Source organism: uncultured Tateyamaria sp., assembly GCF_947494755.1.
Taxonomy (GTDB): domain Bacteria; phylum Pseudomonadota; class Alphaproteobacteria; order Rhodobacterales; family Rhodobacteraceae; genus Tateyamaria.
Genome location: NZ_CANLVZ010000001.1, coordinates 1 through 55,828, shown reverse-complemented (window position 1 = coordinate 55,828; position 55,828 = coordinate 1). Strand labels below are relative to the sequence as shown.

The window sequence follows — 55,828 nt, the reverse complement described above, 5'->3', positions numbered from 1 at the left end:
GTTTTCTTCCGAGACGATGAAATGCCGCTCGATCCACCAGATAAAAATCGGGACAAGGACCAGCGATGGCACCGCATCAAAGCGCAGGATCAGGCCGGTCAGGATCAACGCATCGCCCAGATAGATCGGATTGCGGCTGCGCCCGAATACGCCGGTGGTGATCAGGTCGGTCGGGGTCTGATGCGGGATGATGGTGGTGCGGGCGCGGGCAAAGGTGAGGGCCGCCAAGGCGATCAAGACGACGCCGCCCCCGATCAGCAAGCCGGAGAAGAGGTCAATCACGGGGTGCGCAATGCTGATGCCCATAGGTGCATATTCCGCCTGCGCCCAGGCCAATGCAATCGCCAGCATCAGCCAGACCGGAGGTATGTCGATCATTTTGAACATCCGCCCGCCTCTTTTCCGCACCCTATCCAATCAAGGTTGATCCAATCGCCGCGGACACGCAAGCTGGATGCAACCGATTGTGAAAGGATCACGGGATGGACGACATGTTGAGCGGCAAACACGCTTTGGTCACGGGCGGCGGAACCGGGATTGGGCTCGCCATCGCCCGCGCCTTCGCGGACCAAGGGGCGCAGGTTACGATCACCGGGCGGCGCCAATCGGTGCTGGACGAGGTGGCAGGCGACGGTCTGTTCGGCGCAGCCATGGACGTGCGCGATGAGACGTCGGTCTGCGACGTGATCGCCGCAGCTGTTGAGGCGCGCGGCCCCATCCAGATTTGCGTGCCAAATGCGGGCATCGCCGAGGGACGCAGCCTGCACAAAACCGACATGGCATTTTGGCGTGACATGATGGCGACGAACCTTGACGGGGCGTTCCTGACCATCCGCGAAAGCCTGACCTCGATGCGCCAGACCGATTGGGGGCGCGTCATTGCGGTGTCGTCCATTGCGGGCCTGCGGGGCTTGCCTGGCGCGCCGACCTATGCGGCCTCCAAACACGGGCTGATCGGGCTGATCCGCAGCCTGAGCGAGGATTATATGGGCACGCCCTATACCTTCAATGCGCTTTGCCCGGGCTATGTGGACACGCCCATCGTGGATCGGAATCAAGAGGCCATCGCCGCGCGCACCGGTATGAGTGCCGAAGCGGCGCGCGATGTCATGGTCAAGGCCAACCGGCACAAGCGCCTGCTTGAGGTCGAGGAAGTCGCAGCTGCCGCGCTGTGGCTGGTCGGCCCCGGATCTCAAAGCATCAACGGACAAAGCATCCAGATTTCGGGCGGACAAACGGTCTGAAGGGGGGCGGACGACACCTCCGCCTTACGAGGCCACCGGGGTCATGTAAGGCGCACGTGTCGTGCGCCTCATAGGGGCATAACCTGCGCTGACAGTATCGAATGGCGCAACGGTGCCTCGTGCCAATGCGCGGTGGATCGATGAATAGGGCCACTGTTCCGGCCTGTTCACGAGACCCGCCTGCACGGGGGCCGTGAAGATCAGGTGCCGGTGCGCCGCCAGATCATCCGCGTCCCGGATCCAATGTTCCCAGAACCGCCGCTGCCACAGCCCCTTTTCGCCGGGACGCAAGCGTTGCGCGCTCACATCCTCTGGCGCGGGTACGGCCCGCGAAAACAGGCTTTTGATCATGCGCCAGCGGCGTGAAAAATCGGCGTCGCCCTCTGGCAAGGTCCACACACAGTGGATCACATCCGGCAACACCACGATCTCGTCGATCTCAAACGGTTGGGCACTGCGCGCTTTGCGCATCACGCGGCGCAGTACGTCGATATTGCGGACGAACAGGTCATCGCCGCGGCGGGCCGCGCGCACCGTGAAGAAATAGGGATGATCAGGCAGGGTTGAGCGGATGTATCGTGGCATACCGCCACGCTAGACCCATCGCAGTTAATGCAGGCTTAACGCCGGTCAGGCGGTGCGCAGCGCGGGGCGCGCACGGCCCCCGTCAGCCCAGTCACGACAGGCCGCGCCAAAGGCTTCGAACAATGGGCGCGACACCGGATCGGCCTGGGCATTCCACTCGGGATGCCATTGCACCGACAGGCTGAAGCCCGGCGCGCCTTCGATATAGATGGCCTCAGGTGTGCCATCGGGCGCATGGCCGTCCACGATCACACGTGGTCCCGCCGTCTTGATCCCCTGCCCGTGCAGCGTGTTGGTCGGCACGGATTGCGCGCCCATCAACTGATGGAACACACCGCCTTCGGTGAAGGTCACGTCGTGGCGCAGCGCGAATTTTTCCTCGAGCGTGCCATCGGGGGGCATGCGGTGGTTGGAGCGGCCTGGCAGGTCGCGGATCTCGGGGTAGAGCGAGCCGCCCATGGCCACGTTCACTTCCTGAAAGCCGCGACAAATCCCAAGCAAGGGCTGACCACGCTCCACAAGGGCGCGGATCAGCGGCAAGGTCACCCGGTCGCGCTTGCGATCAAAGGCCCCATGGGCGTCCGTGGCCTCTTCGCCATATTCATCGGGGTGCACATTGGCGCGCCCGCCGGTGAATACGAAGCCTGCGCAATGGGCCAGCAGATCCTCAATGCGCACCTTGTCCGGCTCTGCAGGCACCAGCAAGGGCAGCCCTTCGGCCACATCCGCCACAGCGGAGATGTTGATCAACCCGGCGGCCTGCACCTCGTACTCATCATTGATGACGTGGTGGTTGGAAATGATACCGATGATGGGACGGGCCATGGAATCCTCGACAAACTGCAAGCGGTCAGGCCGTTATAGAGCGCAGGTCGCAAAACGCATAGAGCCTCCCGCGCGCAGATGACTGTGCGCAGACCCGCAGAGCGATATGTGCCTAAATCTCAGCCGAAAGAGAGGCCGCCTCGATCCCGGCGACGGCGGCTGCGGCATCATTGTCAGAGGTATCGCCCGTGACACCGACCGCGCCGATCACGGCCCCCTTCTTGTCGCGCATCAACACCCCACCGGGCACAGGCACGACCTGACCGCCGAACAACCCGTTCACCGCATCCATGAAATAGGCCTGCTGTTCGGCCCGCGCCATCTGCGCGGTGCCCGACATGCCCAGCATCACCGCGCCATATGCCTTGCCGTGCGCAATCGCAAAGCGCCCCGGCGCGGCCCCGTCTTCACGCTCGAACGCCTGAACATGGCCGCCTGCATCCAGCACCACAACCGACAGCGGTTTGAGGTTCATCTCGCGGCCCTTTTCAAGCGCCTTGCGAATGATCGTACGCGCCTTGCGCAGTGAAATTGTCATATCGTCTCTCCTTGTGCAGGGCTGTCTGCCCCGTCTTTCGTCCTGAAGTGTTGGGATACCTGAGGGGCTTGCCCGTCAAACCTGCGCTCAGCCCGCTTTGTATTCCAGCCGGCGGGCGTGCAAGACAGGCTCGGTATAGCCCGAAGGCTGCACACGCCCTTTCAGGACCAGATCGCAAGCAGCCTGAAAGGCGACCCCGTCATAGCCCGGAGCCATCGCAGTATAGGTCGGATCGCCTTCGTTCTGGCGATCCACCACAGCGGCCATTTTCTTGAGCGCGGCCATCACCTGATCCTCGCTCACCACACCGTGGTGCAGCCAGTTGGCCATGCCTTGCGCCGAGATGCGGCAGGTCGCACGGTCTTCCATCAGGCCCACATCATTGATGTCGGGCACTTTGGAACAGCCCACCCCCTGATCGATCCAGCGCACCACATAGCCAAGGATGCCTTGGGCGTTGTTCTCCATCTCGCGTGCGATTTCGTCGTCCGAGAAATTGCGGCCCAGGGCGACCGGGATGGTCAGCAGGTCCGCCAGCGTGCCACGGGCACCGCCTTCCTTGATCTCGTCCTGGCGGGCCATAACGTCGACCTTGTGATAGTGGGTGGCATGCAAGGTGGCTGCCGTTGGCGAGGGCACCCAGGCGCAGGTCGCGCCCGCTTGAGGGTGACCCACCTTGGCCTCCAGCATCTCTTCCATACGGTCAGGCATGGCCCACATGCCCTTGCCGATCTGCGCCCGCCCCTTCAGACCGCAGGCGAGGCCAATGTCCACATTACGATCCTCATAGGCCGAAATCCAGGCCGCCCCCTTCATCTCGCCCTTGGGGATCATCGGGCCTGCTTCCATCGAGGTGTGGATTTCGTCGCCGGTGCGATCAAGGAAGCCTGTGTTGATAAAGGCCACCCGCGATTTGGCCGCGCGGATACATTCCTTGAGGTTGGCGGATGTGCGCCGCTCTTCGTCCATGATGCCCAGTTTGACCGTGTTGGCGGGCAGGCCCAGCACTTTTTCCACGCGGGTGAAAATCTCGTCCGCAAAGGCGACTTCTTCGGGCCCATGCATCTTGGGCTTCACCACATAGACCGACCCGGTCACCGAGTTGCGCGGCCCTTCGGTTTTGGCCAGATCGTGCATCGCAATCAGGGTCGTGATCATGGCATCCATCAACCCCTCCCCGACCTCATTGCCATCGCGGTCATGGATCGCAGGATTGGTCATCAGGTGGCCGACATTGCGGATCAGCATCAGGCTGCGGCATTTGATGGGCAGGTCGCTGCCATCGGGGGCGGTGTAGGTGAAATCGCCGTACATGCGCCGCGTGACGGACGCGCCACCCTTCTCGAAGGTCTCCGACAGATCGCCCTTCATCAGGCCCAACCAGTTGGAATAGGCAAGCACTTTGTCCTCGGCATCCACGGCCGCCACGCTGTCTTCGCAGTCCATGATTGTGGACAAAGCGGCCTCAAGGTTGACTGTCGCGATACCTGCTGCATCCACGGCCCCGATCTCGTGGTTTGGGTTGACGAGGAATTCAATGCCAAGGCCGTTGTTCCTGAACAGAAAATGCGTCCACTCATCGCCGCCCGCATGGCCCGCATATTGATCACGATCAGCCAGCGTGACCGTCTGCCCACCGGCCTTGAGGACCAGCGCGTGGCCATCGACGCCCAGATGATCAACATCCGCCCATTTGGCCCCGTTGAGTGGGACAGCCCCGTCGAGGAAACTCTTGGCCCACGCAACAACGCGCGCACCGCGCTCCTGGTCATAGCCCTTGCCGCTTGGCAGATCACCCAGTGCATCCGTCCCGTAAAGCGCGTCGTAAAGGCTGCCCCAACGCGCATTCGCCGCGTTCAGCGCAAAGCGCGCATTGGTGATCGGCACAACAAGCTGCGCACCGGGTGTGTGGGCAATTTCGGGGTCGACGTTCTGAGTTTCGATCTCGAAATCAGGGCCTTCAGGGACCAGATATCCGATCTCGCGCAGAAAAGCCTCGTAGGCGGCAGCATCATGGGGGCCGCTGCGATGAGCCACGTGCCAGTCGTCAATCTTGGCCTGCATCTTTTCGCGCGTGTCCAGCAAAGCGCGGTTCTTGGGGCCGAGATCGTGAACGATGGCCGAAAACCCCGCCCAGAAATCCGCCGACCCGACACCCGTGCCTGGCAATGCGTGACCCTCAACGAACTGTGCCAAATCGTCGGCAACATTCAGATCGGCGCGTTCTACATATGTCGTCATGATCGGGTCTCCTGAGGTCGGATTCTGGCGTTGCCCGAGACTTAGAGAAAAAGTTTCCTATCGTAAACAACATTGGTCATATAATTTTACCAAAGAGTGCGAAGGTTCTTCGGATCGGTCTCTTTTTAGGTCTTGGAGGCACGGCGGCATCGCTCGGAACAATATTTGACCTCGGCCCAGACCTTTTCCCACTTCTTGCGCCACGTGAACGGGCGGTTACATACGGGGCACATCTTTTGTGGCAACTCTGATGTCTTGCGCATCCTCCCCAAATCTCCAGCCTCTCTTGGGTGTCGCACCAACCCTGCACGCCCCATCCGGACGATACCATGCAAAAACCCGATACCGCCAAATCAAGGCAACATCGGGTCAGTCAACTCAAGGCGACAACAATATCGCCAATCATTCTATCTATAGCGCCTAAGGTGTGCGGTCTCACTTACTCGTATCAGTCGATGATGGTGGGCGCGGTCACACCTTCACTGCTTGTCGCTTCATCCTGCCCACCTCAATTGCCGAACGTCGAAATGCCGATCAGCACAAACGCAACCGCAACAACGGCGACGCCAATGCCCAGCAACGATGGGCGATGGCTCACTGCTTGCTTCTCAATCTCTGTGTCGGACGCTGACATGGTGTATCCTTCCGTTAAACGCGGCAGCGGGTGACCTTGAAGCCCCCGCATCATGAGCTTAACTTCGCGCCATCCCGTTTGGTTCCATGAAAAGGCAATACTTGATGCGCGATGCGGCCCCTCAGACGATTTACCTCGCCGATTACACCCCGTTCGGCTTCACCGTCGAAGAGGTACATCTGACCTTTGATCTGGCCCCCTCGGCGACCCGGGTCACCTCGCGCATCCGCTTTGCGCCCAATCCGGATGCGACGGACAGCACGTTTTTCCTACATGGCGAGAACCTCTCGCTGATCTCTGCCAGAATCGACGGAGAATCCGTGACCCCGACCCTCACGGCAGAGGGGCTGACCTGCGATGTTCCCAACATGCCGTTCCTGTGGGAGGCTGAGGTCCAGATCGACCCGGCCGCCAATACGGCCCTTGAGGGGCTCTACCAATCCAACGGGATGTACTGCACCCAATGCGAAGCCGAGGGGTTTCGCAAGATCACCTTTTATCCCGACCGCCCCGATGTCATGTCCACCTTTACGGTGCGCATCAACGGCCCCCACGCAACATTGCTGTCCAATGGCAACCCGGTCGCCGCGGGGGATGGCTGGGCCGAATGGCACGACCCCTGGCCCAAACCCGCCTATCTGTTCGCACTTGTCGCCGGAGAACTCGTCGCGCACCGCGATACGTTCACCACGTCCGAGGGGCGGCATGTGGACCTCGCCCTCTATGTGCGCCCCGGAGATGAGGGCAAATGCGCCTTCGGTATGGAGGCACTGAAGGCGTCGATGACATGGGACGAAGAAGTTTATGGGCGCGCCTATGATCTGGATGTGTTCAACATCGTGGCCGTGGACGACTTCAACATGGGCGCGATGGAAAACAAAGGGCTCAATATCTTCAACGCTTCCGCCGTGCTTGCCAGCCCCGAAACCTCGACGGACATGAATTTCGAGCGGATCGAGGCGATCATCGCCCATGAATACTTCCACAACTGGACCGGCAACCGGATCACCTGCCGCGACTGGTTCCAGCTGTGCCTCAAGGAAGGGCTGACCGTGTTCCGCGACAGCCAGTTCACTGCCGATATGCGCTCAGAGCCAGTCAAGCGGATTTCGGACGTGATCGACCTGCGGGGTCGCCAATTCCCAGAGGATCAGGGGCCCCTCGCGCACCCAGTCCGACCCGAAAGCTTTCAGGAAATCAACAACTTCTACACCGCCACTGTCTATGAAAAAGGGGCCGAGGTCATCCGCATGCTCAAAACGCTTGTGGGGGATGATGCCTATGCCAAGGCGCTTGATCTCTACTTCGACCGCCACGACGGTCAGGCCTGCACCATTGAGGACTGGCTGGCCGTATTCACTGACGCCACGGGGCGCGACCTCACGCAATTCAAACGGTGGTATTCACAAGCCGGCACACCACGCGTCGCCGTCTCCGAAAGCTACGAGGACAACACCTACACCCTCACCTTCGCGCAATCGACACCTCCCTCAGCAACCACTGCCGATCCGCAACCTCAGGTGATCCCGCTGGCCGTCGGCCTGCTGGCCCCCGACGGGTCCGAAGCGATGGGCACGCAGATCCTTGAACTGACCGAGGCCAGCCAGACGTTTTCATTTCCCGGGCAGGCAGCCAAACCGGTCCCCTCGATCCTGCGCGGCTTCTCGGCCCCCATCGTGCTGGATCACGGTGCCGATCACGCCTTTCTGCTGGCCCATGACACGGACCCGTTCACACGGTGGGAGGCCGCGCGCAACCTCGCCCGCACCTCGCTGATGAACACGCTGACCAAAGGGACAGTGCCCGACAGCGCCTGGCTCGACGGTATTGCCAAGGTGCTGAGCGATGACAGTCTCGATCCGGCTTACCGGGCGTTGATGCTGGGCCTGCCGGGGCAATCCGAACTTGCCGCCGATCTGCACCGCGACGGGCACATCCCTGACCCCGACACCATCTGGACGGCGGTCACCAACCTCAAACAAGCACTATCGGATCAGATGCGCGACGACCTCGCCGATCTTTACACAGCACAGCAGGTCACCGCCCCCTACCGCCCCGACGCCGCGCAAGCGGGCAAGCGCACATTGGGCAACGCCATGCTGTCGCTGATCACCCGTCAAGACGGTGGGGACACCGCACAAACACAATATGACGCAGCCGATAACATGACCCAGCAACTTGCCGCGCTGGCCAACCTGATCCGTGCGGGCCGGGGCGACGCAGCACTGGCCACATTCGAGGCGCAGTGGAAAGATGACCGGCTGGTGATGGACAAATGGTTCGGCCTGCAGGTGATGGAGGCCAAACCCGACGATGCGGCTGACACCGCCAAGGCGCTGACCGGGCACGCCGATTTCAACTGGAAAAACCCCAACCGTTTCCGCGCCACACTCGGCGCACTGGCAGGACACCACGCAGGTTTCCACGCCAAGGACGGGTCGGGCTACACACTTCTGGCCGACTGGCTGATCCAGCTTGACCCGGTCAATCCGCAAACCACCGCGCGGATGTGTGCGGCGTTCCAGACATGGCGACGCTACGACGCAATCCGCCAGTCGATGATCGGCAAGGAACTCGACCGGATCGCCAGCACCCCCAACCTCAGCCGCGACACCACCGAAATGATCACCCGGATCCGCGAAGCATGAGGCCTTCCCCTTCTTTTGACCCGAAATACCGCGGGGGTGAGCGCGCATGCGCGAGGGGGCTGGCCCCCTCGACCCGCCCGCCGCAGGCGAAACACCCATGATGCTCTACGCAGCAATCGTGCCGCCTCTCAAACGGCTCACCAAAACCGTGCCGCATCTTCTGGGCTGCCTCGACAGCCCCGAACCGCTCACGGCCCGGCTCACTCCCGACAGCTTCACCGCCGGTGAGCATTTCTGCGTCGCTCTGGGCTATGTCGCGCGTACGGTGCTGCCCTTGCGCGGTGACGCCGCCCCCGATCTGCCTTTTGACAGCGATCCTGGCCTGATCACGGCACTCGCTCATGACATGGGCTATCTGCTCGACACGATCATGGAGGCGGATCTTGCCGACAGCGACACCCGACACATCACACATACAGCCGGCGAGGCGACGCTGACGCAATCAGGCCGCGACTACGCCCTGCTTTATGCGTTGCCCAACGCCCATTTCCACCTCACCCTTGCCTACGCGACCCTGCGCATGGCCGGGGTGCAGATTGGCAAGGGCGACCTTGACGGCTTTCATGTCTACACCCCTGCCCTGACACTCAACTAAAGGCCCCTACCCATGACCCAACGCCCCGTCTGCCTCATCACCGGAGCCTCCGCCGGGATCGGGGCTGCCTGTGCCCGACTGGCCGCACCAGACTATGATCTGGTGCTGAACTATCGCAGTGACACCGATGGGGCCAAGGCTGTCCAGGCCGACGCCGAGGCCGCAGGGGCCAAGGTCGTGCTTGCCCAAGGGGACGTCTCGAACCCTGACGATATCGCGGCCATCTTCAAAACGCTCGACGACACGTTCGGACGGCTCGACACGCTGATCAACAATGCAGGCATCGTGGCCCAATCGGCCAAGCTGACCGAAATGGACCACACCCGGCTCAGCCAGATGATGAATGTGAACGTCATCGGGGCCATGCTCATCGCCAAAGAGGGCGTACTGCGGATGCAGGACACGGGCGGTGCCATCATCAACGTCTCTTCCGCCGCCGCAAGGCTGGGATCGGCCAATCAATACATCGACTACGCCGCCTCCAAGGCTGCCATCGACACCTTCACCAAGGGGCTGTCGGACGAAGTCGCCGCCCAAGGGATCCGCGTCATGTCGGTGCGCCCCGGGCTGATCGACACGGAGATCCACGCCAAGGGGGGCGAGCCGGGCCGCGCACAGCGTCTTGCCCACATGGTGCCGATGAAACGCGAAGGCTCCGCCGAAGAGGTCGCGCGCGCCATCCTGTGGCTGGCCTCCGATCAGGCGAGCTATGTCACAGGCTCCACCCTTGATGTGACCGGCGGGCGCTAGGCGGCATGACGCCCTATCGATACGAGACCACAGGGCGCAATTGGCGCACGCTGACGACGGTGGTGGGGGTGTGGGGCGCGATCCTGCTGGCCATTGCGCTGTTTGACGCAGCCTTCTGGCTGATGGCGCTGATCGCGCTGACCACGGCTCCGGCCCTTTATGACCTGTTTTCGGGGCGACGGGCTGGCCTGTCGCTGGAAAGCGAGGGCTTGCGCTGGTTTGCCGGACGACAAACCGGCGACATCATCTGGGACAAGATCAGCCATATCCGGCTCGACACACGGCTCGACTTTTCGGTACGGGCGAGCGCGGTACTGACTTCCGGGCGCAAGGTCCGCATCCCGCTTGAGGCTACGCCCCCCTCAGACACATTCGAGGCGGCGTTGAAAGCGCGCGCCATCGACGTGCAACGCCACCATTTCTCTCTTCTGGGATGAGGCGCGCCGTCCTCTTTGCCGCCCTCCTTTGGGGCGCAGGGTGCGGCGTGCCCGAGCAGTTCAACACGACCGATCCGCTGACCTTTGCACCAGGTGCGTTTGAGACCGCCAACCATGCCGTGATCGGGGTGCCCGGCGCGTTCACCTCCATTCGGGTACTGGCCCCGCTTGAAACACTGGCAACCAAGACCCGGGCGGTGGCCTATTACCGCCTGCCCGGCTTTGACGGACGGCCCGCTGAAGAGTGGGTGGTGATCGACAAGGCCGCAACCCGCATCGCAAGGCTGACCCGCGAGCATGCGCTGACGCGGATTGACCTGGTCGGGCATTCGACAGGAGCTGTCATCGCGCTGGAGGCGGCCAAGCGCATCCGGCAGACCAGCCCCAATACGGATGTGTATGTGCATGCCATATCCTCGGCGTTGCCTGCGCCCCAGCCCATCCTTGCCGGGGTGCGCGGCGCAGGCGGCACAGTGGCCGCCGCCGCCCGCACGGGCAGCCTCAACCCGCGTAAGGTCTGGCTCGCCTATTATCGCAGGCTCGCCTATGGCCCGGACGCCGATGTCAGCCCCACAACGTCCCAGGCCGCTGACGCCTTGGTTGCGGCCAATGACGACCGGATCACCCTGCCAGAGGAAGGGCTGGGACGACGCCACACCCGCGCGCTCAGGCGGTGGACCAACCCCGATCCAGAGACGGCAGATGGGGCGACGCTGACCTATTATCACGGCGCGGTTGATCCCGTCTTTCCTCCGAGAGCCACGAAACGGTTCACCGACACCCTGCCGGGCGCGACCCTGGAACTGATCGAAGGGCACGGGCATCTGCTGCTGCTCACCTATCCCGAGATATGGGATACGATCAAAGATCAGATCGCAGATTAATACCCTAACTCATTGTTAAATTTATAAATTATCCGCCTCAGTCCGAAGCGACCAGCACCCGCGGGCGCGATTGGGGGCGCACCGCATTGATCGGGGCGCAATAGGTCTGGCGGCGCAACCACCCGGCCATATCGGCACGCTTCGCCTTGGACCGCATCGGGCCCCAATCCGCCGCAACCCCGCGCCCCCCGGGGCCATAGATCACACCATCACGCGGCACGGTGACGGCCATGATGCGCACTGCACAACTCAGGTTTGCGGCACCGTTTTTGAGGGCTTCGCCTGTGCCCACATTGCAGTCATATCCGCGCGCCGTAGCGGGCAGGATTTGCAACAGACCGTACCACTTGCCGCCGCCACCCACCGCGCGGGGTTTGTACGTGCTCTCATATTTGGCGAGGGCTGAAAGAAACCCGATCCAGAAAGCACGCCGATCCCGATCCGATGCCGTTTCATAGCGCGGGCACCAGGTTTCAATATCTGCCGGAACCAGGTCGACCAGCGGGCGACCGTGGGTCTTGAGGGCCGAATTGGCGGCGCGATTCCACAAGACATGACCAGGTTGATGGGCCCACCGGGTGCGGGGCACGTTGCCCTCACGGGCGGGCGGACGCAGCCCGTCAAACGGGGCATCCTGCGCCTGCACAGGCGGCGCAAACACAGCAAAACATGCGCAAAGCGCGGCGAGGATGGCAACATATCTCATGGGCGCGCAGTATGTTGGGCCGCACAGGCCCCTGTCCAGCACGCAGCGCGCACCTTTTCGCCCATTTGACGCCCCATCAGCGACAATCAGCACGCATGACGATTATTGTCAAAACCTGCGCGGGAATGTGCACATCTGGACCGCCGAAACTCCGTGAACTTGACGCCACCCCGCCCGAATTGTGACCCAATTTGCGCGCACTCAGGAGGAGTAAACAGTAGGATGGTTGATGATGGCATTTGCAGAGCGCATTTTGGGATCCTTGGTACACATACGTGATCGATTTTCGCTCACGCGTCTGGACATGGCTCATGATGGCGTTCTGCAACATGTCCGGCAGTCCCGTCGCAAAGCGCCCAAGGCACAGGTTGCGGCCGTTCTGGATGATGCCCTCTCGATCCCTTGCCCTGACCCGACAGCCGAAGAACGCACCCGTGACGCCCATCAGGCGCGCGGGCAGAAACTTGCGCGCTCCGAAGACTGGGCGCGGCTGACGGAAGAGATCGCCCAAGCCGACAGCGCGCGGCGCAAAACCCCCGGCGGCAAACCCGTGGCCGAGCTGATGGCCTATGGCGCGCGCGCCGACGTGGTCGGTGCTGCCGAACATGCGCTACTGTCCGGGCGGCCCACACCGGGCGCGCCTTTGTTGGCCGGGATCGAAGCACTTGAACAGGTCCTGGCTGAAGACTCCACCAATCCGATCCTGTCGGCCATCGTGGCACAGGCCCATATGGACATTGGTTGGGCGTGGCGCGGCACGGGCTGGGATATCGAGGTGCCGCTGCGTAACCGCGAGGCGTTTTCGGCCCATTTTGATCGGGCCGCCGACATCGTGAAGGACCACGCCGATTGCATTGCCGGATCGCCCCTGCTGGCGGCCACGGCCTGCGCGCTGTCATCAGGCCGCGGCGGGGCGGTGCGCCACCTCGTCACCCAATATGAAACCTGGATCGACCTTGATCCCAAGAACGCACAGGCGTTCCGGACCTTTGGCGCGCAATTGCTGCCGCGTTGGCACGGCGATTATGACCGGCTCGAGCTGGAAGCACGGCGCGTGGCTGGCCGGACCCATGATATCTGGGGTGCGGGTGGGTATACGTGGATGATGCTCGACGCGATCTCGGTCGATGCGGAGGCGTGCCTGCGCATCGACATCGCATTCTTTGTTGATGGGCTGCACGATATCCTGCGCCATGCGCCTGATCAGTACACGGTGAACCTGCTGGCCGCCTATTGCGCCAACACGATGGGTTCCATGCCCACCGGGCAGGATGAGACCGACTATGTGCGTGCCCAGATCGCCGAGGCGGCGATCTGGATCGTGCGCGATCACCTGACCGAATTGCATCCGATGTTGTGGGCCCACGCCGCACGCGGTTTTGACAACGCGCTGCGGGTGCGCTGCGCGGATACCTTTGCCGCGTCGGGGTATTCGGACGCCTTGCGCTATCTGGCGAACGTGTTTCGCCGCGAGCTCCGCGCGGGCAACCGCGTGATCTTCACCGACAAAGGGGCCGAGATGCGGCCAGGCTAGCCGATCCGAAAGCGCTGCCGATAGGTGCGCGCGCTCAACGCCGACACCGACTTGACCAGCTGCGAAAATGCGGAGACGTCCTGATATCCGACGGCCAGCAAATCTCGGCAACCGAGGCCGTGGTTCGTTCCAGCAGGCCCTTGGCCTTTTCCACCCGCAAGCCCTGCACATAACGGCGCGGGCCCTATCCGGTGGCCGCATCATCAGCCCGGCTGCTGCCCGTCGGCACATCGTGCAGAACCTCCTAGGCGATCCGCGCCCCGCCCGCCTCTGCCGCCATGCGGTTGGCCACGTCGAACAGGTCCGCCAGCCCCAGTACCGCTGACATCTGCGCGCCCTCATAGGCGATCAAGGCAAATTTTGGCGGATTTGGCACAGAACTTGTCACATACGCCAACCGTAAAGCAGCGCTATGGATACGAAATAGAGAGGACAAAGGAGACAACGCATGACCAAATCAGCCCTGATCCTCATCGACCTCCAGAACGATTACTTTCCCGACTTCCCCGAGCCCAAGATGGCGCTGCCCAACACGAACCCGGCCACTGACAATGCCGCTGCCCTGCTGGCCGATGCGCGCGCCAAGGGCGCGCCCCTGTTTCACATCCGTCACGTGATGGCCTCGGACGCGGCTCCGTTCTTTCACCCCGGCACCGAAGGGGCAGACACTCACCCGAAAGTCGCGCCGCTGGACGGCGAGCCGATCATCGGCAAGACCCGGCCCAGTGCCTTCTACGGCACCGACCTTGAGGCCCGGCTGCGCGATCAGGGGATCACGGATGTGACCCTGTGCGGCGCGATGAGCCAGATGTGCGTGAACGGCACGGCGCGCGCGGCCTCTGGCATGGGCTTCAATGTCACCGTGGTCGAAGACGCCTGCGCCGCCGCCAATGTGGCCTATAACGGGGTCGATGTGCTTGCCGAACAGGTACACGCCGCGATCATGGCACCACTGTCATCCAGCTTTGGCAGCGTGGTGGCCACGTCCGATGATCTGTAAGCGCCTCACCGCGCGCCCCTGCGCACCGCCCCTGATAGCAGTGCGCGGGAGTAGACCTTGTGCGCGCCCATCAGGCTCTGGAACACAGGGCCAAGCGTGGGCGCACCACCCCGTCCGGGCACCGGCACCACGACAGACCCGAACCGCAAGGCGTCGGGCGTGGCCTGCAGCCAGGACATCGTCCGCCCCGACCGCTCGGCTAGCAAGATCTGGTCGTCCCGGCGCGCCTCGACCCGCCAGACCGCGAATGTCTCGCCTCGCCCGCTCGCAAGTGCCGCCACCTCTGCATCCGAGCTGGGTGCGCGCGCCAGCAGGCGCAGCACCACCCGTTCGGCCCGGAACAGGGGTTGGGTGTAGAAGGCGGTGATGAAATCAGGCAACGACACCGGCGCGGCCACAGGCGTTTCAAAGCAATCGGTATAGTACCCGACACGCCTTGCGTAATCTGCGATCAGGCTGCCGTCGGGTGTCGTGATTTCGTCAATCTGCATCGCTATAGTCTGCCACAAATTGCAGGTCGCTAAAGGTGTGCAATCGTCGCGCCCTCTTGCAGCGCATCACGCCCTGATCTATCCCGACCGCAAAGCGGCGCGATCACACGGGACGAGACCATGCTGGACCTCACTTACGACACCCCCAAAGTCAAAACCATTGCCGGGGCGAAACACGACTGGGAACTCGTGATCGGGATGGAGGTCCACGCCCAGATCGCCTCCAACGCCAAGCTGTTTTCGGGCGCCTCGACCCAGTTCGGGGCCGAACCCAACGCCAATGTCGCCTTCGTGGATGCGGCCATGCCCGGCATGTTGCCCGTCATCAACGAATATTGCGTCGAACAAGCCGTGCGCACGGGGCTGGGCCTCAAGGCCGCGATCAACCTGAACTCGGCCTTTGACCGCAAGAATTACTTTTATCCCGACCTGCCGCAGGGCTATCAGATTTCCCAGCTTTACCACCCCATCGTGGGCGAAGGCGAAGTGCTTGTCGAAATGGGCGCAGGCGTGGCACGTCTAGTGCGGATCGAGCGCATCCACATAGAGCAGGACGCGGGCAAATCCATTCACGACATGGACCCCAACATGTCCTTTGTCGATCTCAACCGCACCGGCGTGGCCTTGATGGAGATCGTGTCCCGCCCCGATATCCGCGGCCCCGAAGAGGCGGCAGCGTTCCTGACCAAGCTGCGCCAAATCGTGCGCTATCTGGGCACCTGCAACGGCGACATGCAGTCGGGCGCGATGCGCGCGGATGTGAACGTGTCGATCTGCCTGCCCGGTGCCTACGAGAGGTATCAGGAAACGCAGGATTTTTCTCATCTTGGCACGCGGTGCGAGATCAAGAACATGAACTCCATGCGCTTTATCCAGCAAGCCATCGAGGTCGAAGCGCGCCGCCAGATCGCCATCGTCGAAGGCGGTGGCAAGGTCGAACAGGAAACCCGGCTTTACGATCCCGACAAGGGTGAAACGCGATCCATGCGCTCCAAGGAAGAGGCGCATGATTATCGCTATTTCCCCGACCCCGACCTGTTGCCACTTGAAATCGAACAGGCCTGGGTGGACGAGATTGCCGCCAGCCTGCCCGAACTGCCCGACGCCAAAAAGGCCCGGTTCATGGGTGATTTCGGGCTGACGGATTACGACGCCTCCGTGCTGACCGCCGAGGTCGACACCGCCGCCTTCTTTGAAGACGTGGCGCAAGGGCGCGACGGCAAACAGGCCGCAAACTGGGTAATCAACGAGTTGTTCGGCCGCCTAAAGAAAGACGACCGCGACATCACCGACAGCCCTGTGTCTCCAGCTCAATTGGGCGGCATCGTGGATCTGATCGCCAAGGGTGACATCTCGGGCAAGATCGCCAAGGACCTGTTCGAGATCGTCTATACCGAAGGTGGCGACCCTGCCGACATCGTCGAGGCGCGCGGCATGAAACAGGTGACCGATACCGGAGCGATCGAGGCGGCAGTGGACGAGATCATCGCCGCCAACCCGGCGCAGGTCGAAAAGGCGCGGGAAAACCCCAAGCTCGCGGGCTGGTTCGTCGGTCAGGTGATGAAGGCGACAGGGGGCAAGGCCAACCCCAAGGCCGTCAACGAGTTGGTCGCGAAAAAGCTGAACGGCTGACGTGAGGCGGGCGCTATTGCCCACCTCACCAGTCAGACCAGCAAGCGCGAATAGTGCATCATGCCCGAGGCGCACAGCGCGGCCTCGATCTGTGACCACACCTGTTCGAACCCTTCCAGCCCCGATGCCGCGTCGATCTGCGCAAGGCTGCGCCGCCCGTCGACCAGCACGATCGCGGAGGCCGCGGCGCGACGGACTTCGAACACGAATGCCTCGCCCGCCGTGTCTACCGTGATCCGTCCCGTCTCGGCCACATGCTGCGCCAGCTGCGCCCCCGACACATCGCGCAGATGCGGGACCGCCTCGGGCTGACCAAAGGGCGGCGCGATCACCTCCCCTTTGGGGCGCGCATAGATCACATGGGTCTTGAACGTGCCGCGTAGGTTTTCGGCCAGTTGCATCCGCGTGACCGCATCCATCTCCGCCATCTCCCCCACCAGTGGGTCGGGATCGTAGAGCATCGGCTGCGGCGTGCCGGAAAATTCCAGCCCCGCAGCGTCGAGCGCGCCCATCAGATTGGTGATCGAAAACGGCACGTCGGAGCTGTGCAGCAACAGATCATAAAACCCCGCATCCCCCTGTTGATGGTCCACCACGCGCAGGTTCCGCTTGAGCGGGTGCGCCTCGGGCAATGCGGCAAAGATCGTCTTGGCGCGCTTGAGCCTTTTGCGCGGCTCAAGCCCCTGAAACAACTGCCCGAAGGCGGCCTGCAACGGATAGACGCCGGACCGGCCATGAGGCGCGTAGACCATCAAACCCATTCCCCCGTCAGGGGCCAGCGCCCCCGCAAGCGCATCAAACCCGGCCTGCGGGTCGGGCAGATGGTGCAGCACGCCGCAGCAGTCGATATAGTCGAAGGGCCCGTAATCCCTCGCGCCCAGCAGTGATCCAGTGACAAAGGTGATGCCGCCCAGTCTGCGCACCGCTGCACGTTTTTCGGCAATGCCGCGGGACGCCACGGACATGTCCAGATAGGTGATGTCGTAAGGGCGGCCCGCATCGCTCAGCATCTGGGCAAGCTGGATCAGCGCATCGCCGGTGCCCCCACCAGCCACCAGCGCGCGCAAGGGTACCGACCAGTCCCGCGCCCCGCCCCATAACCAATGATCCATCTCGACCGGCAGCGACGGCGAGCCGGTGATCAACCGCTTGCGCTCGTCCGTCGGCTTGCGCTCAGGGTAGGGATAGGCCTCGTACTGGGCCTGCACATCGTCAGTGGTCATATCCGCTCCGGGATGGGTGGTCTTGCCTCCTGCTCTGCCCTAGGCTCGACAAAACTGCAATGCTGTGAGCCGCCCATGACCGCCCCCTTTCGATCCGAACAGATGACCGTGAAACCCGAATGGATCGACTATAACGGGCATCTGAACATGGCTTATTACAACGTGCTTTTTGATGAAGGCGCCGATCAGGTCTATCCGCTGATGGGGTTCGGGCCCGACTATCTCGAGCGGACCGGATGCACGACCTACACGGCGGAATTCCACCTGAGCTATGTGCGCGAGTTGCACGTGAACGATCCGGTATTCGTGACCTTCCAACTCGTTGATTATGATGCCAAACGCTTCCATTCCTATCAGGAAATCCACCACGCGGACGGCTGGCTTGCCGCCTGCGGCGAGGCGATGACACTGCATGTCGATCAATCAGGGCCGCGTGTTGCCCCGATGCCCGACGATGTGCTGGCAAAGGTGGGCGCACTTGCAAGCGCGCACGCCACACTGCCCCGCCCCGAGCGGGCGGGGGCCAGCATCGGGATCAAGCGGCGCTGAACGCGGTGCATACCCCTTTTCACGGCGCGCCCGTGTCGCTATACGCCTGCGACACGCATCCGACACAAGAGGTCAAGCATGTCCGGTTGGGAATACAAAGTCGTGCCCGCCCCCACCAAAGGGGTCAAGGGCAAAGGCGTCAAAGGGCCCGAGGGGCGCTTTGCCAATGCGCTTGAACTTCTGATGAACGAAATGGGCGGCGAGGGCTGGGAATTTCAGCGCGCCGAAACCCTGCCTTCCGTCGAGCGCTCGGGCCTGACCGGATCGACGACCGAGTGGCGCAATGTCATGGTGTTCCGCCGTGCAGTCGCCGACCCGATGGACGATTTCGAACCCGAATTGCTGCCCGCACCCGCCCTCGTCGAGGTGCCCGAGGCGGCGGACAGCGACGATGACGCCACCGCAGCGGAACCCGACGGGTCAGAGGCCAAATCAGACGACACATTCACGCCCGGAAAAGGGGCCACCGACATGCTGCCCGACAACGGCGTGGAAGAAACCAGCGAGGTTGCGGGCATGACCACGTCGCTCAAGAACCTCGCGACACAGCGCGGCACCGCCGACGGCGAAAAAACCGACAGCTAATCGCCCAGATCGAGGGCAAGCGCGTGGATACGACCAATCAGGTCGGGGCCAAGGGCTGCATGAACCGCACGGTGCCGTGCGATTCGGGATTTCCCTGCAAATTCAGATGTGCGCAGCATGACGTTAAAGTGACTTTCTCCCGCCGCCGGTGCCCCGGCATGACCCGCATGGGACGCGCTGTCATCCACAACCTCGACCTCGCGCAACTCAAACGACGCGCGTAACCGATCTTCTATTTCCTGCCGAACTGACATTTTTTTCCCTGCCCCCCCTTCCACTCTCACCCCACAAGTCTAAACTCCTGTCCTCGAGTCGGAAAGGACCTCCCTGATGCGCAAATCTGATCCCTTTGGTTTTGACATGTCCGTCTCGTCGGCGAAAAAGAAAAATCCGCGTGGACGGCGTGGGATGTCCGGGGCGTCCGAGACCTCTGTGCGCCAGTGCGACCATGATGGTTGCGAAGAAGCGGGCAAGTTCCGCGCGCCCAAAGCGCCCGATGTGCTGGATGACTTTTTCTGGTTCTGCCAGCAGCATGTGCGCGAATATAATCTGAAATGGAATTTCTTTGACGGCACGACCGAGGCCGAAATCAATGCCCAACAGTCCAAGGACAAGGTGTGGGAACGCGCGACCAAACCCATGACTGACCCCGAGGCGCGCGCATGGGCCCGTTTGGGCATCGAGGACCCCCATCAGGTGCTCGGCAACAACTCGACCCAAAATCCGGGCCGCAACAAACCCGGCGGCGGGCGCAAACTACCCCCCACCGAAAAGCGCGCTGTTGAAATTCTGGACGCCGCCCAATGCACAACCAAGGCCGAGGTGCGCAAAGCCTACAAGGCCCTTATCAAAGTGCTGCACCCGGACATGAACGGCGGCGACCGCAGCCAGGAAGAACAGCTGCAAGAGGTCGTTTGGGCCTGGGATCAGATCAAGGACAGCCGGAATTTCAAGTAGCGGCGCGGAGTCGCTGTGCCCGACTGGCATAGCGTTTTTCTCAACTGGACTGGTGCGCCGCCAGCCCGTTGAAAACATGATCGTGCCGCGCCTGAGCGCCCGCGCGGTCGCGCGGAAACACGCATTGTTGCAGAGGTGATTTTCCCCTTCCCCTTGCCCTTGGCCGCGTTATGTTGCACCACCACGGGCGCGCCTGTCACGGGCGCGCTTTTACGTTTTTCAAAGGGATAGTCGAGATGGCCGACGGCGCGATGGATATCAATGCAAAACCAAGCGAAGAGATTTCGGTCCGTGAGGTCTTTGGCATTGATAGTGACATGGTCGTCAAGGGCTTTGCCGAAAGCTCGGACCGCGTGCCCGACATCGACAGCACCTACAAGTTCGATCCTGACACGACGCTGGCCATTCTGGCCGGGTTTTCGCACAACCGCCGTGTGATGATCCAGGGCTATCACGGCACGGGCAAATCGACCCATATCGAACAGGTCGCCGCGCGCCTCAACTGGCCTGCGGTTCGTGTAAACCTCGACAGTCACATTTCGCGCATCGACCTGATCGGCAAGGACGCGATCAAGTTGAAAGACGGCAAGCAAGTCACTGATTTTCAAGAAGGTATCCTGCCCTGGGCCTTGCGCAATCCAACCGCCATCGTGTTCGATGAATACGATGCGGGCCGGGCGGATGTGATGTTCGTCATCCAGCGCGTGCTGGAAGTGGACGGCAAGCTGACCCTGCTGGATCAGAACGAGGTGATCGAACCCCACCCCTATTTCCGCATCTTCGCGACCGCGAACACAGTGGGCCTTGGGGATACCACGGGCCTTTACCACGGCACCCAACAGATCAACCAAGGTCAGATGGACCGCTGGTCGCTGGTCGCCACGCTGAACTACCTGAGTATTGATGCCGAAACGGCCATCGTGCTGTCCAAAAACCCGCATTACAACACTGCCGAAGGGCGCAAGACGGTCAAGCAGATGGTGACCGTCGCCGACCTCACGCGGACGGCGTTCATGAACGGGGATCTGTCCACGGTGATGTCGCCACGGACCGTGATCGCGTGGGCGCAAAACGCTGAAATTTTCCGCAATGTCGGCTATGCTTTCCGCCTGTCATTCCTGAACAAATGCGACGAGTTGGAGCGGCAAACCGTGGCCGAATTCTACCAACGCCTGTTTGACGAAGAATTGCCGGAATCAGCGGCCAGCGTGAGCCTGGGATGATGCGGGCCGCGGTGGCTGTGTGCGCGTTGAGTGCGACACCCGCCGTTGCGGACATCGCGCAAACCGCGCTGGAATTTGCCAATTGCGTCGGCCAAGCTGATGCTTACGCGCAAGCGGCCAGTGTGTACGGCGATGTGGAGGTGATCAAAGTGGCGACCGAGGCGCAATTTGATGCCATCCTGCCCCACATCACCGACCCCGCGTTGGCCATGGCGGCCCGCGCACAGGGGGCGAAGGACTGGGACCGTCGCGCCGATGCATTGCTGTCCAATGGCGGCGCCATGGAAGGTCCGGCATGGGACGCAACAGTTGAGGCGACGCTGGCCTGCGAACGGCTCCGTGCCGACCTCGCGTCTGCCGGTATTTTGGAAGGGGCTGACTGATGAGCACGCAAAACGACAACCCCGCCGATCCGTTCAAAAAGGCGCTGGCCGAGGCCACCAAGGTCATGGCCAATGATCCTGAGTTGAACGTCAGCTATTCGGTCGACCCTTCGGGCGTGTCGGGCGATGCGATGCGTCTGCCGCAGGTGTCGCGCCGCATGACCCGCGACGAGGTGATGCTGGCGCGCGGAACGGCGGATGCGCTGGCGCTCCACCGCCGCTATCACAACGGGCAGACCCATTCGCGATACTCTCCGCAAGGCGAGATGGCGCGTGATCTTTACGAGGCGATGGAAACGGCGCGCTGCGAGGCGATGGGCGCGCGCGACATGCCGGGCACGGCGGGAAATATCGATGCCAAGATCAGCCATGACGCGATGCGCCGCGGCTATGAGCAGGTCAAACAGGCCAGCGACGTGCCTTTGGCGGCGGCTGCGGGCTATCTTGTGCGCCACCTTGCAACGGGCCGCGACCTGCCCGGTGGCGCGCAGAACGCGATGGAGCTGTGGCGCGGATTCATTGAGGATCAGGCGGGTGGCACGCTCGACCGCATTGATGACATTCTCGACGATCAGGCCGCCTTCGCAAAATTCGCTCGGCAGGTGATCACTGACCTTGGCTATGGCGATCAATTGGGCGATGACCCCGATCAGATCGACGAGGATCAAGAAGACGAGGCCGAGGAAGGGTCCGAAGAGGATCAGGAGCCCGACAGCACCGGCCAGGACGATCAGGACGACGAAGAGGCCGAAGGCACGCCCGAAAGTTCGCAGGAAGAACAACAGGATGCGAGCCAGGCGCAAGTCTCCATGGACGACATGGCCGATCAGGAAATGGGCGAAGAGGCGGAGATGCCCGATGGCGAGGCCCCGCTTGAACCCCCGGCCCCACAGCCTGTGTCCGAGGCCGATCCGGATTACCGCGTCTACCTTGATACCCACGATGAAGAGATCTCTGCCGAAGATCTCGCCGAGCCCATCGAGCTGGAACGCCTGCGCGCCTATCTCGACCAACAGCTTGAGCCGCTGAAAGGAGCGGTGAGCCGTCTGGCCAACAAGTTGCAGCGCCGCTTGCAGGCCCAACAAAACCGCAGTTGGGAGTTCGATCTGGAGGAAGGAACGCTCGATGCCGGCCGCTTGGCGCGCATCGTGGCAAACCCGACCACGCCCCTGTCCTTCAAGGTCGAAAAGGATACCGAGTTCCGCGATACCTGCGTGACGCTGTTGCTCGACAATTCCGGCTCGATGCGGGGACGCCCGATCTCGATTGCCGCGATCTGTGCGGATGTTCTGGCCCGCACGCTGGAGCGCTGCAACGTGAAGGTCGAGATCCTCGGCTTTACCACCCGCGCGTGGAAAGGGGGCCTGGCCCGCGAGGCATGGCTGAACGAAGGGCGCCCCGCCCAACCCGGTCGCCTGAATGATCTGCGCCACATCATCTACAAGTCCGCCGATGCGCCGTGGCGCCGCGCGCGCCCCAATCTGGGACTGATGATGAAAGAGGGTCTGCTCAAGGAAAACATCGACGGCGAGGCGCTGGAATGGGCGCATCGCCGCATGATGAGCCGCCCCGAGGCGCGCAAGATCCTGATGGTAATTTCGGACGGGGCACCGGTGGATGACAGCACGCTGTCGGTGAACCCCGCCAATTATCTTGAGAAACATCTGCGCGACGTGATCGCCATGGTAGAGCGCAAGAAGGCGGTCGAGCTGCTTGCCATCGGAATTGGCCACGATGTGACCCGCTATTACGACCGCGCGGTGACGATCACAGATGTGGAGCAACTCGCCGGGGCGATGACCGAACAATTGGCGGCCCTGTTTGACAGCGATCCGCGAGCACGGGCGCGCGTGATGGGGATGCGGCGCGCCGGTTGAACCCGACCCTACGGGGCAGATATTTGGCAAGATGAAGGTGGATCATGTTTCAGAGCTTTGAGGTCACTGCCCGCCCTGAACAGGGTCCGCCCCGTCTGGCCATGTTGCGTGAGGTCATGGCCACCGAGGGGCTGGATGGTTTTCTGGTACCGCGCGCGGATGCGCATCAGGGTGAATATGTCTCGGCCCGCGATGAGCGGTTGGCGTGGCTGACAGGCTTCACCGGCTCAGCCGGGTTTTGTGCGGTTCTGGAAGACATCGCAGGCGTCTTCATCGATGGGCGCTATCGCACGCAGGTCAAGGCGCAGGTCGCACCCGACTTCACCCCCGTGCCCTGGCCTGAAACGTCATTGGCGGACTGGTTGCGGGATCAATTGCCCCACGGGGGCCGCGTCGGCTTTGACCCATGGCTTCACACGCCGAGCCAGATGGAACAGGCGCGGCGGACCCTTGAAGGGTCCGGGGTAGATTTGGTGCAGGTCGGGAATCTGGTCGATCGCATCTGGGCTGATCAGCCTGCCCCGGCGGCGGAACCGGCCAAGGTCCATCCGATTGAATTTGCCGGTGAAAGCCATGGCGACAAGCGTGCCCACCTTGCGTGGGAATTGACCAAGGGCGCCTTGGCCGCAGCAGTGATCACCTTGCCTGACAGCCTGTGCTGGCTGCTCAACATTCGCGGTGCCGACATCCCGCGCAATCCGATTGCCCAAGGGTTCGCTGTTCTGCACGCTTCGGGTGCGGTGGATCTGTTCATGGACCCGTCCAAGCTGGACAATGTGCGCGACCATCTTGGGGCGGACGTGACCTCTCATCCCCCAGAGGCGTTTCTGGATCATGTGGCCGGGCTTGACGGACCGGTCCTGCTCGACAAATCCTCGGTGCCCATCGCCGTAGCGGACGCGGTAGGGGACCGGGTCCAATGGGGTGATGATCCTTGCGCGCTGCCCAAGGCCTGCAAGAACGACGCCGAAATCGCGGGCAGCGCCGAGGCACATCTGCGCGACGGGGCGGCCGTTGTCGAACTGTTATGCTGGCTTGACGCGCAAGACCCGGGCAGCGTGCGCGAAACGCAAGTCGTTACCCAGCTTGAAACCTACCGCCGCCGCGACAACGCGCTGCAGGACATCAGTTTCGAGACCATTGCCGGCACCGGCCCCAACGGCGCGATCATGCATTACCGCGTGACCGAAGAGACGGACAGCCTGCTTGAGGACGGCCACCTGATTGTGCTCGACAGCGGCGGTCAATACCTCGACGGCACCACCGACATTACCCGGACGATCCCCATCGGAACGCCACCCGAAGAGGCGCACACCGCCTTCACCCGCGTGCTGATGGGCATGATCGCCATGTCGCGGCTGAGCTGGCCCAAAGGACTGGCGGGCCGCGATATCGAGGCCATCGGGCGCGCGCCGCTGTGGTATGCGCATCAGGACTTTGACCATGGGTTGGGGCACGGCGTTGGGACCTACCTGTCCGTGCACGAAGGCCCCCAAAGGCTCAGCCGCGTCAGCGCCGTGCCACTGCAACCCGGCATGATCCTGTCCAACGAACCGGGCTATTACCGCGAGGGGGCGTTTGGCATTCGGATCGAGAACCTGATTGTCGCGCAAAAGGCCACGCCACCGGCAGACGGAGATGCGCACCGCGACATGCTGAGCTGGCGCACCCTGACCTTTGCGCCGATCGACCGCCGCCTGATCGTGGCCGAGATGCTGGATGGGCCCTCGCGCCAATGGCTTAACGCCTATCACGCTGAAACGCTTGAGAAAATCGGTCCCCGCGTCTCGGATCAGGCGCGCGCGTGGCTGGAACAGGCCTGTGCACCGCTCTAGCTCTGGTCGCACCGGCATTCCTCTGATACACCTGCGCGTCATCACATCACAAATGCTCGAAAAGGAGACCTCATGGCTGATCATATCACGATCCGCAAAGCACCCGGCACATGGACTGTGCGCGCGGGCGGGGCCGTTCTGGGCGAAAGCACTCAGGCGCTTGAACTGACCGAGGGGGACTATCCCTTTGTGATCTATTTCCCGCGCGACGATATCGCGATGGCCTTTCTGGACCGGACCGACAAGACCACGCATTGCCCGCACAAAGGGGATGCCACGTATTTCTCTGTCGTAACGAAATCCCAAACGCTGGAAAACAAGGTCTGGAGCTATGAGAGCCCTAAAGAGGGTGTGGCGCGGATCAAGGACCACCTCGCCTTTTACGCCGGTGACGGAATCGCGGTCGAACAGATCTGACGACGCAAGGGTCGGTGGGCGGGTGCCTTTTGCGTCAGCAAAACAGACCGCGCACCGGCCTAGCTGTGTTCCTCGGCTGCTGTGGCCGCCAGCGCCCGGTTGTATGCCTTGAGCGCATCCACATGGAACAACGCGCCGCGCAATTCGGGCGCTGCGTTCTGCCCTGTCAGCGTCACCACCGGGATAAAGCGGACCATCGTGCGATCGAAGATCGGCAGGGCTACCTCGAGCGTCGCAGTCGCATCCACATAGATGCCCTCGCCGATCATCTCCCAACACACGGTCTCATCCGCTGCACGCGGGTCATTCATCTTGCGCATCACGCCGCTGACCCGGAACATCGCCAGCAAATACGCCTGCGGCCCTGCCGCCAGATGCACGCCGCGCCGCTCAAGCTGGGTCAGGAAGAAACTGCGGTCCACCAGCCGCGACGACAACGCCGTAGACATGGACACTGCGACCATCACGGCAAGCCCGGTCTGCCAGTCCCCCGTCAACTCAAACACGATCAGGGTGGTCGATATCGGCGCACCGAGAACCGCCGCCGCAACCGCGCCCATCCCTGCCAGCGCATAGAGTGTGACCGATCCTGACACCTCGGGGAAAATGCTGGTCGCCACAAGGCCAAAGCCCAGCCCTGACAGCGCCCCGATCATCAGCGAGGGGGAAAACACCCCGCCCCCCATACGGCCTGCCATGGTGATTGCCACTGCTGCCGTCTTGAGGACCACAAACACCACCACCTCGTTCAGCGCCAGCTTGCCCGTCAGCGCCATTGATGTGGTTTCATATCCGACGCCGATAATGTGGGGATAGAAGATCGCCAGCCCCCCCAGCAACGCCCCCGCAATCGCGGGCCGCAGCCAGCGCGGCAGGCCCGTGCGCGCTTGCAAGGCGGAGCCGACATCATCCGTCCAGAAGATCGCGCGCATCAGCACCACAGCCACTAGCCCGCACATCAGGCCGAGCAACAGAAAGGCGGGCAATTCCTGATAAAAAACCAATTCGTTGGCTTCGGGCAGCATGAACTCGGTCACGTCCCCGAATTCGAGGCGGTTGATGATTGTCCCCGCCACAGCCGCGATCACGATGGGCGCAAAGGCGTGGACCGCAAAGTGGCGTAACACCACCTCGAGCGCGAACAATGCCCCCGCGATGGGCGCGTTGAAGCTGGCCGAGACCGCCGCCGCCACCGCACAGCCAAGCAGGTCGCGGCCCGTGATCCCGTCGGCCTTGATCCAGCGGCACACCTTGGTCGAGATCACGGCCGCGATATGCACCACCGGCCCCTCCCGCCCCGTGGAGCCGCCCGAGGACAGCGTGATAAAGCTCGCGCAGGCCGAGGCGAACCCGGCCCTCGTGCTGACTCGCCCATCGCGCAAGGCGGCCCCCTCGATCACGTCCGCAACGGACCGGGCCACCCCATCGCTCGTAAAATTGTGCAGGATCAAGCCCACAACCAGCCCGCCGATGATGGGAATGATCAGGATCAGATACCACGGCAGGGATGAGGCAAAGCTGTGCAGGTATTGCACGTCCTCCGTCCCATAAAGCCAGGCCTGCAAGGCCTCGATCCCCTTGCGGAAAAACAGCGCGGCAAATCCGGCGGCGATCCCGATGGCAAGGGCGATGAACCAGAACTGAATCTGGCTTGGCCCACGATGGCGCAACACATGCCAGCCGTCGCGACATGCGGTCACCGCAAGGTCAAGCTGTTTGGTCAGAATAGAGCGCTGAAAAGGGGACATGGGGCGCAGATCGCAATGACATTTACCTGTCCGTCTTAGGACAAGTCCCAAGGCGGCGATAGCCCACGTTTTGTCGCGCGGCCCTCGGCGTTGCCCTAACCACTCAGCAAGGCGCGTGCGGCCCCGCGTGCCTCATCCGTGATGGTGTCGCCCGCCAGCATGCGCGCGATTTCATCGATGCGGTCAGGATCGGCCAGTGGCACCACGCGCGATGTGGTCATGCCCTTGGCCACCTGCTTTTCCACGCGCCAGTGATGCGCACCAAGAGCGGCCACTTGCGGTGAATGCGTGACAACCAGAACCTGCCCGCCTTGCGCAAGCGCCGCGAGGCGCCGCCCCACGGCGTCCGCCGTGGCCCCACCGACACCGCGATCAATTTCGTCAAAGATCATCGTCAGCCCGGACTGCTCGCGGGTCAGGCACACTTTGAGCGCCAGCAAGAAGCGGCTGAGCTCACCGCCCGAGGCGATCTTGTTGAGCGCGCCCGCAGGTGCGCCGGGGTTGGTGGCCACGGTAAAGGCCACCGCGTCGCGCCCATCGGGACCGGGTGTGTCATCGGAGATTTGCGTGGCGAACACCGCCCGCTCCATCTTGAGCGGGGCAAGCTCGGCCATGACCGCCTTGTCCAGCGCCTTGGAGGACTTGGCGCGACCCTCGTGCAGGCTCTGCGCGGCGGCATCATAGGTCTCTTGAGCGTTACGCAGGTCAGCCCGCAAGCGGCCCAGATCGGCGTCACCTGCATCAAGGGCCGCGAGCTTGGTGCGCAACCCATCGCCAAAGGCGGCCAGATCATCCGGGGACACACCGTGTTTGCGCGCAAGGGCGCGGATTGCAAACAGACGCTCCTCCGCATCTTCCAACTCACTGGGATTGAACGACATCTGATCCAGCGCGCGGGCGATCCCCTCGCTGGCTTCATCCACCTCGACCATCGCGCGGCCCAAGGCCGCAAGCGGCGCGTCAAGCTGGGTCTCGGCCTGTTCTGCCACGCCGTCAAGCCAGCGCAAGGCATCACTCAGCGCCCCCTCTGCCCCACCCTGCCCAAGAATCTGTTGCGCGCGCTGGACATCTTCGCGGATGCGCTCGGCCCGTTGCATCATGCGGCGGCGGGTGTCGAGTTCGGCCTCTTCCCCGGCTTGCGGATCCAGCGCATCCAACTCGGCAACCGCGTGACGCAAAAACTCTTCTTCGGCGCGGATCGCCTCCATCTCGGCCTCGGCGGCGGCAAGGGCTTTCTTCGCCTCGCCCATCGAGCGCCATGTCTGACGGGTGCGGGACCGGGCGGCCTCAAGACCTGCGAAGTCGTCCAGAATGGCGCGGTGACCGCGCGGGTTCAGCAGGCCGCGATCGTCATGCTGGCCGTGCAACTCAATCAACGTCTCGCTGAGGGCGCGCAGCACCTCACCCGAACAGCGCCGGTCATTGACCCAAGCCGTCTTGCGCCCATCAGCCGTGTTCACGCGGCGCAGGATCAACTCGTCACTGGTGGGCAAACCCGCCTCTTCCAGCACAGCGTGGGCCGGGTGCCCATCGTCAGGTAGGTCAAACCACGCCGTCACCTCGCCCTGTTTGGCCCCCTGCCGGACCAGTTCGGCGCGGCCCCGCCATCCCAGCACAAACCCAAGCGAATCCAATAGGATAGACTTTCCCGCTCCGGTCTCGCCCGTCAGCACGTTGAGGCCCGGCTGGAACACAAGTTCCAGACGGTCAATGATCAACATGTCCGAGATATCTAGCCCGCGCAGCATCTGTTCAGCCCATCAGGTGGCAGACACCCGCCCCATTGTTTACAGCCAGCGCCCCTGGACCGTCTGACGATAGACCTGCGCCAGCCAACCATCGCCGCGGACGCGCGGTTTCAGGCCCCGCCCGGTCAGCAGCTTGAAGCTGTCTTCGTACCACTCCGTCGACTGGTAGTTATAGCCCAGGATCGCGCCAGCCGTTTGCGCCTCGTCCGTGAGACCAAGCGACAGGTAGCTTTCGACCAAGCGGTGCAGCGCCTCGGGCGTGTGGCTGGTGGTCTGGAAATCCTCGACCACCACGCGGAACCGGTTAATGGCGGCAGTGAAGTTGTCGCGGCGCAGGTAATAGCGCCCAATCTCCATTTCCTTGCCAGCAAGATGGTCAAAGGCGAGGTCGAATTTCAGGATCGCGGATTTTGCATATTCGCTGTCGGGATAGCGCTCTATCACTTCACGCAAGGACTGAAGCGCCTGAAAGGTCAGGCCCTGATCCCGGCCCACTTCGTCGATCTGATCGTAATAGGACAGTGCCAGAAGATACTGGGCATAGGCGGCGTCATCGTCATCGGGATAGAAATCGATGAACCGCTGTGCGGCGGAACGGCTGTTGGGGTAATCCTTGTCGCGATGATGGGCAAAGGCCTGCATCACCAGCGCGCGGCGCGCCCAATCGGAATAGGGATACAGCCGTTCGATCTCGGAGAAATAAAAGGCCGCCTCGGTCGGGTTGCCCTGCTCCAGCTCGAACTCGCCGCGCTCAAAGATCTGTTCGGCGGCGAAGGTTTCAAGCGGCACCTCCTGACGATTGAAGAAACTGCCCGTTGTGGGGCGATCATTGCCGCCCCCGCACGCGGACAACATTGCCGTGACCCCTAGGATCATCGTGAATCGGAAAAAGGATTTACCGCCGATCATACCCTGCTACCCCCAAGAAACGCTCAACATCGCCCTGTTCCAGGCTGTTTGCCTGTCTGTACCACAAACATAACCAAGGATAAAATGACGTTTTCGCCCTCGTTTAGGCAACTGCCGGAATCTCGTCCCAGACGAGGCCTGCACCGGGCAGCATCGCCGCCTGTTTGTCCGAACAGGTCACCATCCGAAATGCACCCGGGGTTGCAAAAACCTTGCGCAACAACTGGTTGGTCATCGTGTGGCCCGCGCAAACGCCGGTATAATGACCGATCACCGGGGTACCGGCCAGCGCCAGATCTCCCAATGCATCCAGCATCTTGTGGCGCACGGGTTCATCCGAATGGCGCAAACCGCCGGGGCTCGACACGCGGTCGCCGTTGAACACAACCGCGTTCACACCGGGCGCACCGCCCAAGGCAAGGCCGCTGGCCTGCATCCGCTCAACATCGTCCTGACGGCAGAAGGTGCGGCTGTCGCTCAACTCGCGCGCAAAACTGCCATTGGACATGTTCAGCGACTTGGACTGACGGCCAATGGCGCTGTCCGCGAAATCAATGTGGAAATCGATGCGCATCACATCCGTAGGCGCGAGGGTCGCAGATGCGTCGCCTTGCGTCACGGTCACGGATTTTAGAATTTCGATAGCCCGGATCGGTGCGCTCAACCGGCGCAAGCCGCGTTGCATGATGCCACGCACAAACGGCACAGCCGACCCGTCAAGGATCGGAACCTCGGGGCCATTCAATTCGACCAATGCGTTGTGCACGCCGCACCCGGCGAGGGCTGCCATGATATGTTCGACCGTGCCGACGGACACGCCCGCATCATTCACCAGCGTTGTGCAAAGCGGAGACTGGCGGACCACGTCGTAGCGTGCAGGGATCATCGTGTCGCCGGTTTCAACGTCTGTCCGACGAAACCAGATGCCGTGTTCTGCAGTGGCCGGACGGATCGTCAGGTGCACAGGTTTACCGGAGTGCAAACCGCACCCTGTAAAACTTACTGGCCCTTTGACTGTCGTCTGCACTGGTCCCACCCGCTCGCATTTTCTTGACTGATTGACAGTTATTGCGGTGCAGCAAAACACTCAACTCAATCTTTGCAACGGTCTGAAACATGCGCAACATATCGAGGCGGCATGACGCGCACGCAAATATAAGCCCTTGTTTAAAAATAGAAAAAGGGTCGCCTTTTGGCGACCCTTCAATTTGTTCGTGACCAGAATTTAGTTGGCTTGGCGCCGCAGGAAGGCCGGAATTTCAATCCGCTCCTGTTCTGGGTCCACAGCCTCGGTTGGTTGAGGCGCGGGCGCAGGGGCCGGAGCCGCCGCACGGGTCTGAACGGGTGGCTGTTGACGCGCCGGTGCCTGCGCCGGAGCCCCTTCGGGCGTGCCTGTCATCCGATTGATCAGTGAATTGATCCCGAACCGTGGTTTTTCCGCACTGGGCTGAGCTGCCGGTGCCGGCTGCGGTGCGGGTGCCGCTTTTTGCGTGGCGGCACGCAGACGGGCCAGCGCTTCGGGCGATGGTGTGCCCGGGGCTGGCGCGCGGGGCGCGATGAAGTTTTCGGCAGGCTGCATTTCAGGTTCGGGCCTTGGCTCGAACGCAGCAACTTGCGGCTGATATGCCGGGGGCGGCAGGTCATCTTCGGCAGCGACAGGCGTGTCATCTGCAAAGATATCCTCGGCCATGTCCTGTGCGGCGGCCTCGTTCACGTCAAGTTCCTGAAACAGCGATGGCTCTTCGGCGGCTGCGGCCATAGGGGCGGGTTCCGGGTCTGCCATCGGAGTAGCCGGTGCGGGTGCTTCGGCCGCAACCGATTGCGCCAAAGGTGCCGCCATCGACCGGCGTGGGACCGGCATTTCGGAGTGTACGTCGCTGGCATCGATGCCCGTGGCGACAACGCTGACGCGCATCATGCCTTCCATCGCCGTGTCCAGTGTCGAACCGACAATGATGTTGGCGTCTGGATCGACTTCTTCGCGGATGCGGTTGGCCGCTTCGTCGAGTTCAAACAGGGTCAGATCGTGTGCGCCGGTGATGTTGATAAGCACGCCCTTGGCACCGCGCAGGCTGATTTCGTCCAGCAGCGGGTTCGCGATGGCCTTCTCGGCGGCCTGGATCGCACGATCTTCGCCGTCGGCCTCGCCTGTGCCCATCATGGCTTTGCCCATCTCGTCCATCACGGCACGCACGTCCGCAAAGTCGAGGTTGATCAGGCCCGGACGGACCATCAGGTCGGTCACGCCTTTGACACCTTGATACAGCACGTCATCGGCCATCGAGAACGCCTCGGTGAAGGTCGTCTTTTCATTGGCCAGACGGAACAGGTTCTGGTTGGGAATGATGATCAGCGTATCGACCATTTTTTGCAGGGCATCGACACCGTCTTCGGCCTGCTTCATCCGCTTGGCACCTTCGAACTGGAAGGGCTTGGTGACGACGCCAACGGTCAGGACGCCCAACTCACGCGCGGCTTGCGCGATGATGGGTGCCGCACCTGTGCCAGTGCCACCGCCCATACCAGCGGTGATAAAGCACATATGCGCACCCGCCAGATGATCGACGATCTGTTCGATTGATTCTTCGGCTGCTGCGGCCCCGACAGAGGCACGTGCCCCGGCCCCGAGCCCCTCGGTGACCTTGATCCCCAACTGAACCCGGTTTGTCGCGGCGGACTGTTGCAGTGCCTGCGCATCGGTGTTGGCAACGACGAAATCGACGCCATCCAGTTGTTTTTCAATCATGTTATTGACGGCGTTCCCGCCTGCCCCACCAACGCCAAACACGGTGATGCGTGGTTTCAGCTCGTCATGTCCGGGCAACGATAGGTTCAATGTCATCGATCAGGTCCGCCTGTCTGGTTTGCCGCATTCGCGGGTGTTTTTGTGCCTAAATTCCCACAATCCTAGCGATTTGTGGCCCCAACGTCACCCTTAAAACGCGGATTTACCGCAAAATATGGGCAAATTCTTGCTGTCGTTCACTCTATGTCCGCTCAACACCCAGATATTGCGATCACCAGTTGTCTCGGAACCATTTTACCGCCCGCCGGAGCGAGCGCGCCGGATAACGATCATGCGGGATATCAAAGTCCCACCACTCGTCCTGTGGATGGGCTGCAAACAGGGCGAGGCCGACGGCGCTCGCAAATCCGGGGCCGGTCGCGGCCTGCGGCAATCCGTGGACCCGCAAGGGGCGACCCAGGCGCACTTGCTGGCCCAAGATCTTGCTGGCCAGCCCGTCCAGGCCGGGGATTTGGCTGCCTCCGCCGGTCAGTACAATCTGCTGGCTTGGCAGGTGGTCAAACCCGGCAGCGTCCAGGCGGGCGCGTACTTCTTCCAAAATCTCTTCGACGCGCGGACGCATGATGCCGATCAACTCGGCGCGGCTGGCCGTGCGCCGGTCGTGTTCGTAATCGCCAGTGTCGCCGCCAATCTCGATCATCTCGCGGTCATCCATGCCCGTGGCCTGAACGCCGCCGTAAAAGGTCTTGATCCGTTCGGCATTGGCGGTGGGCACTTGCAGGCCCATCGAAATGTCCGAGGTCACGTGATCCCCGCCCATGCGCACGGCATCCGCATAAATCATGTGTTTCTTGATAAAGATCGACACGCCGGTGGAGCCGCCACCAAGGTCGATACAAGCCGCGCCCAGTTCCTGCTCATCCTCAACCAGCGCGGCAATGCCTGACGCATAGGCCGAGGATGCGATCCCGGCCAGTTCCAGATCGCAGCGTTTTACGCAATGGGCCAGATGCTGCACGGCGGGGGCATCCACGGTCAGCATGTGCATGTCCACCGCCAACGAGTTGCCCAACTGCCCGCGCGGGTCCGACAGGCCCGAGCGGTGATCGAGCGCAAAGTTCACCGGCTGCGCGTGCAGCACTTCGCGGTTTTCGCCGTAATCGGGCACATCACACATCGACAGCACGCGGGCCACATCCTGTTCGGACACGACCTGCCCTTCCAGATCGACTTGAGCATCAAGACCATAGCTGCGCGGCTCGGCCCCCGAGAAGCAGGCAATCACATGATCGACGCGGATATTGGCCATTTTCTGGGCAGCTTGCAGGGCGGTGCGAATGGCGCGCTCGGTTTCCTGCATCGCGCAGATCTCGCCAAAGCGGACCCCGCGCGACCGGGTAGTCGCCGCCCCGATGACCCGAAATCCCGACTGCCCGGCCAAGGATCCGATCTCGCCCTCTTCGCCCAGTTTGGCGGTGCCATCAAAGCGCAGCACGAGGCAGGCGATCTTGGAGCTGCCCACGTCCAGAATGGCGACAACTCCCCGCTGCATCGCGATCTTGCGCATGTTCCGCATGCTGCGTTGGCTGTCATATAGATCGGTCATAACTGTCACTCGGTCCCGGAATTCAACTGTCGGATACGCCACCATTCTTCGGTGGCGGTCGTGTTCATGCGCACGGTCGGGCGGCCTGTCAGGCGCAGATCGATGCGGGCAATATCGCGGCTGAGGACTTCGTCCACACCGTGCAGGGCAATCACGCGCTCAAGGGCGCCTACCGGGTTTTCGACCGGCAGCATGATGCGCTGGTCGCGATCGAGCACCACGTCCCACCGCCGATCGCCCAGCCGGACCAGCCCGCGCAGGCGATCCCCCAACGGGCCCCCTGCCCGCACCAGCGTCAGCGCCTCGTTCACATGGGCAGGGGCCCCGTCACCTGCAATCACAGGCAGGTTGGGCCGCAAACCACGGCGCGCGATGGGGCCGACGTGAACACCGCTTTCGTCGATCAGCGTCAAACCCTCGGGCGTGCGCCAGATCGCGACAGGCACCCGCGGGATCAGATCAATTTGCAGCACACCGCCGGGACGAATGCGCACGCTCGCCTCGCGGATGGGCGGCATTTCGAGGATTTTGGCCCGCATCGCCGCCGGATCGAGGTCAAAGGACGAAATCGGGAAGTCCAGCGGGATCGCTGTGCGGATCGCTTCGGCGAGTTCCGGATCACCCCCGTCAATGGCCATGAGATTGACCATGAATTCGGGGCGCTGTTCGATGCTGGCCCGCGTTTCGGCCACGGCGTCGCGGATCGCGGTCTGGGTGTCCGGGTCCGACAGGAACCATGTGGCCGCGCCAAGCGAGACCGCAAAGGGCAGGCCCGCCCGCAGGGTCAGTCGGAACAGCGGCGTCAGCATCAACCGCTGCATCCGGTACGACCAGCGCGAGGGGGCCGGATCGGCCTTGGGGCTGCGACGACGGTTCAACGATGGCATGAGGCGTCCTCCACCATCCACGCGCACAGCTCACCAAAGGAGATGCCCGCGGCCAGCGCCTGTTCAGGGGTCAGGGATGTGGGCGTCATGCCCGGCTGCGTGTTGGTTTCGAGCAGGATCAACCCGTCCGCGCCCTTGTCCTCGTCCCACCGGAAATCGGTGCGGCTGACACCCCGACATCCCAAGGCGTTGTGGGCACGCACGGCGTAATCAAGGCAAAGCTCGGTGATTTCGGTGGGCACATCAGCCGGGATCACATGGCGCGACCCGCCCATTTTGTATTTGGCGTCATAGTCATACCAGCCCTCGGTGATGATGTCGGTCACGCCAAGGGGGCGCGTGCCCATCACGGTTGTTGTCAACTCGCGCCCCGGGGCAAAGGCTTCGACCATCACGTCGGCGGGCATGTCGTGGCTAAGCTGGGGCGGACCATTGGCCGCCTCGTGGACGAGGTAGACGCCAACGCTTGAGCCTTCGTTGTTGGGTTTGACCACGTAAGGAGGTTGCATCACGTGGCGTGCGCGCACGTCCGATGCGGGCGCAATGATGCTTTTGACGACGGGCAGACCGGCAGCGATATAGACGTCCTTGGTACGCTGCTTGTCCATGGCGAGCGCCGAAGACAGCACACCGGAATGGGAATAGGGAATGCCCAGCCATTCAAGCATGCCCTGCACGCAACCGTCTTCGCCCCACCGCCCATGCAGGCAGTTCAGAACCGCGTCTGGTTTTTCGGATGCAAGAACAGAAGCAAGGTCGGGGCCTGCATCGACCTCGACCACCTCATATCCCCGGTCCCTCAAGGCGGCTGCGCAGGGTTTCCCGCTGGACAGGGACACCTCGCGTTCGGCCGAGGGGCCACCCATCAATACAACCACTTTCGGGGACGTCCTGCTCGACTGACCCGCCATGTGCCTCTCGTCTCGGAGCCCGTTTTCGAGCCCTCATTGGTTATCGCCGATATTTGATTTTTATGTTCGGCCCGCCTTGCCCATAGTGCCGGTTTTTTACTGCCCCGGTTCGCCTATGCGCATAATTTCCCATTCTAGCGTGATACCACTGGAATCGTAAACCTTTTTCCGCACCTCTTCGCCCAATCCTTCAAGATCAGCTGCACTGGCCGTGCCGGTGTTGATCAGAAAGTTGGAATGTTTCTCGCTCATCTGCGCCCCACCCCGCATGGCACCGCGCAGGCCCGCGTCGTCAATCACCTTCCACGCCTTGAGGTCATGGACGTCATCAGCCTGCCCCGTGGACGAAAATCCGGCGGGGTTGCGGAATGTCGATCCGGCGCTGCGGTCCTTCGTTGGTTGGGTCGCGTCGCGCTTGGCCAGTTGATCCTCCATCCGTGCATGCAGGGCGGCCGCATCGCCCAAGGGCGCGCGCAAGGTCACCGATGTCAGCACCGCGCCTGCGGGCAGGTCGGACTGGCGATAGCGGAAATTCATGTCATCGGGCCCAAGGCGGAGCAGGCTGCCATCGCGCAGCACCGCCTCGGCCCCCTCGAAAACATCTGCTGTGTAGCTGCCATAGCAACCCGCATTCATCCGCACCGCCCCGCCGATCGAGCCGGGAATGGTGCGCAGAAAGGTCAGATCGGTGCCCGCATCCGCAGCTCGGCGCGCCACATGTGCGTCAAGGGCCGCTGCGCCTGCGGTGACAGTCTCGCCCTCGACGGTGATGCCGTTGAAGCCGCGCCCAAGCCGGATCACCACCGCGCGCAAGCCCCCGTCGCGCACGATCAGATTGCTGCCGACCCCCATGGGAAAGACGGGCACCTCGGGCGGCAGTGCGGCCATGAACGCCTGCAAATCCGCGATATCGGCGGGCTGGAACAGCCAATCCGCCGGTCCGCCGACGCGCAACCAGGTGAGGCTTGAGAGGTCCTTGTTCGGGGTCAGGGTGCCGCGCACCTGTGGCAGATCATAACGCATGTGGCGACCCTTGGCCTGTAGCGCGGGCGTGGTCAAGTCGCCCGGGTACGGTCCCGCAGCAGCCATGCAAAGATCGCACCGCCCACCAGCCCGGTCGCCGCCGTGGGCGCAATCAGATAGGACAGCAGGATAAAGCCGACCCCATCCCCGGGATGCAGGTTCGCGGGCGTAAAGCTGGAATAAAGCGTCAGGCTAATCAGCATCAGGATCCCGGCCAGCACCAAAAGCGGGCGGCCACGGCGCACCAGTATGAACGCAAGCACGCAGCCCACGGCAACGGATGTGACCGCCAGCCCTGTCATCGCACGATCCGCCCCTTGATCCAGCGACCCAGATAGATGACGGGCCAGCGCAGAATGCTCATCCCTGCCGCCAGCACCAGCAACCCGGCCCATGGCCCGTGTTGCCAGGTGACAAAACCAACGATGGGAATGCCGATGGCGATCAGCCCATAGGCGTTTGTCCAGTGGTTGTCCCGGCTTGGGAACATAGCCATCACGTTGGCGGCAAGGCCCCAAAGACAGGCAAGGATCAGGGGTAGGCTCATGAGCGCAGCTCCGGCGGAAGTTGGGGGTTTTGACCACGGGCCTTGGCCCAGAAGTAGCGCAACGGATTGCGGAACATCGATACGAAAGCGGCCAGCGCGAGTGCGCCCGCCCACCATGCAACGCTGATCCCGATCCAGAGGATCAGGACAGGGGCGGCGATCAGCAAGGCGATGCCGGGGATATATTGGCGACGCATGGGCAGCATCGCCACCAACGTGGCGGCAAAGACCCATCCGATACAGGCAAGTGCGAGAATCATGCGGCCCCTTTCTGCAACCGGCCCGGCAAGGCATTGGCCCAGGTCGAGATCGTGCCCGCGCCAAGGCAGACCACCATGTCACCGGGGCGCGCCTGTTCGCGCACAAGCCGTTCCAGATCATCCTCGCCCATCACGGCGCGCGCGTGGCGGTGCCCGTGGCGGATGAGGCCCGCGACCAGATCATCGCGCGAGGCCCCTTCGATGGGGTCCTCACCAGCCGAGAAGATGTCGGTGATCCCGACCACATCGGCATCGTTGAAGCAGGCGCAGAATTCATCGAAATGGTGGTGCAGCCGGGTGAAGCGGTGCGGCTGATGCACTGCGATCACGCGACCTGTCGTGGCTTGGCGGGCGGCTTTGAGCACGGCGGCAATCTCCACCGGGTGGTGACCGTAATCGTCGATGATCGTGACACCCTCAATCTCGCCCACCCGGGTAAAGCGGCGGTTAACGCCCCCGAAATTGGCCAGCGCGGTGCGGATTTCCTCGCCCTTCATGCCCAGATGACGGGCGACGGCGACGGCGGACAACGCGTTCGACACGTTATGATCCCCCGGCATCGGCAGGCTGCACCCTTCGATCACCATATCCTCGCCTTGCAGCGCGATATCGAAATGAGCGACGCCAGCCTTATAAGTCAGGTTGATCGCGCGCACATCGGCCTGGGCGTTGAAGCCGTAGGTGATGACGCGCCGGTCGGTGATCTTGCCCACCAGCGCCTGCACTTCGGGATGATCGGTGCAGCACACGGCGACGCCGTAAAACGGAATGTTCGAGGTAAAGTCGAGAAAACCCTGCCGCAGGTTCTCGATGGTCCCCCAATGCTCCATATGCTCGGGGTCGATGTTGGTGACGATCGCGATGGTGGCGGGCAGGCGGTTGAAGGTGCCGTCGCTTTCATCCGCCTCGACGACCATCCACTCGCCCTCACCTTTGCGCGCGTTGGAACCATAGGCGTGGATGATGCCGCCATTGACGACGGTGGGGTCGAATTTGCCCTCGTCCAGCAGGGCGGCGACCATGGTAGTTGTGGTCGTCTTGCCGTGGGTGCCGGCGACGGCGATGTTGGATTTCAGGCGCATGAGTTCGGCCAGCATCTCGGCCCGGCGCACGATGGGCAGGCCCAAGGCACGGGCCGCATCCAGTTCGGCATTGCCCGGCTTGATGGCGGAGGAGATGACGACGACTGCCGCGTCTTCGACATTATTGGCCGTTTGACCAACAAAGATATGCGCGCCCAATTCGGCCAGCCGGTCGGTGATGGGCGAGCGTTTCAGGTCCGAGCCCTGCACGCGGTAGCCGTGGTTCAGCAGCACCTCGGCAATGCCGGACATGCCGATGCCGCCGATGCCGACGAAATGGATGGGGCCCACGTCTCCGGGCAGTTTGGTGGCAGCGTTCATGACTGGCCTTTCTCGGCTAAAATTTCGACCATGGCGGCCAGTGTTTCGGTGGCATCAGGTTTGGCGACGCTTTGCGCGGCGCGCGACATCTGAAGCGCGCCATCGGGATTGTCGAGGACGGTTGCGATCTGTGCCGCGACGGCATCCACGCTGAGCCGGCTTTCGGGGATCAGAATGGCGGCCCCCGCATCGACAAGGCCGCGCGCGTTGGCGGTCTGGTGATCGGCCGTGGCCGCCGCGTAAGGGATGAGGATCGAGGGGCGCCCGATGATGGAAATATCCGCAACCGAGGATGCCCCCGCGCGGCTGATGACCAGTTGCGCCTCGGACATGCGGCGCGGCACGTCCTTGAAAAATGGCTGCACATCGGCGGCAATCCCATGTTCGTCGTAATAGGCGCGCACGCGCTCTTCATCCTCGCCGCGCGCCTGATGGCTGACACGGATGTTTCTCAGCCGCTCGACCGGCAGGCTGGCAATGGCGGGCGGGATCACATCCGACAGGATGCGCGCGCCCTGAGAGCCGCCGATCACCAACAGTTCCATCGGGTAGTCGCCGGGCGCGATATATCCGGCCCCTGCCCGTTCCAGCACCGCACTGCGCACCGGATTGCCCACATGGATGCCTTCAACGCCCTCGGGCAGATCGGTTGGCCACGTGCCGCAGGCCACCGCATCAACGCGGGAGGCAAAGGCCTGATTGACCTTGCCCAACACACCGTTTTGTTCATGGATCATGCGCGGCAGGCGCAGCACTGTGGCCGCTGCCATGGCCGGGATCGTGGGATAGCCACCAAAGCCGACCACGACTGCTGGTTTGTCGCGCGTCAGCTTCACGACCGCGCTCAGCACGCCTGCCCCGATCCGAAACGGGGTCGCGGCCTTGGCCAGCAGGCCACCACGCGCAAAGGTGCTCGAGGATATCTGTTCGATCTCGGTCGTATGGGGAAAGCCGCCGGTATAACGCGCGCCGCGCGCATCCGTGCTCAGCTTGACCCGCCAGCCGCGCGCCAACATCGCCTCGGCCAGCGCCTGGGCCGGGAACATGTGCCCGCCCGTACCGCCCGCCGCGATGAGGAGCAGGGGCTGGCTCATCTGCGCCGCCCCAAAAGGTCCGAAATTTCACCCTGTGGCCGGGTCCGGGTGAAAGCGAGCAACATGCCCACCGCAATGCCCGAGGCAATCACCGAACTGCCGCCATAGGATACAAACGGTAAGGTCATGCCCTTGGCAGGCAGCAAGCGCACGGCGACACCCATGTTGATCATCGCCTGCACGCCGAACATGCAGGCGAGGCCCGTGCCCGCGAGGCGAATGAACGGATCGCGTTCGCGCACAAGGCGCAAGAGCGAGCGCACGACAATGCCAGTATAAAGCACGATGATGCACAGAACCAGGATCAGCCCGTATTCCTCGGCAGCCACGGCGATGATGAAATCCGTATGTGCATCCGGCAGCGACCATTTCACCTGTCCCTCGCCCACGCCCACGCCAAACAACCCACCCTCCTGAATTGCGTTGGTGGCATAACCAAGCTGCGTGCGCGGATCGACGTCCGGAGACAGGAAGCCATCAATGCGGCGGGCAAAGTGCTCGGAATTGGAATAGGCGATGGTGCCCGCAAACACGACCATCCCTGCCATGCCGACCAGCAGAACCATCGGCGCACCGGCCACGAAATACATCACACCCCAGCCAAACAGCACCAGACAGGCCTGCCCAAAATCAGGTTGCAGGGCGAGCATCAGAACGATGGAAATGCATAACGCAAAGGACCACACCTTGCCCGGCGGGCCATTGATGTCCTGACTAGCGGCCATCATCCAGGCTGCGGCGACAACAAATCCGGGCTTGAGAAACTCGGAAGGCTGGATCGACGCAAAGCCAAGCGAATACCACCGCATCGCGCCCTTGCCGAAATCCGTGCCAAAGAAGGGCAGCAGAGCCAGCGCCACAAAGGCGACCAAAAACCCCAGAACTGCCAAGCGACGCACCAGAACGGGCGTCATCATCGAGGTCAGGATCATCGCGATCAGCGCGACCACACCAAAGACCGCCTGTCGGATGACATAGTGAAAGGGGGGAAAGCCGTTCTTTTCAGCCAGCGGCACTGACGCCGCCAGCCCAAGCAACAGACCAATCGCAAACAGGATCAGCACACAGCTGAGCGACCATTTGTCGATGGTGCGCCACCATTTTGGAAGGATGGGTTCGCCGTCCCGCACCGGGACCGCGCCATAGACCATTTCTGTCATGATCTGCCGCCTTACTGCTGTCACTGCCTCTGACCTTCGGTGTGTCCCGAAGTGCCTGCGCATAAGCATAGCGGCAAAAAACGGCGCGGGCTAGCCCTTGTTCGGCTGGCGCGCGCGGGACTTAAGCGGCTTTATGCGTGCCGCGGATGGGGTAGTCGTTTTCGCGGACAAACTTGATGCCGTTCAACGTCCCTTCAAGGCCTGGGCGCAGGAACGGCGCGTTCGACACATCCACCATCTGGATCATGCCATCGGAGTTGATAACAAACAGCCCCGGCTCGGCAAAGGGGCGGTCGGTTTCCTGCGGGCCGCGCGGATCCGACACATAAAGGCCCAGAGCGTCCATCTGCTTGAGCGTCATCCCATAACCCACTGGCATCGTGAGGCTTTGCTCATCCGCCATGGTCTGCGCCTTGTCCTTGGGGTCACCCGAGACAACAACCACATCGACGCCAAGCTCGTGGAATTTGGACTGCATCTCCTCCACTTCCGCCAGATAGCGCTTGCACAGCGGGCAGTGTAGGCCGCGATATACAATCACCAACTGCCAGTCGCGCCCGCCTTGCGGCTCGCCCAATGTCGTGGTGCCCCCGCCAAGGGTGTGGACTTCGGTCTTGGGAAACATGCTGCCTGCGGCCAATGCAGTCATAGTCAAATTCCTTTCCATTTTATTGCTGTCTCAGGACGTAGGCCTGCGCCGCCGCGCCGCAACCCCTGCGCCTTGACCCTTTCTGTGCAATCCTGCACGCACGGGTCATGGACTACGATACACTTGTCATAGGGGCTGGCGCGGCTGGCATGATGTGCGCCGCCCACGCGGGCGGGCGGGTGCTGGTCATAGACCACGCGAAAGCCGCCGGGGAAAAGATCCGCATTTCAGGCGGTGGCCGGTGCAACTTCACCAACATGTATTGTGAGCCCGCCGCCTTCCTGTCCCAAAATCCGCATTTTGCGAAATCCGCATTGGCGCGCTACACGCAATGGGATTTTCTTGGCTTGGTCGATGCGCACGGGATCGCGTGGCATGAAAAGACGCTTGGGCAATTGTTCTGCGATGTGTCAGCCAAAGAGATCATCGCCATGCTGCACGGTCTGATGCAAGGCGCAGGTGTGGAACTGCGATTGCGCACCTCCGTCAGCGATCTCGCAAAGGTGGCGGACGGATTTACGGCCATCGTGACGCAGGACGATCGCGCAACGCCCGTCACCGCCCGCAATGTGGTGATCGCCACGGGCGGAAAATCCATCCCCAAAATGGGCGCGAGCGGCTTTGCCTACGACATCGCGCGCCAATTCGGGCATGCGGTCACCCCGCTTGAGCCTGCCTTGGTCCCCTTTACCTTTGCGGATCGGCGGTTCGCGGACATCTCAGGCGTCGCCTGCCCCGCCCGCGTGACGGCCAATGGCCCAGCCTTCGACGAGGCGGTGTTGTTCACCCATCGTGGTCTGTCCGGTCCCGCGATCCTGCAAGCCTCGAGCTATTGGGATGCAGGCCAGCCAATCCGGCTGCATCTGGCCCCAGAGGCGGATCTGGGATCCGCCTTACGTGACAAACGCACGCGTGAGGGCAAGAAGGCACTGACAACCGAGCTTGGCCGCCACCTGCCCGCCCGTCTCGTGGATCACCTCAGCACACAGATGGATCTGTCTGGGCGCTTGGGCGATTTGTCAGATGCGCGCATCGACGCGCTTGTGCACGATCTCTCCCACTGGGCACTCACGCCCGATGGCACCGAAGGCTACCGCACCGCCGAAGTCACCCGAGGTGGGGTCAATACGGATGGGCTGAGTTCAAAGACCATGGAATCCAAAACCACGCCGGGCCTCTATTTCATCGGCGAGGCGGTTGACGTCACCGGCTGGCTTGGGGGCTACAATTTTCAATGGGCCTGGTCATCGGCCATGGCCTGCGCGGGCGCGCTTCAGGACTGATCTCTGTCTCGGAGCCGCCGTTGCCTGCACCCGAACGGTCAGATGAAGGCGCGCGCATCAAGGCAAATCGCCGAGGGCCCCCGGAACGGGGAGACGGCTATTTGCCTTGAGGGGCGAGACGTCATCTGGCAGGCCCGGGATCAGGCAAGGGTGGATCCGAGACAGATTTCTGTCTTGGTGAGCCAGCAGCCGACTGTCCCAAATCAAGGATGTCGTGCGCGCGTCAGCGCGCTCCGTTGGATCAGAGCCGTTTGGTGACTTCTTCCGCAAAATCCTCGCCGCGCCGCTCGAAGCTGTCATATTGATCAAAGCTCGCCGCCGCAGGGGCCAGCAGTACAACGTCGCCCGGTTCGGCATCCGCCATCGCAGCTTCGACGGCTGCCACCATCGTGCCGCACACTTGCGCCTCGACATCCAATTGCATTGCAAATTGCGCCGCCTCGCGCCCGATCACGTAGGCCTTGCGCACCGACCCGGCCGCCGCCTCGGCCAACCCGCCAAGCCCGCCCTCTTTCTGCAACCCACCACAAATCCAGCGCACGTTGTCAAAAGCCGCCAGCGCCTTGGCCGCGCTGTCCACGTTCGTGGCCTTGCTGTCATTGACATAACGCACGCCACCCGCCTCGGCGATCAACTGGCTGCGGTGCGGCAGCCCGGCGAAGGTGCGGAATGCGCCCTCGATCACTTTGGGGGCCACGCCTACCGCCCGGGCCGCCGCATAGGCCGCGCAGGCGTTCTGGTGGTTGTGCGCACCGGGCAATCCCGCCACGTCGCGCAGATCGATCGAGGCCACCTGCCGCCCCTTGCGGGTTTCCGACAAAAACCCCTTGCGGGCAAAGACCTGCCAGCCGGGCCCGTTCAACTTGGTGTCGACCGAGATGCGGATGACGCGATCATCACCGCGCCCTTCGCTGAGTTGGTTGGCGAGGTAGCGCCCCTCGGCCTCGTCCACCCCGATGATGGCCCGGTCGGGTCCGCCTTCGGCGAAAAGGCGACGCTTGGCCGCGAAATATCCCCCCATGCCTGCGTGCCGGTCGAGGTGGTCAGGGCTGAGATTGGTGAAGACAGCCACGTCGGGGGTCAGTGCGCGCGCGAGGTCGGTCTGATAGCTCGACAATTCCAGCACGATGATCTCGCCGTCACGCGGCGGGTCGAGGTCCAGCACACCGCGCCCGATATTACCCGCCAGTTGGCTGGGCCGGGCCGCGACCTCCATGATGTGATGGAGCAAGGCTGATGTTGTGGATTTGCCGTTCGATCCGGTGACGGCGATCACGCGCGGCGGCGTGTCGAGTGCGCTCGAGTCCGGCGTGGCAAAGGATTGAAAGAACAACCCGATATCGTTGTCGACCGGCACGCCTGCGGCGAGGGCTGCCGCCACCACCGGGTTCGGCGCGGGGTAAAGATGCGGGATTCCGGGGCTGACGATCAGCCGGGCGATGTCGTCAAAGGCGTTCTGTTTCTTGAGGTCGGTGCAGGTGAACCCTTCGGCCTCGGCCTTGACACGCGCATCCGGATTGTCGTCCCAGCAGATAGGTTGCGCCCCGCCTGCGGCGAGCGCCCGTGCCGCCGACAGGCCGGAGCGGCCGAGTCCCAGCACGCCGACGCGTGCGCCTGTGAGGCCGCGCACCGGGATCATGGGTCTGTGCTCGGGGTCGGGACGGGAACGAGGGGCCAGCCCCTCGCGCTCCCTGCGGTACTTTTGGTCAGAAGAAGGGGCAGGATGCGCATTACCGCACCTTGAGCGTGGCGAGGCCGATCATGGCGAGGATCAAGGCGATGATCCAGAAGCGGATCACGATTTGCGGTTCGGCCCAGCCTTTTTTCTCATAGTGGTGATGGATAGGGGCCATCAGGAATGCCCGTTTGCCGGTGCGTTTGAAATAGATCACCTGGATCATCACGCTGAGCGCTTCGGCCACGAACACGCCGCCCACGATGGCAAAGACGATCTCGTGTTTGGCCGCCACCGCGATGGCTCCGAGCGCGCCGCCGAGCGCAAGTGAACCTGTGTCGCCCATAAAGACCGCCGCCGGGGGTGCGTTGTACCACAAGAATCCGAGCCCGCCACCGATGATGCCCATGGTGAAGATCAGCAACTCGCCCGTACCCGGCACATAGTGCAGCCCTAGGTCCTCGGTGAAGTCCACGCGCCCCACCACATAGGCGATCACCCCAAGCGTGCCCGCCGCGATCATCACCGGCATGATCGCCAGCCCATCGAGCCCATCCGTCAGGTTCACTGCGTTGGCCGAGCCCACGATCACGATGATCGAAAACGGGATGAACACAAGGCCAAGGTTGATCAGCACATCCTTGAACACCGGCACGGCCAATTGGTTTTGCAGCCCATCAGGGTGCGCCAGCGTGGAGAGGTATGCAGCAATGGCCGCGATCACAAAGCCCAAGAGCAGGCGCACGCGCCCCGGCACTCCGGCTGTCGTCTGCTTGGACACTTTCGCATAATCATCGGCAAACCCGATCAGACCGAAGGCCAGCGTGACCCCCAGAACGATCCACACGAACGGGTTGTCGAGCCGTGCCCACAGCAATGTGGATGTGACCAGTGCCCCCACGATCAGCAACCCTCCCATGGTCGGTGTGCCCGCCTTGGCAAAATGCCCTTCGGGGCCATCATCGCGGATCGGCTGTCCCTTACCCTGCCGTTTGCGCAGCACGTTGATCAGTGGCTTGCCAAAGATGAACCCGAACAAGAGCGCGGTCAGAAACGCGCCGCCGGCGCGGAACGTGATGTAGCGGAACAGGTTGAAAAAGTCCCCGCCATCGGAAAGTGCCGTCAACCAATAGAGCATTGCTGCTGTCCCTACTCATTATCTTGTGGGTCTGCGCCCGTTGCCCCCGGATGGCCCATTTTGCGGATCGCGTCAACGATCAGGGCAAGTTTCATGCTGAGCGAGCCCTTGACCAGCACAACATCGCCGCTGTCGAGGCGACGGGCAACGCGGGGTGCCATCTCGGCTGCGGTTTCGGCCCACATCCCCTGTTTTTCCGCCGGAAGCGCTTCGTGCAGGTTCCGCATGAGCGGACCGATGCAGTGGATCACGTCGAGCGTGGCGACCGCGTCCAGTTCGACCAACTCGGCGTGCATATCGGGCCCGTCGGGACCGAGTTCCTTCATATCACCCACAAAAGCGATGCGTCGCCCCTTGCTGACGCGCCCGATGTCGTGCGTCACCTGTGCCGCCGCCAAGACTTCGAGCGAGGCGGCCATGGAGGTGGGATTCGCGTTGTAGCTGTCGTCGATCAGTTCCAGCGTCAGATGGGTTTCGACCGGGTCCAGCGTTATGATCTCGCGCGCGCCGCGCCCTTCGTAAGGCGACCAGCGTCCGAGGGATTGGGCGGCCAGCGCGAGGTCCGCACCCAGAGCCTCTGCTGCGGCCAAGGCCCCGAGCCCGTTCATCGCGAAATGTTTGCCCACCCCGCCAACCTTGAACAACAGTGGTGCATCATGCACCGTCGCGCGCACCACAGTCGTGTCCTGTTGCAGATCCACGGATTTCAAAACGAAATCAAAGCCGTGCTCGCCGAACCCGATATCGCGGCGCTTGGCGTCATGGGCCTTGGCCTGCAGGATGGCCGCCGTTGAACAATCGTTGTTGAGGATCGCGGTGCCCCCGTATTCCAGCCCCTCGATGATCGACGCCTTTTCCAGCGCGATCCCTTCGATGTTCTCGAACGCCTCGAGATGGGCGGCGGCCACGGTGGTAATCATGGCCACGTGGGGGCGGGCCAGTTTGGCGAGCGGCGCGATCTCGCCGGGGTGGTTCATCCCGATCTCGATCACCGCATATTCGGTGTCGGCGGGCATCCGGGCCAGCGTCAGCGGCACGCCCCAGTGATTGTTGTAACTGGCGACCGAGGCGTGGGTACGCCCCTGATCGGACAGGATCGCGCGCATCATCTCCTTGGTCGAGGTTTTGCCGACCGAGCCGGTGATCGCCACCACCTTGGCATCCGTCCGCGCGCGCGCCGCAGCACCGAGCGTCTCGAGGGCCGCCAGCACATCCGGCACGATCAGCAGTGGGGCATCCTCCCCCACCCCATCCGGCACATGAGTCACGACGGCGGCGGCAGCTCCGGCTTCCAAAGCGGCGACAACGAAATCATGCCCGTCACGCGCGGCTTTCAGGGCGACGAACAGATCACCGGGTTGCAGCGTTCGCGTGTCGATGGACACGCCGGTGGCCTCCCAATCGGTGGTGTTGCGCCCGCCTGTCGCGGCGGCGGCGTCGGTCGAGGTCCAGAGGCTCATGTCAGTCGTCCCTCCAGCGCGGCCACAGCCACGCTTGCCTGTTCAGCATCGTCAAAGGGCAGCACATCATCCCCGACGATCTGCCCGGTTTCATGGCCCTTGCCCGCGATCAGCAGCGCGTCACCCGGTTCGAGCGTATCCACCGCGCGCAAGATCGCCTCGGCCCGGTCGCCCACTTCGGTGGCGTCGGGGCAGCCTTGCATCACGGCGGCACGGATTGATGCAGGGTCTTCGCTGCGCGGGTTGTCGTCAGTGACGAAGACCACATCTGCGTGTTGCGCCGCCGCCTGCCCCATCAGCGGGCGTTTGCCTGCATCTCGGTCCCCCCCTGCGCCCACGATCGCGACCAGCTTGCCCATGACATGCGGGCGCATGGCCCACAGGGCCGTGGCGACCGCATCGGGCGTATGGGCGTAATCCACAAAGACCGCCGCGCTGTTCTCGCGTCGCGCGGCCAGTTGCATACGGCCCCGCACAGTGCCCAGATGCGGCAGCGTGTCGAACACCTGCGCAGGCTCCGCGCCGCAGGCGATCACGAGGCCGCAGGCCAGCATCACATTGTCCGCCTGAAAACCGCCGATCAAGGGCAGGCGCGCGGTGTAGGCCTTGCCGCCGAATTCAAATCGCACATCCTGCCCCGTCGCATCGAAGCGTTGGGCAGACAGGCGCAGATCGCCGCCGTCGCGCCCGACGCTCAGCACGCTCTGGCCACGCGCGCGCGCAATGGCGGCCATGTCCACGCCGCGCGCATCGTCCATATTGATCACCGCCACCCCGTCCTCGGGCAGCACGCGGGCGAACAGGCCCGCCTTGGCGTCGAAATAGGCCTCGAACGTGTGATGGTAGTCAAGGTGATCCTGCGTGAAGTTCGTGAATCCGGCGGCCTTGAGCGTCACGCCATCAAGGCGGCGCTGGTCGAGCCCGTGGGACGACGCCTCCATCGCCGCATGGGTGATGCCGTTGGCAGCGGCTTCGGCCAATGTGCGGTGTAGGGTGATCGGTTCGGGCGTCGTGTGGGCGAGCGGCGCGGTCCATGCCCCCTCAACCCCGGTGGTGCCGAGGTTGACGGCCGGCAACTCCATCTCGACCCAGATCTGGCGCACGAAGGTCGACACGGACGTCTTGCCGTTGGTGCCGGTGACGGCGACCATCGTCTCGGGCTGCGCGCCAAACCACAAAGCGGCGGTGCGGCTCAGCGCCTCGCGTGGGGCGTCGGTGATGACGACCGCAATGCCGTCCAACACGTCAGCGGCAATCTCGGCCCCTTCCGCGTCCGTCAGCACGGCCACGGCCCCCATGCGCAGTGCATATTGGATGAATTCGGCCCCGTGTATGCGCGCACCGGGCATGGCGGCGAACAGGAACCCGTCCTTGACCTCGCGGCTGTCCACGGCGATGCCGGTGATGTCTGGATTGGCCCCGCCCCGGGCCGTCAGCCCCAGGGTCGAGAGTGATCGTGCTGGCGCGCCCATGTGTTTGGCCTTTTTGGCTCGGGTGCGGATCGCACCTCAGTCGTTGCTGCTGGTGAGCGTTATATCAGCCAGTCGGCCCGGTTCAACGGTTGGACGCAGGCCCAAAAGCGGTGCGATGCGCCCGATCATTTCGGCGGCGACGGGCACTGCCGTCCAGCCTGCGGTGCGGCGCGGCTTGTCTCCGGACGTCTCGACCGGTTCGTCCAGCGTCACCACCAGCACGTATTTGGGATCATGGGCGGGGAAAAGGGTGGCGAAGGTGGCGATCACCTTGTCCTCGTAATACCCGCCGCGTGGCTTGGGTTTGTCCGCTGTCCCCGTCTTGCCGCCCACTGCATAGCCGGGCACTTCGCCCATGCTGGCCGTGCCGGAGGTCACCACCGCGCGCAGCATGTCGCGCGCCGCGTTGGCCGCACCCGTGCTCATCACGCGCTCCTTGGTTTGGGGGCCGGACTTTTTCAGGATCGTCGGGTCCACCTTGAAGCCGCCATTGGCGATGGCCGCATAACCGGCGGCCAGATGCATCGGCGACGTCGACAACCCGTGCCCATAGCTGATCGTGACGGCGCTCAGGTCCGTCCAGCGTTTGGGCAAGAGCGGCTTGCCGGTGCGCGCCTCGAAAATCTCGAACGGGGTCGCCTCGAAAAAGCCGAGGGATTTCAGGAAGTCCTGCTGGCGTTTCACACCGATCTGCAAGGCCATGCGCCCGGTGCCGCGGTTGGAGGATTTGACGATGATGTCGCTGACGCTCAGCTTGCCGTAATTCTTGTTACGGAATTCGCCGATCGGAAAACCACCCACACGCATCGGACCCGAAGTGTCGATGATGGTCGAGGGGGAGACAAGGCCCAACTCGACAGCCTGCGCGGCGGCAAAGATCTTGAAGGTCGAGCCAAGTTCATAAACCCCCTGCACCGACCGGTTGAAGAGCGGGCTGTCGCTTTGATCGCCTTTGGTGGCGGGGCGGGGGCGGTTGTTGGGATCGAAATTGGGCAGGCTCACGACCGAGATCACCTCGCCCGTATGCACGTCCATCAAAACGGATGTTGCGCCCTTGGCGTTCATAATCTTCATACCGCCATACAGCACCCGTTCCGAGGCCGCCTGCACCGTCAGGTCCAGCGACAATTCCAACGGCTTCTGCCCATTTGCGGGGTCACGTAGATAGTCGTCAAACTGCTTTTCAACGCCCGCAACGCCGATGACTTCAGCGGCGCTGACGCCCTCCTTGCCGAAAGATGCGCCCCCCAGAACGTGTGCGGCCAAGGCTCCGTTCGGATAAAGGCGCATGTCGCGCGGGCCGAACATCAGACCGGGGTCGCCGATTTCATGCACCAGTTGCATCTGTTCAGGGCTGATTTTCTTCTTGATCCACAAGAACTTGCGCTTGCCCGTAAACTGCTGGATCAGGTCCGCCTCCTTGAGGTCGGGAAACACGGCTGCCAGCCCTTTGGCCGAGGCCACCGGGTCCACCATGTGGGGCGGTTGGGCGTAAAGCGCGTGAGTTTCGAAATTCGTAGCCAGCAGATGCCCGTTGCGATCCACAATATCCGCGCGCGAGGCCGAGATCGCAGCACCTTGTGCAGCTGTGCGCGGCTCGACCGGCTCGGATGTTGCCAATGCACCCATCCGCAGACCCACAACGCCAAAGGCGCAGAAAAAGAACAGGCCCAGCACCAAAAGCCGCCCTTCGGCGCGCTGACGGGCATGATCGCGCATGTCCTCGTGACGGGCGCGGATGTTCTCGCGTTCAATCGCGTCCGGGTTTTCACCAGCTTCGCGGGCCGGCAGAATACGGGCGAGCGGGCGCAGAGGGGTGCGGATCATGGCTGCTGCTCCTCTTGGTCAAGCTCACCAGACAGCTCGATCGCATTGTCGAGGATCAGTTTGGGCGGCGCAGGATAAGCGACCTCATCCACGCGCCCGAACTGGTCGGGGCGGAAAGGCAACAAGCCAAGGCGATCAAAGTTGATGTCCGCCAGGTCGCGCAGCCGGTCGGGGCGGTTCAGATAGGCCCATTCGGCGCGCAACACCGCCAGACGCGCATGTGCGGCGCGGATATCGCGGTGCAACTGGTCGGTCTCGGCGAGCGACTCTTGCGTGGCGTAATTCTCGCGGTAGGCCCAAAACGCGAGGCCGATCACGGCCAGCGTCGTCAATATATACAGTATGGTGCGCATCAGAGCGTCCCCTTGATCTGCGGCATTCCAATGGATTTTGCGTCAATATCCCCCGCCGGGGCGTCTGTGCGGGTTGCGATGCGCAACTTGGCAGACCGGCTGCGCGGATTGGCGGCAAGCTCGGCATCGTCGGGGCCAATGGCCTTGCGGCTTTTGACAGCGAATTGCGCGGCACTTTTCGTGGTCTCGGGGGCATAGCGGTTGGCATTGGCCTGCTGGCCCGCGCGCGCGGTCAGAAAGCGTTTGACCATGCGATCCTCGACCGAGTGAAAGGTGACAACGGCCAGCTTACCACCCGGCGCCAAAGCCCGTTCAGCCGCCATAAGCCCCTGATAGAGCTCACCATATTCATTATTCACTGCGATGCGCAGCGCCTGAAAGCTGCGGGTCGCGGGGTGGGACTGTCCGGGCTTGGGGCGCGGCAGGCATTTTCCGACCACGCCTGCCAGTTCCAGCGTGGTGGTGATAGGGCGGGCGGCGATGATGGCGCGCGCGATGCGGCGGCTGGCGCGCTCTTCGCCGTAGTGGAACAGGATATCGGCGAGGGTCTCTTCTTCAACACCATTGACGATATCAGCGGCGGAGGGTCCACCCTGGCTCATCCGCATGTCGAGGGGGCCGTCCTTCATGAAGGAAAACCCGCGCCCGGCCTGATCAAGCTGCATGGAGCTGACCCCAAGGTCGAGCACCACGCCGTCCAGATCGCTGGCATAGGTATCAAGTTGCGAAAACACGCCGGGCTGCATCACCAGCCGGTCGCCGTATTCGTTCGCCCAATCAGCGGCCATGTCAAAGGCGAGCGGGTCGCGGTCAACCGCGATGACCTGTTCGGCCCCCGCCTCGAGCAGTGCGCGGGTATAGCCGCCCGCGCCAAACGTGCCATCCAGCCAGCGCCCCTCGATAGGGGCGCAATGCGACAGGATCGCGTCGATCAGTACCGGTATATGTGGCCCCCCAGCCGACATCTTATACCATGTCCCCGTCCAGATAGACGGACGGATCAAGGTCGGGGTCGAACCCGTCATCGTCCAGCGCGGCGATGCTGGCGTCATACGCTTCGGGCCGCCAAATCTCGAACGTATCGCCCGAGGAGACGAAACGTGCCATGCCATCCAGCCCGATCTTGTCGCGCAGCTTGGCCGGCAGCACGATGCGGCCCGTGTCATCCACGACCGTCTCGATGGATTGCGCGCTATAAAGCCGCTCCATCGCCTTGCGCTTGGCCGAGCCGCGCGGATGCTTGGAAATCTTGTCGTCGACCTCGTCCATCGCCTCGATGGTGAAGCCTTCGAGGAAGTCACGGGTGGACCCACCGTAAACGAGGATGATGCGGGGCGGCAGGCCGTCGGTCCAGTCCGGGTCGCCCGCCTCGATCACACGACGAAACGAGGCCGGGATAGACACCCTGCCCTTCGCGTCCACCTTGTGGTCGCTTTCGCCTCTGAACCTGCGTGCCACCGTTTGGCCCGTCCCTCTTTATGTCCGCGCGCGATCCCCATCCGTGCGGTAGAAATGGAAACGGCGGGTTGATCTGCTGCCACTGATCAACCCGCCGCCCTCGTCCCGACTTGCGGGATGTCCAGCTGCGCGCGCCACCTGGGGGGATGTCTGCTCGCTCGCGCGCCGGATCTCTGGTCTGATGAAAGCGAGTTGCCTGTATGAAACCTGCTAGAGTTTTGTTTTCTGCGTGGGGTCGTTTGTTGCCCCGTGTCTCGTTCTCATCTGATGCACTAGGGATGCCATGGGATAACATGGTACGCAATGGTTTTTTGAGGACATATAGGGGCAGGACAGTACATTAACGGCCATGTCATTCACGGTTTTAGCTATAGTTTTCGATCAAATGGAGCTTATGCAGTCACACATCGAAGCCTGAACACTATATGTTGTGCCTGACTTCAGGCGCCCAATCTGCCCCACATTTTCCCAAAAAAATGCGGCACTGGGCACCTTTCTTCGCGTGTTTACTTTTTGTTCTCAACGTATTTCTGCCTAGAATGCGCAATTGATCCAATTCTGATTCGGAATTAGGGACCGAATACCGCCCCTCGCCCATGATTTCCCATGGATCAGACTGCTTAGATCAGGCCATCCCGCCTTTGATCAGCCCCTCAGCAATGCGCGCATAGGCCTCGGCCATCGGCCCGTCCCCGGCGGCAATCGGTGTGCCCCCGTCCCCCGCCAGCCGGGTATCGAGGTCGATGGGCAGTGCGCCAAGCAGCGGCACGCCCATCGTCTCGGCTTCTGCCGCAACACCCCCCTGCCCGAAAATCTGGTGCTGCGACCCACAATCGGGACAAACGAACATCGACATGTTCTCGATCAGGCCCAGAACGGGGGTCTTCAGCGTGGCAAACATGTCGAGCGCCTTGCGTGCATCTATGAGCGCCACATCCTGTGGGGTCGATACGACTATGGCACCCGTCAGCTCGGATTTGGTGCACAGCGTCAGCTGCACGTCGCCCGTGCCGGGGGGCAGGTCGACCAGCAGCACGTCCAGTTCGCCCCACTTCACCTGCCCCAGCATCTGTTGCAGCGCGCCCATCAGCATCGGGCCGCGCCACACGACTGCCTTGCCCTCTTCCATCATGAAGCCGATGGACATGAGCGTCACGCCATGGGCCTGTAGCGGAATGATCGTCTTGCCATCGGGCGAAGCGGGGCGCTTGTTGACGCCCATCATGCGCGGCTGGCTCGGACCGTATATATCTGCGTCAAGCAGCCCCACCTTGCGTCCCTGCCGGGCCAGGGCCACGGCGAGGTTGGACGAGACAGTGGATTTGCCCACACCGCCCTTGCCCGAGCCGATGGCCAGAATGCGTTGCACGCCAGAGGGTTTGGTGGGCCCCTCTTGCGGTTTGGGGTGGCCGCCGATCTTGAGGCTGGGCGGTGCGGCGGGTTTGGCGGCGGGGCCATGGGCGGTCAGGGCCACGCGGGCCTGCGCCACACCGTCCATATCACGCACAAGCTGTTCAGCAGCCGCACGGATCGGCTCCATCCGGGCTGCGACCTCTGGGCTGGGCGCTTCAATCACGAATTGCACCTGATCGCCCTCGATCGATACCGCACGAATCATATCGCGGCTTACGAGGTCGCCCCCATCGGGCATGCCGACACGGGCCAAGGTGGCGAGGATATCGTCTTTGGTCACAGGCATGGTGCATTTCTCCGCTCGGGTGCCGCATTAACTGGCAGATTTCGCAGCGCGCACAAGAGACACCGGCACAGCCGCGACATCATTGCCAGTTCATTGGGCGGTCCGCACAAGTTTTCAACCGTAACCCCATGCAATTGCTGCATAGCAGCATTGCCGCAGAAAGCATTGTGCAAGCGCAGCATTCACTTATGTTTGGGTCAACGAAATTGAGCAAGTTTAGAAAACGAGGCAAAACACATGGCCTATTACAACGATATCAACACCCGCAGCGATCTGCTTGAGCGGATCCTTGGGACAGCCGCCCGCATTCTGGAAACCGCCGCCGAAAAGCGCGCACAGAACCGCATCTATCGTACGACACTGGGCGAGTTGGATGCCCTGTCCAACCGCGAGCTGGCTGACCTGGGCATGCACCGCTCCGAACTCAAGCGCGTCGCTTGGGAGTCGGCCCACGGCACGGCTGCGCACTGAACACCGAGATCAGATGTCCCTCTCCTCCTCCCTGGGGCATCTGTAAATTGGCGGCGGCGTCCTCCTCCTCCCTGACGTCGCCGCACCTTTTATTCCGCGCCCACTGACGGGTGCATCACGAGACACATCGCCACCGGTCCTCCTCCTCCCTGACCGACGCGATGTTGCAAGAGCGGCGGCCCCTCCTCCCTGGGGTCGCCGTTTTCTTTGTGTTCACGAAGGTGAACACAAAGGGTGGCAAGGACTGCTTTCTGAAAGAAAGCTGTCGGCCACTCAGAAGCGTTCGGTCACTGAGATATATTGTGCCGAGGCGCGTATTCTGACCGTGATCGGGATGGGTCTGAGTTGAACGATAGGGGGTGGCTGACAGCTTTCTTGCAGAAAGCAGTCCTTGCCACTGGTTGCTTTCACCTACGTGATCGGGATGGGTTTGAGTTGAACGATAGGGGGTGGCTGACAGCTTTCTTGCAGAAAGCAGTCCTTGCCACTGGTTGCTTTCACCTACGTG

General features: G+C 62.7%; 56 protein-coding genes (1 of these 56 cut by a window edge). 19 read left to right on the top strand and 37 right to left on the bottom strand.

The window, feature by feature from the left end; genetic code table 11:
• On the bottom strand, nucleotides 1–387 hold the 5' portion of the coding sequence (locus tag Q0908_RS00280; protein ID WP_299280314.1) for an isoprenylcysteine carboxylmethyltransferase family protein. The gene continues 66 nt to the left of window position 1, outside the view; the window shows 387 of its 453 coding nt (coding positions 1–387); it begins with the start codon at nucleotides 385–387; the stop codon falls past the left edge of the window.
• Nucleotides 388–482: 95 nt separating this feature from the next.
• Between Q0908_RS00280 and Q0908_RS00275 the strand changes: the two genes are divergently transcribed.
• Complete coding sequence (locus tag Q0908_RS00275) at nucleotides 483–1,244, top strand: SDR family NAD(P)-dependent oxidoreductase (protein WP_299280312.1); 762 nt, start codon at nucleotides 483–485, stop codon at nucleotides 1,242–1,244.
• A gap of 24 nt (nucleotides 1,245–1,268) precedes the next feature.
• On the opposite strand, the gene Q0908_RS00270 is transcribed toward Q0908_RS00275, so the two are convergent.
• The 6 genes from Q0908_RS00270 to Q0908_RS00245 form a co-directional block, all read right to left on the bottom strand.
• A complete protein-coding gene (locus Q0908_RS00270) occupies nucleotides 1,269–1,829 on the bottom strand; it encodes a transposase (RefSeq protein ID WP_299280310.1) in 561 nt (186 codons plus the stop codon).
• A gap of 45 nt (nucleotides 1,830–1,874) precedes the next feature.
• Nucleotides 1,875–2,654: a gamma-glutamyl-gamma-aminobutyrate hydrolase family protein gene (locus Q0908_RS00265; RefSeq protein WP_299280308.1), complete on the bottom strand. Its 780-nt coding sequence runs from the start codon at nucleotides 2,652–2,654 to the stop codon at nucleotides 1,875–1,877.
• Nucleotides 2,655–2,766: 112 nt separating this feature from the next.
• On the bottom strand, nucleotides 2,767–3,192 hold the full coding sequence (locus Q0908_RS00260) for a heme-binding protein (protein WP_299280306.1): 426 nt from the start codon (nucleotides 3,190–3,192) through the stop codon (nucleotides 2,767–2,769).
• Between the two features lie 87 nt (nucleotides 3,193–3,279).
• Nucleotides 3,280–5,433, bottom strand: a complete 2,154-nt coding sequence (locus Q0908_RS00255; protein WP_299280304.1) for a malate synthase G — start codon at nucleotides 5,431–5,433, stop codon at nucleotides 3,280–3,282.
• Nucleotides 5,434–5,558: 125 nt separating this feature from the next.
• Nucleotides 5,559–5,696 (bottom strand): DUF2256 domain-containing protein, encoded by a 138-nt coding sequence (locus tag Q0908_RS00250; protein ID WP_299280302.1) that lies wholly within the window; start codon nucleotides 5,694–5,696, stop codon nucleotides 5,559–5,561.
• 245 nt (nucleotides 5,697–5,941) lie between these two features.
• Nucleotides 5,942–6,067 (bottom strand): hypothetical protein, encoded by a 126-nt coding sequence (locus Q0908_RS00245; RefSeq protein ID WP_299280299.1) that lies wholly within the window; start codon nucleotides 6,065–6,067, stop codon nucleotides 5,942–5,944.
• Nucleotides 6,068–6,171: 104 nt separating this feature from the next.
• On the opposite strand from Q0908_RS00245, the gene pepN reads away from it, so the two are divergent.
• The 5 genes from pepN to Q0908_RS00220 are packed head-to-tail and all read left to right on the top strand — an operon-like array spanning nucleotide 6,172 to nucleotide 11,381.
• Nucleotides 6,172–8,715, top strand: coding sequence for an aminopeptidase N (pepN, locus tag Q0908_RS00240; protein WP_299280297.1), 2,544 nt, complete (start codon nucleotides 6,172–6,174; stop codon nucleotides 8,713–8,715).
• Nucleotides 8,716–8,761: 46 nt separating this feature from the next.
• On the top strand, nucleotides 8,762–9,310 hold the full coding sequence (locus tag Q0908_RS00235; protein ID WP_299280295.1) for a DUF1993 family protein: 549 nt from the start codon (nucleotides 8,762–8,764) through the stop codon (nucleotides 9,308–9,310).
• 12 nt (nucleotides 9,311–9,322) lie between these two features.
• A complete protein-coding gene (locus Q0908_RS00230; protein ID WP_299280293.1) occupies nucleotides 9,323–10,060 on the top strand; it encodes an SDR family oxidoreductase in 738 nt (245 codons plus the stop codon).
• A 5-nt stretch (nucleotides 10,061–10,065) separates the two neighbouring features.
• The gene (locus Q0908_RS00225; protein ID WP_299280291.1) at nucleotides 10,066–10,497 is read left to right on the top strand and encodes a hypothetical protein; all 432 of its coding nucleotides are present in this window, start codon (nucleotides 10,066–10,068) and stop codon (nucleotides 10,495–10,497) included.
• Between the two features lie 47 nt (nucleotides 10,498–10,544).
• On the top strand, nucleotides 10,545–11,381 hold the full coding sequence (locus Q0908_RS00220) for an alpha/beta hydrolase (protein WP_299280288.1): 837 nt from the start codon (nucleotides 10,545–10,547) through the stop codon (nucleotides 11,379–11,381).
• Between the two features lie 37 nt (nucleotides 11,382–11,418).
• Here the strand turns inward: Q0908_RS00220 and Q0908_RS00215 are convergent, their stop codons facing one another.
• Nucleotides 11,419–12,087, bottom strand: coding sequence for a transglycosylase SLT domain-containing protein (locus tag Q0908_RS00215; RefSeq protein WP_299280285.1), 669 nt, complete (start codon nucleotides 12,085–12,087; stop codon nucleotides 11,419–11,421).
• 229 nt (nucleotides 12,088–12,316) lie between these two features.
• On the opposite strand from Q0908_RS00215, the gene Q0908_RS00210 reads away from it, so the two are divergent.
• Nucleotides 12,317–13,621 carry a hypothetical protein gene (locus Q0908_RS00210; protein WP_299280282.1) on the top strand — a complete coding sequence of 435 codons (1,305 nt, stop codon included), beginning with the start codon at nucleotides 12,317–12,319 and terminating at the stop codon, nucleotides 13,619–13,621.
• Between the two features lie 244 nt (nucleotides 13,622–13,865).
• On the opposite strand, the gene Q0908_RS00205 is transcribed toward Q0908_RS00210, so the two are convergent.
• The gene (locus Q0908_RS00205) at nucleotides 13,866–14,009 is read right to left on the bottom strand and encodes a hypothetical protein (RefSeq protein ID WP_299280279.1); all 144 of its coding nucleotides are present in this window, start codon (nucleotides 14,007–14,009) and stop codon (nucleotides 13,866–13,868) included.
• A 60-nt stretch (nucleotides 14,010–14,069) separates the two neighbouring features.
• Here Q0908_RS00205 and Q0908_RS00200 point away from each other — a divergent pair, with 60 nt between their 5' ends.
• The gene (locus tag Q0908_RS00200; protein ID WP_299280276.1) at nucleotides 14,070–14,621 is read left to right on the top strand and encodes a cysteine hydrolase family protein; all 552 of its coding nucleotides are present in this window, start codon (nucleotides 14,070–14,072) and stop codon (nucleotides 14,619–14,621) included.
• A gap of 5 nt (nucleotides 14,622–14,626) precedes the next feature.
• Here Q0908_RS00200 and Q0908_RS00195 read toward each other — a convergent pair whose 3' ends face one another.
• A complete protein-coding gene (locus Q0908_RS00195; RefSeq protein WP_299280273.1) occupies nucleotides 14,627–15,112 on the bottom strand; it encodes a hypothetical protein in 486 nt (161 codons plus the stop codon).
• 120 nt (nucleotides 15,113–15,232) lie between these two features.
• Between Q0908_RS00195 and gatB the strand changes: the two genes are divergently transcribed.
• Entirely contained in the window at nucleotides 15,233–16,744 is a 1,512-nt protein-coding gene (gene gatB / locus Q0908_RS00190; RefSeq protein ID WP_299280270.1) for an Asp-tRNA(Asn)/Glu-tRNA(Gln) amidotransferase subunit GatB, read from the top strand.
• Nucleotides 16,745–16,776: 32 nt separating this feature from the next.
• On the opposite strand, the gene Q0908_RS00185 is transcribed toward gatB, so the two are convergent.
• Nucleotides 16,777–17,967, bottom strand: a complete 1,191-nt coding sequence (locus Q0908_RS00185; protein ID WP_299280267.1) for a class I SAM-dependent methyltransferase — start codon at nucleotides 17,965–17,967, stop codon at nucleotides 16,777–16,779.
• A gap of 75 nt (nucleotides 17,968–18,042) precedes the next feature.
• On the opposite strand from Q0908_RS00185, the gene Q0908_RS00180 reads away from it, so the two are divergent.
• Together Q0908_RS00180 and Q0908_RS00175 are read left to right on the top strand one after the other, a co-directional pair.
• Entirely contained in the window at nucleotides 18,043–18,516 is a 474-nt protein-coding gene (locus tag Q0908_RS00180; protein WP_299280264.1) for a thioesterase family protein, read from the top strand.
• A 78-nt stretch (nucleotides 18,517–18,594) separates the two neighbouring features.
• Nucleotides 18,595–19,101 carry a DUF4177 domain-containing protein gene (locus Q0908_RS00175; protein WP_299280261.1) on the top strand — a complete coding sequence of 169 codons (507 nt, stop codon included), beginning with the start codon at nucleotides 18,595–18,597 and terminating at the stop codon, nucleotides 19,099–19,101.
• Here Q0908_RS00175 and Q0908_RS00170 read toward each other — a convergent pair.
• The gene (locus Q0908_RS00170) at nucleotides 19,098–19,355 is read right to left on the bottom strand and encodes a BolA/IbaG family iron-sulfur metabolism protein (RefSeq protein ID WP_299280258.1); all 258 of its coding nucleotides are present in this window, start codon (nucleotides 19,353–19,355) and stop codon (nucleotides 19,098–19,100) included. The genes Q0908_RS00175 and Q0908_RS00170 overlap by 4 nt on opposite strands.
• A 76-nt stretch (nucleotides 19,356–19,431) precedes the next feature.
• Between Q0908_RS00170 and Q0908_RS00165 the strand changes: the two genes are divergently transcribed.
• The 6 genes from Q0908_RS00165 (at nucleotide 19,432) to Q0908_RS00140 (ending at nucleotide 25,793) form a co-directional block, all read left to right on the top strand.
• The gene (locus Q0908_RS00165) at nucleotides 19,432–20,058 is read left to right on the top strand and encodes a J domain-containing protein (protein WP_299280255.1); all 627 of its coding nucleotides are present in this window, start codon (nucleotides 19,432–19,434) and stop codon (nucleotides 20,056–20,058) included.
• A gap of 236 nt (nucleotides 20,059–20,294) precedes the next feature.
• Entirely contained in the window at nucleotides 20,295–21,281 is a 987-nt protein-coding gene (gene cobS / locus Q0908_RS00160; protein ID WP_299280252.1) for a cobaltochelatase subunit CobS, read from the top strand.
• Entirely contained in the window at nucleotides 21,278–21,664 is a 387-nt protein-coding gene (locus Q0908_RS00155; protein WP_299280249.1) for a hypothetical protein, read from the top strand. The genes cobS and Q0908_RS00155 overlap by 4 nt, the downstream gene beginning before the upstream one ends.
• Nucleotides 21,664–23,541 (top strand): cobaltochelatase subunit CobT, encoded by a 1,878-nt coding sequence (gene cobT / locus Q0908_RS00150; RefSeq protein ID WP_299280246.1) that lies wholly within the window; start codon nucleotides 21,664–21,666, stop codon nucleotides 23,539–23,541. The genes Q0908_RS00155 and cobT overlap by 1 nt, the downstream gene beginning before the upstream one ends.
• Nucleotides 23,542–23,585: 44 nt before the next feature.
• A complete protein-coding gene (locus tag Q0908_RS00145; protein WP_299280243.1) occupies nucleotides 23,586–25,376 on the top strand; it encodes an aminopeptidase P family protein in 1,791 nt (596 codons plus the stop codon).
• A 72-nt stretch (nucleotides 25,377–25,448) separates the two neighbouring features.
• A complete protein-coding gene (locus tag Q0908_RS00140; protein WP_299280239.1) occupies nucleotides 25,449–25,793 on the top strand; it encodes a DUF427 domain-containing protein in 345 nt (114 codons plus the stop codon).
• Between the two features lie 59 nt (nucleotides 25,794–25,852).
• Here the strand turns inward: Q0908_RS00140 and Q0908_RS00135 are convergent, their stop codons facing one another.
• From Q0908_RS00135 to Q0908_RS00060, 16 genes are all read right to left on the bottom strand, one after another.
• Complete coding sequence (locus tag Q0908_RS00135; protein ID WP_299280236.1) at nucleotides 25,853–27,541, bottom strand: chloride channel protein; 1,689 nt, start codon at nucleotides 27,539–27,541, stop codon at nucleotides 25,853–25,855.
• Nucleotides 27,542–27,636: 95 nt separating this feature from the next.
• Nucleotides 27,637–29,289 carry a DNA repair protein RecN gene (gene recN / locus Q0908_RS00130; RefSeq protein ID WP_299280233.1) on the bottom strand — a complete coding sequence of 551 codons (1,653 nt, stop codon included), beginning with the start codon at nucleotides 29,287–29,289 and terminating at the stop codon, nucleotides 27,637–27,639.
• A gap of 39 nt (nucleotides 29,290–29,328) precedes the next feature.
• On the bottom strand, nucleotides 29,329–30,165 hold the full coding sequence (locus tag Q0908_RS00125; protein ID WP_299280229.1) for an outer membrane protein assembly factor BamD: 837 nt from the start codon (nucleotides 30,163–30,165) through the stop codon (nucleotides 29,329–29,331).
• A gap of 136 nt (nucleotides 30,166–30,301) precedes the next feature.
• Nucleotides 30,302–31,225, bottom strand: a complete 924-nt coding sequence (gene lpxC, locus Q0908_RS00120) for a UDP-3-O-acyl-N-acetylglucosamine deacetylase (RefSeq protein ID WP_299280226.1) — start codon at nucleotides 31,223–31,225, stop codon at nucleotides 30,302–30,304.
• Nucleotides 31,226–31,423: 198 nt separating this feature from the next.
• Entirely contained in the window at nucleotides 31,424–33,040 is a 1,617-nt protein-coding gene (gene ftsZ, locus Q0908_RS00115; RefSeq protein WP_299280223.1) for a cell division protein FtsZ, read from the bottom strand.
• Nucleotides 33,041–33,215: 175 nt separating this feature from the next.
• Nucleotides 33,216–34,550 (bottom strand): cell division protein FtsA, encoded by a 1,335-nt coding sequence (ftsA, locus tag Q0908_RS00110; RefSeq protein WP_299280220.1) that lies wholly within the window; start codon nucleotides 34,548–34,550, stop codon nucleotides 33,216–33,218.
• Between the two features lie 5 nt (nucleotides 34,551–34,555).
• On the bottom strand, nucleotides 34,556–35,437 hold the full coding sequence (locus Q0908_RS00105) for a cell division protein FtsQ/DivIB (RefSeq protein WP_299280217.1): 882 nt from the start codon (nucleotides 35,435–35,437) through the stop codon (nucleotides 34,556–34,558).
• The gene (locus tag Q0908_RS00100; protein WP_299280214.1) at nucleotides 35,425–36,348 is read right to left on the bottom strand and encodes a D-alanine--D-alanine ligase; all 924 of its coding nucleotides are present in this window, start codon (nucleotides 36,346–36,348) and stop codon (nucleotides 35,425–35,427) included. Before Q0908_RS00100 ends, Q0908_RS00105 begins: the two co-directional genes overlap by 13 nt.
• Nucleotides 36,349–36,444: 96 nt before the next feature.
• Entirely contained in the window at nucleotides 36,445–37,371 is a 927-nt protein-coding gene (gene murB / locus Q0908_RS00095) for a UDP-N-acetylmuramate dehydrogenase (protein WP_299280212.1), read from the bottom strand.
• Between the two features lie 32 nt (nucleotides 37,372–37,403).
• Nucleotides 37,404–37,673 carry a hypothetical protein gene (locus Q0908_RS00090; protein ID WP_299280210.1) on the bottom strand — a complete coding sequence of 90 codons (270 nt, stop codon included), beginning with the start codon at nucleotides 37,671–37,673 and terminating at the stop codon, nucleotides 37,404–37,406.
• Nucleotides 37,670–37,918 (bottom strand): DUF2484 family protein, encoded by a 249-nt coding sequence (locus Q0908_RS00085; RefSeq protein WP_299280208.1) that lies wholly within the window; start codon nucleotides 37,916–37,918, stop codon nucleotides 37,670–37,672. Before Q0908_RS00085 ends, Q0908_RS00090 begins: the two co-directional genes overlap by 4 nt.
• Entirely contained in the window at nucleotides 37,915–38,178 is a 264-nt protein-coding gene (locus tag Q0908_RS00080) for a DUF2484 family protein (protein ID WP_299280206.1), read from the bottom strand. The genes Q0908_RS00085 and Q0908_RS00080 overlap by 4 nt, the downstream gene beginning before the upstream one ends.
• Nucleotides 38,175–39,581, bottom strand: a complete 1,407-nt coding sequence (gene murC / locus Q0908_RS00075; RefSeq protein ID WP_299280204.1) for a UDP-N-acetylmuramate--L-alanine ligase — start codon at nucleotides 39,579–39,581, stop codon at nucleotides 38,175–38,177. The genes Q0908_RS00080 and murC overlap by 4 nt, the downstream gene beginning before the upstream one ends.
• Nucleotides 39,578–40,675, bottom strand: a complete 1,098-nt coding sequence (gene murG, locus Q0908_RS00070; RefSeq protein WP_299280202.1) for an undecaprenyldiphospho-muramoylpentapeptide beta-N-acetylglucosaminyltransferase — start codon at nucleotides 40,673–40,675, stop codon at nucleotides 39,578–39,580. The genes murC and murG overlap by 4 nt, the downstream gene beginning before the upstream one ends.
• Complete coding sequence (gene ftsW, locus Q0908_RS00065) at nucleotides 40,672–41,835, bottom strand: putative lipid II flippase FtsW (RefSeq protein WP_299280200.1); 1,164 nt, start codon at nucleotides 41,833–41,835, stop codon at nucleotides 40,672–40,674. Before ftsW ends, murG begins: the two co-directional genes overlap by 4 nt.
• Before the next feature lie 121 nt (nucleotides 41,836–41,956).
• The gene (locus tag Q0908_RS00060) at nucleotides 41,957–42,484 is read right to left on the bottom strand and encodes a redoxin domain-containing protein (RefSeq protein ID WP_299280198.1); all 528 of its coding nucleotides are present in this window, start codon (nucleotides 42,482–42,484) and stop codon (nucleotides 41,957–41,959) included.
• A gap of 107 nt (nucleotides 42,485–42,591) precedes the next feature.
• On the opposite strand from Q0908_RS00060, the gene Q0908_RS00055 reads away from it, so the two are divergent.
• The gene (locus Q0908_RS00055; RefSeq protein ID WP_299280196.1) at nucleotides 42,592–43,767 is read left to right on the top strand and encodes an NAD(P)/FAD-dependent oxidoreductase; all 1,176 of its coding nucleotides are present in this window, start codon (nucleotides 42,592–42,594) and stop codon (nucleotides 43,765–43,767) included.
• A 241-nt stretch (nucleotides 43,768–44,008) separates the two neighbouring features.
• On the opposite strand, the gene murD is transcribed toward Q0908_RS00055, so the two are convergent.
• The 9 genes from murD to Q0908_RS00010 all read right to left on the bottom strand — a co-directional run bounded on the left by murD (nucleotide 44,009) and on the right by Q0908_RS00010 (nucleotide 54,849).
• Complete coding sequence (gene murD / locus Q0908_RS00050; RefSeq protein WP_299280194.1) at nucleotides 44,009–45,406, bottom strand: UDP-N-acetylmuramoyl-L-alanine--D-glutamate ligase; 1,398 nt, start codon at nucleotides 45,404–45,406, stop codon at nucleotides 44,009–44,011.
• Nucleotides 45,407–45,497: 91 nt separating this feature from the next.
• Entirely contained in the window at nucleotides 45,498–46,580 is a 1,083-nt protein-coding gene (gene mraY / locus Q0908_RS00045) for a phospho-N-acetylmuramoyl-pentapeptide-transferase (RefSeq protein WP_299280192.1), read from the bottom strand.
• Nucleotides 46,581–46,591: 11 nt separating this feature from the next.
• On the bottom strand, nucleotides 46,592–48,040 hold the full coding sequence (murF, locus tag Q0908_RS00040; protein WP_299280190.1) for a UDP-N-acetylmuramoyl-tripeptide--D-alanyl-D-alanine ligase: 1,449 nt from the start codon (nucleotides 48,038–48,040) through the stop codon (nucleotides 46,592–46,594).
• The gene (locus Q0908_RS00035) at nucleotides 48,037–49,512 is read right to left on the bottom strand and encodes a UDP-N-acetylmuramoyl-L-alanyl-D-glutamate--2,6-diaminopimelate ligase (protein WP_299280188.1); all 1,476 of its coding nucleotides are present in this window, start codon (nucleotides 49,510–49,512) and stop codon (nucleotides 48,037–48,039) included. The genes murF and Q0908_RS00035 overlap by 4 nt, the downstream gene beginning before the upstream one ends.
• Before the next feature lie 36 nt (nucleotides 49,513–49,548).
• Nucleotides 49,549–51,339: a penicillin-binding protein 2 gene (locus Q0908_RS00030; protein ID WP_299280186.1), complete on the bottom strand. Its 1,791-nt coding sequence runs from the start codon at nucleotides 51,337–51,339 to the stop codon at nucleotides 49,549–49,551.
• A complete protein-coding gene (locus tag Q0908_RS00025) occupies nucleotides 51,336–51,692 on the bottom strand; it encodes a cell division protein FtsL (protein ID WP_299280184.1) in 357 nt (118 codons plus the stop codon). The genes Q0908_RS00030 and Q0908_RS00025 overlap by 4 nt, the downstream gene beginning before the upstream one ends.
• Nucleotides 51,692–52,657: a 16S rRNA (cytosine(1402)-N(4))-methyltransferase RsmH gene (gene rsmH / locus Q0908_RS00020; RefSeq protein ID WP_299280181.1), complete on the bottom strand. Its 966-nt coding sequence runs from the start codon at nucleotides 52,655–52,657 to the stop codon at nucleotides 51,692–51,694. Before rsmH ends, Q0908_RS00025 begins: the two co-directional genes overlap by 1 nt.
• Before the next feature lies 1 nt (nucleotide 52,658).
• Nucleotides 52,659–53,150: a division/cell wall cluster transcriptional repressor MraZ gene (mraZ, locus tag Q0908_RS00015; RefSeq protein WP_299280179.1), complete on the bottom strand. Its 492-nt coding sequence runs from the start codon at nucleotides 53,148–53,150 to the stop codon at nucleotides 52,659–52,661.
• 625 nt (nucleotides 53,151–53,775) lie between these two features.
• Entirely contained in the window at nucleotides 53,776–54,849 is a 1,074-nt protein-coding gene (locus tag Q0908_RS00010; protein WP_299280177.1) for an Mrp/NBP35 family ATP-binding protein, read from the bottom strand.
• A 237-nt stretch (nucleotides 54,850–55,086) separates the two neighbouring features.
• On the opposite strand from Q0908_RS00010, the gene Q0908_RS00005 reads away from it, so the two are divergent.
• Nucleotides 55,087–55,320 carry a DUF1127 domain-containing protein gene (locus Q0908_RS00005; RefSeq protein ID WP_299280175.1) on the top strand — a complete coding sequence of 78 codons (234 nt, stop codon included), beginning with the start codon at nucleotides 55,087–55,089 and terminating at the stop codon, nucleotides 55,318–55,320.
• The last annotated feature ends 508 nt before the right edge of the window (nucleotides 55,321–55,828 follow it).

Excerpts from the sequence above, each read along its gene's own strand:
- Q0908_RS00275 (WP_299280312.1), top strand. The coding sequence starts at position 483 with ATGGACGACATGTTGAGCGGCAAACACGCTTTGGTCACGGGCGGCGGA.
- Q0908_RS00270 (WP_299280310.1), bottom strand. The coding sequence starts at position 1,829 with ATGCCACGATACATCCGCTCAACCCTGCCTGATCATCCCTATTTCTTC.
- Q0908_RS00265 (WP_299280308.1), bottom strand. The coding sequence starts at position 2,654 with ATGGCCCGTCCCATCATCGGTATCATTTCCAACCACCACGTCATCAAT.
- Q0908_RS00260 (WP_299280306.1), bottom strand. The coding sequence starts at position 3,192 with ATGACAATTTCACTGCGCAAGGCGCGTACGATCATTCGCAAGGCGCTT.
- Q0908_RS00255 (WP_299280304.1), bottom strand. The coding sequence starts at position 5,433 with ATGACGACATATGTAGAACGCGCCGATCTGAATGTTGCCGACGATTTG.
- Q0908_RS00250 (WP_299280302.1), bottom strand. The coding sequence starts at position 5,696 with ATGCGCAAGACATCAGAGTTGCCACAAAAGATGTGCCCCGTATGTAAC.
- Q0908_RS00245 (WP_299280299.1), bottom strand. The coding sequence starts at position 6,067 with ATGTCAGCGTCCGACACAGAGATTGAGAAGCAAGCAGTGAGCCATCGC.
- pepN (WP_299280297.1), top strand. The coding sequence starts at position 6,172 with ATGCGCGATGCGGCCCCTCAGACGATTTACCTCGCCGATTACACCCCG.
- Q0908_RS00235 (WP_299280295.1), top strand. The coding sequence starts at position 8,762 with ATGCGCGAGGGGGCTGGCCCCCTCGACCCGCCCGCCGCAGGCGAAACA.
- Q0908_RS00230 (WP_299280293.1), top strand. The coding sequence starts at position 9,323 with ATGACCCAACGCCCCGTCTGCCTCATCACCGGAGCCTCCGCCGGGATC.
- Q0908_RS00225 (WP_299280291.1), top strand. The coding sequence starts at position 10,066 with ATGACGCCCTATCGATACGAGACCACAGGGCGCAATTGGCGCACGCTG.
- Q0908_RS00215 (WP_299280285.1), bottom strand. The coding sequence starts at position 12,087 with ATGAGATATGTTGCCATCCTCGCCGCGCTTTGCGCATGTTTTGCTGTG.
- Q0908_RS00210 (WP_299280282.1), top strand. The coding sequence starts at position 12,317 with ATGATGGCATTTGCAGAGCGCATTTTGGGATCCTTGGTACACATACGT.
- Q0908_RS00200 (WP_299280276.1), top strand. The coding sequence starts at position 14,070 with ATGACCAAATCAGCCCTGATCCTCATCGACCTCCAGAACGATTACTTT.
- Q0908_RS00195 (WP_299280273.1), bottom strand. The coding sequence starts at position 15,112 with ATGCAGATTGACGAAATCACGACACCCGACGGCAGCCTGATCGCAGAT.
- gatB (WP_299280270.1), top strand. The coding sequence starts at position 15,233 with ATGCTGGACCTCACTTACGACACCCCCAAAGTCAAAACCATTGCCGGG.
- Q0908_RS00185 (WP_299280267.1), bottom strand. The coding sequence starts at position 17,967 with ATGACCACTGACGATGTGCAGGCCCAGTACGAGGCCTATCCCTACCCT.
- Q0908_RS00180 (WP_299280264.1), top strand. The coding sequence starts at position 18,043 with ATGACCGCCCCCTTTCGATCCGAACAGATGACCGTGAAACCCGAATGG.
- Q0908_RS00175 (WP_299280261.1), top strand. The coding sequence starts at position 18,595 with ATGTCCGGTTGGGAATACAAAGTCGTGCCCGCCCCCACCAAAGGGGTC.
- Q0908_RS00170 (WP_299280258.1), bottom strand. The coding sequence starts at position 19,355 with ATGTCAGTTCGGCAGGAAATAGAAGATCGGTTACGCGCGTCGTTTGAG.
- Q0908_RS00165 (WP_299280255.1), top strand. The coding sequence starts at position 19,432 with ATGCGCAAATCTGATCCCTTTGGTTTTGACATGTCCGTCTCGTCGGCG.
- cobS (WP_299280252.1), top strand. The coding sequence starts at position 20,295 with ATGGCCGACGGCGCGATGGATATCAATGCAAAACCAAGCGAAGAGATT.
- Q0908_RS00155 (WP_299280249.1), top strand. The coding sequence starts at position 21,278 with ATGATGCGGGCCGCGGTGGCTGTGTGCGCGTTGAGTGCGACACCCGCC.
- cobT (WP_299280246.1), top strand. The coding sequence starts at position 21,664 with ATGAGCACGCAAAACGACAACCCCGCCGATCCGTTCAAAAAGGCGCTG.
- Q0908_RS00145 (WP_299280243.1), top strand. The coding sequence starts at position 23,586 with ATGTTTCAGAGCTTTGAGGTCACTGCCCGCCCTGAACAGGGTCCGCCC.
- Q0908_RS00140 (WP_299280239.1), top strand. The coding sequence starts at position 25,449 with ATGGCTGATCATATCACGATCCGCAAAGCACCCGGCACATGGACTGTG.
- Q0908_RS00135 (WP_299280236.1), bottom strand. The coding sequence starts at position 27,541 with ATGTCCCCTTTTCAGCGCTCTATTCTGACCAAACAGCTTGACCTTGCG.
- recN (WP_299280233.1), bottom strand. The coding sequence starts at position 29,289 with ATGCTGCGCGGGCTAGATATCTCGGACATGTTGATCATTGACCGTCTG.
- Q0908_RS00125 (WP_299280229.1), bottom strand. The coding sequence starts at position 30,165 with ATGATCCTAGGGGTCACGGCAATGTTGTCCGCGTGCGGGGGCGGCAAT.
- ftsZ (WP_299280223.1), bottom strand. The coding sequence starts at position 33,040 with ATGACATTGAACCTATCGTTGCCCGGACATGACGAGCTGAAACCACGC.
- ftsA (WP_299280220.1), bottom strand. The coding sequence starts at position 34,550 with ATGACCGATCTATATGACAGCCAACGCAGCATGCGGAACATGCGCAAG.
- Q0908_RS00105 (WP_299280217.1), bottom strand. The coding sequence starts at position 35,437 with ATGCCATCGTTGAACCGTCGTCGCAGCCCCAAGGCCGATCCGGCCCCC.
- Q0908_RS00100 (WP_299280214.1), bottom strand. The coding sequence starts at position 36,348 with ATGGCGGGTCAGTCGAGCAGGACGTCCCCGAAAGTGGTTGTATTGATG.
- murB (WP_299280212.1), bottom strand. The coding sequence starts at position 37,371 with ATGCGTTATGATCTGCCACAGGTGCGCGGCACCCTGACCCCGAACAAG.
- Q0908_RS00090 (WP_299280210.1), bottom strand. The coding sequence starts at position 37,673 with ATGACAGGGCTGGCGGTCACATCCGTTGCCGTGGGCTGCGTGCTTGCG.
- Q0908_RS00085 (WP_299280208.1), bottom strand. The coding sequence starts at position 37,918 with ATGAGCCTACCCCTGATCCTTGCCTGTCTTTGGGGCCTTGCCGCCAAC.
- Q0908_RS00080 (WP_299280206.1), bottom strand. The coding sequence starts at position 38,178 with ATGATTCTCGCACTTGCCTGTATCGGATGGGTCTTTGCCGCCACGTTG.
- murC (WP_299280204.1), bottom strand. The coding sequence starts at position 39,581 with ATGAACGCTGCCACCAAACTGCCCGGAGACGTGGGCCCCATCCATTTC.
- murG (WP_299280202.1), bottom strand. The coding sequence starts at position 40,675 with ATGAGCCAGCCCCTGCTCCTCATCGCGGCGGGCGGTACGGGCGGGCAC.
- ftsW (WP_299280200.1), bottom strand. The coding sequence starts at position 41,835 with ATGACAGAAATGGTCTATGGCGCGGTCCCGGTGCGGGACGGCGAACCC.
- Q0908_RS00060 (WP_299280198.1), bottom strand. The coding sequence starts at position 42,484 with ATGACTGCATTGGCCGCAGGCAGCATGTTTCCCAAGACCGAAGTCCAC.
- Q0908_RS00055 (WP_299280196.1), top strand. The coding sequence starts at position 42,592 with ATGGACTACGATACACTTGTCATAGGGGCTGGCGCGGCTGGCATGATG.
- murD (WP_299280194.1), bottom strand. The coding sequence starts at position 45,406 with ATGATCCCGGTGCGCGGCCTCACAGGCGCACGCGTCGGCGTGCTGGGA.
- mraY (WP_299280192.1), bottom strand. The coding sequence starts at position 46,580 with ATGCTCTATTGGTTGACGGCACTTTCCGATGGCGGGGACTTTTTCAAC.
- murF (WP_299280190.1), bottom strand. The coding sequence starts at position 48,040 with ATGAGCCTCTGGACCTCGACCGACGCCGCCGCCGCGACAGGCGGGCGC.
- Q0908_RS00035 (WP_299280188.1), bottom strand. The coding sequence starts at position 49,512 with ATGGGCGCGCCAGCACGATCACTCTCGACCCTGGGGCTGACGGCCCGG.
- Q0908_RS00030 (WP_299280186.1), bottom strand. The coding sequence starts at position 51,339 with ATGATCCGCACCCCTCTGCGCCCGCTCGCCCGTATTCTGCCGGCCCGC.
- Q0908_RS00025 (WP_299280184.1), bottom strand. The coding sequence starts at position 51,692 with ATGCGCACCATACTGTATATATTGACGACGCTGGCCGTGATCGGCCTC.
- rsmH (WP_299280181.1), bottom strand. The coding sequence starts at position 52,657 with ATGTCGGCTGGGGGGCCACATATACCGGTACTGATCGACGCGATCCTG.
- Q0908_RS00010 (WP_299280177.1), bottom strand. The coding sequence starts at position 54,849 with ATGCCTGTGACCAAAGACGATATCCTCGCCACCTTGGCCCGTGTCGGC.
- Q0908_RS00005 (WP_299280175.1), top strand. The coding sequence starts at position 55,087 with ATGGCCTATTACAACGATATCAACACCCGCAGCGATCTGCTTGAGCGG.